A 54526-nucleotide genomic window follows, 5' to 3' on the forward strand; every position below is an offset into this window, starting at 1 on the left:
ATCCGTGCTTGGATGGCACCTCAAGACCAACCCCATGAAAACTTTGTCTTCCCAGAAGAGGTACTCCCCCGTGGTAATGCGCTCTAGCGCCTAATCGTATTCTCCTCTGGGTGTCCCTCTCCGCTTGGGGAGGGATTTTTTTTAAGCAAATAGGGGAATCTCGTTAAAAGATTTGCCGTGGGCATCTTTTGCAGAAAGGAGGGGGTCGCCGTCTATCGGCCATTGAATGCCAACGGTTGGATCATTCCACAGCAGCGTATATTCATCCTGCGGATTATAGTAATCCGTTGTTTTGTACAGAACCTGTGCCGTCGGTGATTTCACCCAAAACCCGTGGGCAAAGCCAGCAGGAATCCACAGTTGCTGGAACGTGTCTGCACTGAGCCACGCCCCTACCCATTGGCCACAGGTTCGCGAGGAACGCCGCAAATCGACTGCGACATCAAAAATTTCCCCTTCAATGACGCGAATCAGCTTGCCTTGGGGCTGCCGGTGTTGGTAGTGGAGTCCCCGTAGAACGCCCTGTTGGGAAGCGGAGTGATTGTCTTGCACAAAGGTCACGTCTAAGCCGGTGGCGGCCATAAAGGCGCGTTGGTTAAAACTTTCTAAGAAAAAGCCCCGCTGATCGCGAAAGACACGCGGTTCCAAAAGGAGAACGTCAGGAATCGCTAGCGGTTGTACCTTGAGCATGAGTGCCTCCTGTGACTTCTGCCCACAGCTGCAACAGATATTGGCCGTAGCTACTTTTGCGCAGGGGTTGGGCTAGTTTATAAAGTTGCTCGGGGGTAATGTAGCCCTGATGCAGGGCAATTTCCTCTAGGCAGGCAATTTTCACCCCCTGCCGCTCCTCTAGAGTGCGAATGAAGCTACTGGCCTGTTGCAAAAGCTCGTGGGTACCCGTATCCAGCCACGCATAACCGCGTCCAAGTAATTCCACCCGCAGCTGTCCCTTTTCCAGGTAGAGACGGTTGAGATCGGTGATTTCCAGTTCCCCGCGCGCCGAGGGTTGCAGTTGCGCTGCCAAATCGCACACTTGATGGTCATAGAAATAGATCCCCGGTACGGCATAGTTCGATTTGGGGACGGCCGGCTTTTCCTCAATGCCGACAACGCGGCCGTTGGCATCCAACTCAATCACGCCGTACTGCTGGGGATTGGCCACCCGATAGCCGAAGATCATTGCCCCTTCTGTTAGTTGAGCGGCCCGCTGCAATTTTTCTGACAAATCATGGCCGTAAAGGAGATTGTCGCCAAGGGTGAGGCACACGGGTTCTCCCTGCAAAAAATCCCGCCCTAAGATAAAGGCCTCCGCTAGGCCATTGGGCTGGGGTTGCACGCAATAGCTGAGGGAAAGACCCCACTGGTGACCATCCCCCAAGAGCTTTTCAAAGAGATAGAGGTGCTCCGGTGTGGAAATAATGAGAATGTCGCGAATCCCCGCCAGCATCAGAATTGAGAGGGGATAGTAAATCATCGGCTTGTCGTAGATAGGCATCAGTTGTTTACTGACGACCTGTGTCAGGGGATAAAGGCGAGTGCCTGATCCGCCGGCTAAAATGATTCCTTTCATGGGCAAGGGGCTAGAACAGTGCCGTAGTTGGTTGCCAGCCAAGCGCTGTAGTCGGCCGTGCGCACTGCTTCCACCCACTCTTGATGAGCAAGATACCACTGCACCGTTTTTTCCAAGCCAGTGCTGAAGGTTTCTTGGGGCTGCCACCCTAGTTGCCGCCGGATTTTGGTGGCATCAATGGCGTAGCGGCGATCGTGACCGGGGCGATCGCTCACGAAGGTGATCAAGTCACGGTACTTCAAATCTGCGCGGGGCACAAGGGTTTGAAGCAGATCACAGAGGGTTTGCACCACCTCTAGGTTCGTCTTTTCGCAATTGCCGCCGATGTTGTAGGTTTCCCCCACGCGTCCTTTTTGCCAAACGGTATAAACGGCGCGGCAGTGATCTTCGACATAGAGCCAGTCTCGCACATTTTGCCCGTCGCCGTATATCGGCAGCGGCTGCCCCGCCAAGGCTTGGCAGATCATCAGGGGAATCAGTTTTTCGGGAAACTGGTAGGGGCCGTAGTTATTGGAGCAGTTGGTTGTGAGGGTGGGCAAGCCGTAGGTGTGGTGGTAGGCACGCACAAGGTGATCCGAGGCGGCCTTTGAGGCGGCATAGGGACTGTTGGGAGCATAGGGGGTGTCCTCCCGAAAGGGGGGATCCTCAGGGCCAAGGCTGCCATAAACTTCATCGGTGGAAATGTGAATAAAGCGAAACTGTTCCTGGACTCCAGAGGGTAACTGTTGCCAGTAGGTTTTGACCTCCTCTAGGAGATTGGCCGTGCCGACCACATTGGTTTGGATAAAGTCTTGGGGGCTATTGATGGAGCGATCTACATGGCTTTCAGCAGCAAAGTGAATGACAGCGTCGGGTTGAAAGGTTTGCAATAGTTCTTGAACAAGGGGGCGATCGCCCACATCTCCCCTTACAAATTGATAATTGGACAACTGCTCTAGCATGGCCAAAGTGCCGGGGTGACAAGCATAGGTCACTTTATCGAGGTTGAGTACTGCCCCCCAGCCTTCCGTAAGGGCTAAGCGCACAAAGTTGGCGCCAATAAAACCACCCCCACCCGTTACTAAAAATTTGCTCATGGATACTGGCACCACCGGATTGTGGCCTGCATCATATCAAGACTAGACACATATAAAGACATTAGCTTAAATGAGCATTAGCTTAAATAAGATTGTCCCTCTAGATTCTGGCTTGCATGATCAGGGCGATCGCCCACTAGAAGAGTAAGCTAGTCGTTTGTGGGAATGCCACCATGCCTTTGCCCATCTGACCGACCACTTCAAGACCCTAGAAGCCCCCGCGCAGAACACTTGCTAGAACATCAACTCCTTAACATCATCGATCTGACCATCGGTGCGGTTCTCTGTAGGACAGAGACTTGGGTCGAGATTGAGAAGTACGGTCAGGCCAAGCAGGAGTAGCTGCAAGGCTTTTGGCAATTGACCAACGGTATTTCCTCCCACAACGCCATTGCTCGCATCTTTGCTGTCATTGACCCCCAAGCGCTACAGCAGTGCTTCCTGAGTTGGGTGCAAGCTGCGACCCAATCTGCGATGGGTGGGCGTGGTTGAATCAGAACATCGCTGTTTCTGAATTTCCTCCGTCAGGACACCTTTGCGAAGGTCGGCTCAAGGCAAAACGTTTAAGGGCAGGATGGGACGATGACTACCCTGCTTGCCTCCTTGCTGCTACCTGAGTATGTGTCTGCCTTGGCAACTGAGCAACTAACCAAGGCTCAGGCCGCGATAAGATAGTAAGGCAGTTCATCTCGCCTCTATTGACAATTAAAATGACCCATATTGATTGGCTTGCGCAAACGGATCCGTTGGTTGCTGAAATGGTACAGCGGGAACTCCAGCGGCAGCAGCAGCACCTTGAATTAATTGCCAGCGAAAACTTTACTTCTCCTGCGGTGATGGCCGCCCAAGGGACGGTTTTAACCAATAAGTATGCCGAGGGTCTACCCGGTAAACGCTACTACGGTGGCTGTGAATTTATAGATGAAGTGGAACAACTGGCCATTGATCGCGCCAAGGAACTCTTCGGTGCCGCCCACGCCAACGTGCAGCCCCACTCCGGTGCCCAAGCCAATTTTGCGGTGTTTTTGGCCCTGCTCAATCCCGGCGACACGATCATGGGGATGGATTTGTCCCACGGCGGCCATCTGACCCACGGTTCCCCCGTCAACGTTTCCGGCAAGTGGTTTAAGGTGGTTCACTACGGTGTTCATCCCGAAACGGAACGCCTCGATATGGATCAGGTGCGGGATTTGGCGCGGCAGCACCGTCCCAAGTTGATCATCTGCGGCTACTCCGCCTATCCCCGCATCATTCCCTTTGCCGAGTTTCGCCAAATTGCCGATGAAGTGGGCGCCTACCTCATGGCCGATATTGCCCACATTGCCGGTTTGGTTGCCACCGGTCACCATCCCAATCCCGTGCCCCTTTGTGACGTGGTCACCACCACCACCCATAAAACCCTACGCGGCCCGCGGGGTGGCCTGATTCTGACCCGCGATCCAGAGTTGGGCAAAAAGCTCGATAAAGCCGTCTTTCCCGGTACCCAAGGGGGGCCGTTGGAGCACGTCATTGCTGCCAAGGCGGTGGCCTTTGGGGAAGCGCTCAAGCCAGAGTTCAAAGCCTACTCTGCTCAGGTGATTCGCAATGCTCAAACCCTTGCCGCCGGTCTGCAAGCACGGCAACTGCGTCTTGTCTCGGGGGGAACCGATAACCACCTGATGCTCATTGACCTGCGCTCGGTGAATTTGACCGGTAAAGAGGCCGATCGCCTGATGGGGGAAATCAATATCACCACCAATAAAAATACCATTCCCTTTGATCCTGCCTCTCCCTTTGTCACCAGTGGTCTGCGGTTAGGCACCCCGGCGTTGACCACCCGTGGTTTTACTGAAACTGAGTTTAGGGAAATCGCCGAAATTATTAGCGATCGCCTCCATGCGCCCACCGATGAAGCAGTCAAGAACCGCTGTCGTGAGCGTGTCGCTGCCCTTTGTGCCAAATTTCCCCTTTATCCCCACCTGCAATTGCCGCAGCCGGTGCTAGTCTGAGAGGGAATCCTGCCGATCGCCTGCGCAGATGCTGTACCACCTAATTGCCTTCCTTGCCGCCATTGCCGTGGTCCTGTTGGTCACTCCCTTGGTGAATGACCTTGGCCAGAAAGCCGGGTTTGTGGATCGCCCCAATGAACGTAAGATTCACACCCGTCCGATGGTGCGCCTTGGAGGCGTCTCCATTTTTCTGGGGAATCTGGTGGCACTGCTCATCGTCTGGAATGCGGGCGGTTTTGGTGTGTTACCCCAGCCGGCGGAGTATGAAATTTGGGGCGTTACCCTAGGAGGGGTGGCTTTTTTTCTCATTGGTCTAGCCGATGACTTGCTCACTCTACCGGCTCTTCTGCGCCTTGTTCTGCAATTTCTGGTGGCGGCTCTTGTCTGGGCGGTGGGCGTCAAAATTCGCATTATCACCGTGCCCTTTGTGGGCATTGTTGACCTCGGCTGGCTCAGTTTGCCCTTGACCACAGTGTGGCTAGTGGGGATTGCCAATGCCATTAACTTCATTGATGGTGTGGATGGACTAGCAGCGGGCGTGTCGGGGATTGCCGCCTCCGCAATGTTTTTCGTCTGTATGCTGATGGGGGAGTCAGCGGCGGGACTCTTGGCCGCTGCCTTGGCAGGAGGTGCCTTGGGGTTCCTGCGCTATAACTTTAATCCTGCCCAAATTTTTATGGGGGATGGGGGTGCCTACTTCATGGGATTTACCCTTGCAGGTTTGGCGGTGATTGGACTCGTCAAGGCCTATACAGCGGTGGCGATTCTCGTACCTCTACTGATTCTGGCCGTGCCGATTGTGGATACATCAACGGTCGTTTTTAACCGCCTCCTAAAAGGGCAGTCTCCCTTTGCGCCGGATAAGAGACACTTACACCATCGCCTTCTTAAGGCCGGTCTTTCGCAGCGGGTCACGGTGCTGTTCATCTATTGCTTGACGCTGTGGGTGGGCAGTCTTGCTTTGGCTTTGGCGGGTTTACCGGGAGGATGGGGCTATGCAGTGGCAGCGTCTCTTTTGATGGGCTTTGCCTCGTGGTATGTGTGGCAACGGGTGCGCAGCAGCGAAAATGACTGAAACAATGAGTGCAGAAATTATTTGCGTGGGCACAGAATTGCTCCTCGGGGAAATTCTCAACGGTAATGCCCAGTTTTTAGCGCAGCAACTGGCCAGCCTTGGCATCCCTCACTACTATCAAACGGTGGTGGGCGACAATCCCACGCGCATCAAAAAAGTGGTGGCTATTGCCTGCGATCGCGCCCGCCTATTGATCTTCACCGGGGGGCTTGGCCCCACTCCCGATGATCTCACCACCGAAACCCTCGCCGATTTCTTTCAAGCCCCCCTTGAGGAACGTCCAGAAATTATTGCTGACCTAGAACGCAAGTATGCCCATCGCGGCGGCTTTAGTCCCAGCAATCGCAAGCAAGCGCTGCTACCGGCGGGAGCGCAGATTCTTCCCAACCCCATTGGCAGTGCCCCCGGCATGATCTGGCAGCCACGCACGGGTCTAACCATCTTGACGTTTCCCGGGGTTCCCGCGGAAATGAAGCAGATGTGGCAGGAAACGGCGGTGCCCTTTTTGCGCTCCCAAGGCTGGGGCAAAGAGGTCATCTACAGCCGTGTGCTGCGTTTCTGGGGCATTCCGGAATCGCTGCTGGCCGAAAAAGTGGCCGCCCAAATTGCTCGGGAGCATCCCACCGTGGCTCCCTATGCCGGCAATGGCGAAACCCGCCTCCGCATTACCGTACGTGCCAAGGATGAAGCGGAAGCTCAGCAACTGATTCAGCCCGTTGAAGCTGAGATTCGGCAAATTGTCGGCCTAGACTGCTATGGTGCCGATGAGGATACCCTTGCCGGTGCGGTGGCGCGGCTTCTCCAAGGGCGACAGCAAACCGTGGCCGTGGCAGAGTCCTGTACAGGCGGTGGCCTTGGGGAAATGCTGACCCGCCTACCGGGGAGTTCCCTCTACTTCAAGGGCGGGGTAATTGCCTATGCAAACGAAGTGAAGGTGAATTTATTGGGGGTGAATCCTCAGGATCTGGAGCAGGAAGGGGCGGTGAGTGCCGTGGTAGCCGCCCAGATGGCGCTCGGGGTGAAGACTCGTTTGGCTGCTGATTGGGGCGTAAGCATTACGGGCATTGCCGGTCCGGGGGGGGCGACGCTCACTAAACCGGTGGGACTGGTCTATATTGGCGTGGCACGACCCAACGGCGAGGTCACAACCTGTGAATTTCGCCTCAGTGGTCAACGGGGACGGGATTGGGTGCGGCATCTGAGTGTGATGAATGCCCTTGATGTCCTGCGGCGGCAGTTATTGGTGAATCCATGAGTCACGGTCTGCTCTGGTTCCCCCTATTGGTCGTTTTTATCGTGCTGGCATGGTTGGGCTGGGTCGAGTACCGTAAGCTGGAACACTATCGCCAGTGGGCACAGCAGTTTGAAGCCAGTAAGTACGATATTGCCGCTGTCCTTGGTCAGCAGGGCGATCGCCTGACGTGGGGACGACCGACCCCACAGGGCATTGTCAATGGGCAAACCTGTCAATTATCCGCAATTCAGAGCATCTGGGTCGAGGGTGGGGGTCAGCGGCTGGAGACAGAGAGCGATCGTTTTAAGGGAACGGTTTATCTGGTGCTGCAAACCTCCCTAGGCGAGTGCCATCCCATTCCGTTTACCGAACTGCCCCTTGCCTTGGCGTAGCGCGATCGCCTGCAGTCAAAACTTGCGGGTAAAATTGAAAGCGAGTTTGCATAGGTTCTCAACCGCTATGAAACATATCGTGGCCTTGGTGCCCGGCGGTATCGGTGATCAAATTCTTTTTTTTCCCACCCTTGACGACCTCAAAGCCCACTTTCCAGAAGCCCGCCTAGATGTTGTCGTTGAACCCCGTGCTGTTGCCGCCTACCAACTCAGTGGCAGTGTCCACCAAGTCATCCCCTTTGACTTCAAAGACCGCAATGCCCTTGCCGACTGGGCAAACCTGATTGGCACCCTGCGGGAGGGGGAGTACGATGCCATTCTTTCCTTGGGACGAAGTAAAGCAGTACGCTTTCTGCTGTGGCTGACGGGAATTCCCAAGCGCGTGGGCTTTGCCAAACTGAATCCCTTGGGGCTGCTCACCGATGCGGTTCCCGTTAACTTGGATCAATACAGTGCCGCTACTTACCATGACCTGCTCAAAGCCTTTGGCATCACCACTCCCTGTCCCCTGCCCAAGGCGGTTATTACTGAGACAGATCAACAGTGGGCAACCGCAGAGCGGCAACGCTTAGGAATTGCCGGGGGGTATCGCCTCTTGCACGGTGGCTCCAGCCAGCTGGCCCTGAGCAAGGGCATCAACAAAATTTATCCCCCTGCCGCTTGGGTTGAGGTGATTCAGACATTGCAACAGCAAGAGCCGCCTCTGCCCGTTGTCGTAGTCTGTGGGCCGGAGGATCAAGCATGGGTAAGCGCGCTAACCCAAGCACTACCGCAGCTAAAGATCAGCCGTCCGCCGGAGTTGGGCAAGCTGGCAGCTCTGATGCAACAGGCACAACAGATTCTCTGTACCGACAGTGGCCCAATGCACGTGGGTGTGGCGGTGGGAACACCCCTTGTGGCGCTCTTTGGCCCTACGGATCCTGCCAAGCTCCTGCCGGCGGATCCCCGTTTTCGGCCTGTTAAGTCCCCCACCGGCAACATGGCCGATATTCCCGTCGCGGCGGTGATTGAGGCGGCTTGCCATGGCTAGAGCGGCCGTTTTTTTGGATCGCGACGGCGTCCTCAATCAAGAGGTGGGCTATATTCACCGCCTTGAGGATCTACAGCTTATCCCCGGTGTGGCTCAAGCGGTGCGGCGACTCAATGACGCCGGCTGGTTTTGCTGCTTAGCCTCTAATCAGTCGGGGCCGGCGCGGGGTTACTACAGCGTTGAGCATGTCCATGCCCTGCATCAAAGATTGCAAGAGTTACTCGCCGCAAGTGCAGGAGCCGTCTTGGATGCAATCTATTTTTGTCCTGATCTCAGCCGCCCTGAAGGGGGAGTGGTTGCCGACTACGCCGGTTGGACCACCTGGCGCAAACCCAATACAGGCATGCTGGTAGCAGCTGCTTGGGATCATGACTTGGATTTAAGCCGCAGTGTTATGGTGGGGGACAAGGCCACCGATATTGATCTGGCGCGCAATGCTGGCTGCTATGGCATTTTGGTACAAACGGGCTTTGGCGATCGCGTCCTTGAGGGAAGCTACCAGCACAGCAGTCAACCCGATTACATTGCGAAAGACTTGGCCGCTGCCGTAGAGTGGATTTGTACTCATCTTTGCCCCGATTCCTGATGGCTGCCTCGCCAGACCCCACCAAGTTTCCCATCTCCACGCTGTTGTTGGTGGTTTTAGGCTATGTACTGGTGGGTTGGTACTTGTCGGCCTATCCTTGGATGTGGTCGGCCTATGCCTCTCTTTTTGCTGCAATCCTCACAGTGTTTATTGTTGGCGGCACTTCTAGCCTTTTGCGATCTCGCCAGAACAACCCTAAAGGTATCTTTAGTAGTTTAATTATGCGCGTGGGCACCCCCAGTCTCTTGACAGTGCTGGTGCTGAGTACCGCTGTTACCCTTGCCATTATTGCTTTTCGGGTCTTTAGTGTAATTGCCATTCTCGTGGGCACCGAAATTCTGGTGCGCATTGAAATGAAAGCTGCGGGCTACCAGAACTGGCAAATTGTGCTAGTGCTGATTCCAATGGTCATTCTAGGGGTATTCATTGGCTGGACTATTGGTCATTATTTACCCTCCTCTCCAGAAGGGGCATCAGTGTTGTGAGTTCTAAAGGAGTAAACTCTCTAGAGCGCGTAGATTTGTGATACACAGACTCTCTTGAGTACGGCGAATAATACCCTTGCGCTCTAGTTTCCCCAGCACCCGTGTCACCGTTTCCCGCGCCATGCCACTGAGACTGCTCAGCTCTCGGTGAGGTAGATTGGGAATTTCTAAGCCATCGGCTCCTTGGCGCCCTTGACCATCCGCCAAAAACAACAAAACATCCGCCACCCGTGACGTACTATCGGATTCTCGTAGCCGCAGCCGCCGGTTCAGTTGTCGTAGCCGTCGCGCCATTAACTTGGCAAGGCGGATTCCCGCTTGGGGTTCAGTATTGACCAGATTGACAAAATCCGTCGCTGGCATATTGGCTACAACCGTCGGTGTTAGGGTAATAACATCCGTTGAGCGGGGGACTTCCTCTAGGGGCGCCATTTCCCCAAACAGTTCCCCAGGGCCAAGGATATTGAGGGTCACCTCTTTGCCGTCAATGTTGTAGGTGCGAATTTTCACCCAGCCACTGAGGATAAAGTAAACCGAGGTTCCCCAGTCATTCTCCAGCAAGATCACGCGGTTGGCGGGATGCTGACGGGTGACCACATGGGCAAGTGCCTTTTCCACCACTGCCTGCGGTAAGTCCCGAAAAAAGGGCGTATTTTGTAAAGATAGTTCAGGGTCAGGAGAACTACGCCGTTCTTGCATAAAGGTCAAGGCCGAAAGCGCAAGGGCAGAGGCTGGGCAGACAGGTCGTCAGACGTTGCAGGGAAATCAACACCTGTGATCTTACCATTGCTATCCATAATCACAATCAATGTATCTGTCACCTTAGCAAAGGCTACCTTGACACTAACAATATTGCCGTTGCTCTCGCTGCCAAGACGCTCTTTATAGGCACCTACCCACTTTAGAAACCTTGCTTTGCCCTCCTGTAATCTTTTGGGCGGAAACGCTTTTTGCAGTTGCGGGTGTAAATAGCTCCACACCAAGTCAAAGAGATTGCCAAACAGGGCATCAAGAAATTGTTCAGCAGTTTGGATTTGAGTTTGCTCACTGACCTTGATGACTGCTGGGGACTCCCCACGACGGGCGATCGCTGGCCATAGAGGCAAAGATAACCCCCATAGGAATGCCAACGCTAAAACTGCTGACGGTGAAGAAAAGTGCCCCATAAAGTTTTTTTAGAGTCTAAGGTGAAATGAGTTTCTGAATATCATACAGTCTTTTCTAGAGGGATTGAGAGTGGCAAATAGCGATCGCCCTGAGGCCACCGTTCCGGTTGAGTCAAGCAATGTACATATCTCTTATCAATTCTCGATGCAGACTTGGCTCTATAGATCACTGATCCTTCAGTTCCTCAGGCTTCTAGGGGAAAGTGCTGCGAAGTGTAAAGTTTATTAAAGACCTTGACTCGCTTGGTTAGCCTTCGTCACAATGAGTTCCATAGGTTAAGACTTGAATTTTATCCTCGTGAGCGGTTTGTAATAACTGCGAGTGAGTAGGTTGTGCCAATGCTAGAAACCCTTGAATTTGTGATTTATCCTGATGGCCGCGTCGTTGAAACGGTGACGGGAATTTCTGGGGCATCCTGTGCTGAAGTGACTGCTGCCATTGAAGCGCAACTTGGGTGTGTCATTAGCCAACAGCCCACCGCAGAATACTACGCTTCCCAAGAGGAAGAAAATCAATTGGTTGTTCAATCTGTCCCCTCCCAGTGGTAATCGTTGAGGATTGGTGATCCATGTCGCACTTCAGCCAAATCAAAACCCAAATTCGGAGTTTACCCGCCCTCCAAGCTGCCCTAACAGACTTAGGCTTACCTTGGCACTCTGGCTGCCAAGAAGTGCGCGGGTTTCGCGGTCAAACCCAAACGGCTCAAGTCGTTATTCCTCAACACAATGGCTATGATATTGGCTTTCGCTGGAATGGCACTGAGTATGAGCTAGTGGCGGATCTAGAGTTTTGGCAGCAGGCATGGTCAGTGGATCGTTTTTTGAACAAAGTCACTCAGCGCTATGCCTACCATGCAGTGCTGCAATCTGCCACGGAACAGGGCTTTCAAGTACAGACCACAGAGCAGCAGGCCGATGGTAGTGTCAAGGTTGTGCTGCAACGCTGGCGTTCCTAGCCGCCTAAGAGAATGGATAGGAACATGGGTCAGCCCCTTGGTTTAGAGCCAGAGCTTGGCGGTCAGCTGCGCCAAAGTGAGCCTCGCAGTGGCTACGAACCGGAACTAGGGGGAACCCATCGCCAACACGGTGTTTATGTAGATGAGATTACCTGTATTGGCTGCAAACACTGTGCCCATGTAGCGCGGAATACATTTTACATAGAGCCGAACTACGGGCGATCGCGCGTCATTCGCCAAGACGGCGATCCGATTGAACTCATTCAGGAGGCTATTGATACCTGTCCGGTAGATTGCATTCACTGGGTGGATTACACCGAATTAAAACGGCTTGAGAAAGAGCGCCTTGAGCAGGTAGTTCCCCTCGCCGGTTTTCCCATTGATCTAGCCACCACGCACCGTAAGAAGCGGCGATCGCTCTCTAAAACTGAATAGCATTCTCTGGCATCACAATCAGCGTGGTTCCCTGACGGCCAATCACAATGACGCGCCGATGTTCTGGAATGGTCAAGTGGGGATCGTCGCAGCGAGCTTGCCAAGAAGTCCCCTCGTAAAGTACTCGTCCAGTTTCGCCGGCGGGAATTTTCGTTAGTGTTTCTGCCTCGGCTGCTTCCTTAAGAACTGGTGGAACTCGTTTCGGCTGGTACCGTCGCAAGAGGAAGACCACCACAACCGACAGTACCATCCAAAGGGCAATTTGCACCGAAAAACTGGGAATCAGAAGCGAGAGAAAGGCGACAATGAGGGCACTGAGTCCAAGGGTGGCTTCCATAAACGCCGTCGGCAAAACAAGCTCCATCACAAAAAGAATGACGGCAACAATTAACCAAATCCAAAAGGGAGACAGGGACATTGCTCTTATCACCCAAGGTCGCCACTTCAACGATAGCTCAAACTCGCCTGCTACAGTGAGTGGGTTTAAGTTCAATTCCTGCGAAAAGCGTTGTACTGGAACTTACAAAAGTCGCCCTGCGTCAGGGGGACTAGTGCTCAAGAGAAACTTCTCCGATTCTGTACAATGACGAGTTTAATGAGGCAAACAACGATGACGGATCTATTTATCCCTCTACTGGTGGGACTCCTCACCCTTGGACTGTTGACCAGTTGGCTCTGGCGACCGCCGGCAACTACGATTTCCCGTGCCGAGCAGGTCAATCCCCCTGATTTTGTTGCCGATGCCCCACCGCCGGACGACGAAGGTACGCCACCTCGCCGTGGATAGGCTAGGATTTTCCTAGGAGCTTCTAGAACTAGCAATGAGTGATTAAGCAGCTTTGGCTAGCAGGGCAGAGGTTTCAGGCGGGTTTTTTTGCCTTTGGCCGGGGTTTTTTCTTTATTGCCCGCCATCGTCTCTGGGGCTATCTGCTACTGCCTGCTTTTTTGAGTCTGGCGCTGGGGGTTGCACTCATCATTGCTGCTTTCTGGGTGATTCAAGTCGCCGGTGATCATTGGTTTGTTGCTGGGGAATGGCAGTGGCTTTACCAAGGGTTCATTGATATTTTAGCAACCCTCATTGCTGTCTTTTTAGCCTTGATTGGCTATCAAACGCTAATTCCCCTTGTGGTAATTCCTTTCTTGGGCCCGCTGCTGAACCGTGTTGAAAAAATTATGACGGGACAAACGATTGAGGTGGGGTGGCGGCGGGATCTATTGAACGCCATTATCGGTGGTTGGTTCGCGCTGCGGGATGCGGTTTTGCAGGTGATCTTCCTGCTTCTCTCGTTTTTGACTGGTCCGCTACAACCTATCGTGATGGCGATCGCCAACAGTTACTTTCTGGGGCGAGGCAGCTTTGACTACCTCCTCGAAAAACACAGTGCCTCCTTAAAGGAGCGTCAACTCTTAACCCGTGTCTATACGCCACAAATCTACGGTCTTGGTTTGGCACAGTTCTTGGCGCTGTTGATCCCCTTAGTGGGTTTGGTACTGGTACCGCCGGTGGGGGTAGTCGCTGCTGCTTTGCTGATCCAAGATTATCCACCGATTATCCACCGCACGATCGGTTGATGGCAACGCATGCAGTTTCTCGGCGTTGATTTGGCGTGGAAGGGCGGAGCCTCAGGGTACTGCTGTTTGCAGTGGCAGGGACAGTGTCTAGAGTTGGTGAGGCTGGATCGCTCCCGTGATACGGATGAACTCTTGGCATGGATTGATCGCGATGCCCCCTCTAGCCAAGCAGCAATGGTGGCAGTAGATGCCCCCCTCATTATTCCCAATCCGAGGGGAATGCGTACCTGCGATCGCCAGTGCCATCAACTTCTAGGCCGCTATCACGCGGGCTGTTATCCGGCCAATCAGCAATCCCCCTTTGCAAGTCACACCACGGGGTTTAGTGAAGCCTTGAGTCAACGGGGGTTTCGCCATGCGCCTACCCTCACTCCCCAAGAACAAGGGCGCTTTCAAATCGAAGTCTTTCCCCATGCGACGGCGATCGCCCTCTTTCAGCTTGACCAAATCATTAAATATAAAAAAGGCCGCCTTACCGAGCGCACCAAGGGGTTAAGGCATCTTAGAGATCTAATCGCCGGCCGGCTTCCCCACTGTGAACCCCCCTTAGTCCTAGAACTGACCGCCGACATCCCTACTTCCGGGCGAGACCTCAAAGCCCTAGAAGATCAACTGGATGCGGTGCTCTGTGCCTATACGGCAGCCTATTGGTGGTACTGGGGGCGCGATCGCCACTGGGTTTTGGGCAGTGAGTCTTTTTACTTAGAGCCGGCATCAGCGGAGGCCTACTTAAAAACCGGCTATATTGTTGTCCCCCGTCCCTAGCTGTCCCGATTGCGGTAGCGTTGCAGTTCCGTACGCAGGGCGGCAATTTCAGCACGTAAATCATCAATCAATGCCTGCCAATCCACGTGCTGCCGAGGCACCACCATTTCCGCCTCTTGACGGGCGCGCGCTTGCACTTCTTCGACAAACTGATGCAGCCGCTGCTGTTGTTCGGCATCAAACCGCCCCAGTTGACTGAGGAACTCCACAAACAGATGTTGGGCCTGATCCCGCAGGAGCGTGGCGGTTGCTCGACCAAGGAAAAAGGCATCCAGCGGCGATTGACTCATAGGAGTGTCATTCCTCATAAGTTGCATCTCTCAATTCCTGAGTGTAACAAAGTTTTACAGGAAACAGGTCTAGCTCTTCCCCGATTCTCCACCTTTTTCCTATAGAACAGATAAGAAAATCTTTGACGTTTTACTAGACAGATTATCCCCTCTAAAGCATAGAATTATATCAATTAAATCTTTCCTTATCATAGCTATAAATCATGGAGGCAGCCCCTTAGGTCTGGAGGTTCCTCTAAATAACGGTTTGGCTATGAAAATCTCTCTAGATTCACCAAAAGGGGTAGGAATGCTAACAAATTTAGTTAATCGAGTTCACTTTCGCTATTGGCGTGGCGATCTCTTTGGTGGGTTGACGGCTGCCATTGTGGCCTTGCCGATGGCTCTGGCCTTTGGAGTCACCTCTGGCGCGGGTGCAACGGCGGGACTCTATTGTGTCGTCTTTCTCGGCTTTTTTGCCGCCCTCTTTGGGGGTACGCCGACGCTCATTTCCAATCCCACAGGGCCGATGACCGTCGTGATTACGGCAGTGATCACCCGTCTAACCAGCGAATATCCCGAACAGGGACTCTCCATGGCCTTTACGGTGGTGATGCTGGCAGGCTGTTTTCAAATCCTCTTTGGCCTATTGCGACTGGGCAAGTACATCACCCTCATGCCCTACACCGTGATCTCCGGCTTCATGTCGGGGATCGGCCTGATCATGATCCTGCTGCAAATTGGCCCGCTGTTGGGGCATAGCAGTCAGGGGGGGGTACTGGGGGCAGTGCAAAACTTGCCGGCGTGGATTCAAACGTTGAACCCGGCTGCCCTTGCCTTGGGGCTATTCACGTTGGGTCTAATTTACTTCACTCCCCAGAAAATTCGGCGGATTGTACCGCCACAACTCTTGGCCTTGGTTTTGGGCACGATTCTGTCAATAGTGTTTTTTGCGGATGCCGGTTTAACCCGCATTGGCACAATTCCCACGGGACTGCCGCAGTTTGTGCCCCCCACCTTTACGCTGCCGGCGCTGAAAACAATGCTGGTGGACGGCGCCATGCTGGGGATGCTCGGCTGTATTGACTCGCTCTTGACCTCGGTGATTGCCGATAGCATTACCCGCACCCAGCATGATTCTGATAAAGAACTTATTGGCCAAGGCATTGGTAACCTGCTATCCGGTCTCTTTGGTGGCCTGCCCGGTGCCGGTGCCACGATGGGCACGGTGGTAAATATCCAAGCGGGCGGCCGCACCTGTCTGTCGGGGATGATTCACGCCGTGATTCTGCTGATGGTGGTGCTGTGGGCTGCTCCTCTGACGGAACCGATCCCCACTGCCGTACTGGCGGGGATTCTGATTAAGGTGGGGATTGACATCATTGACTGGAATTTTCTCAAACGCGCCCATCTGCTTTCCCTGCGAGCCGCCTTCATTATGTACGGTGTGATGCTGCTGACGGTCTTTGTGGATTTGATCGTGGCAGTGGGGGTGGGCGTCTTTATTGCCAATATGTTGACGATCAAGCGCTTGGCAGATCTGCAATCGGAGGAGGTGCAGGCAATTACCCATGCCGATGATCAAACGCCCCTCACCCCTGAGGAAAAAGAACTCTTGCGCGAAGCCAAGGGTCAACTGTTGCTCCTCCACCTCGGCGGCCCGATGAGTTTTGGCTCCGCTTGGGCGATTTCCCAACGACAGGCCATCATGTCGGACTATAGAGTGCTGATCCTCGATGTCAGCAGTGTGCCCCTGTTGGGGGTGACGGCGACGTTGGCCATTGAGTCTCTGATCCAAGAGGCGCAAAAGCATCGTTTAGGGATTTTTTTGGTGAACGGTTCGGCGGACAAGGTGCAACGGCGGCTGCAACGCTTCCGTATTTTGGATCGATTGCCCGCTGATCATGTGGTGAGCGATCGCCGGCAGGCGCTTGAAAAAGCAATCCAGTTTCTGCATCAAACGGAAGATCAGGAAGCAATGGTGACAGGCAGCTACGAATAGCGGGAGACCGCCGGGTTTCCCTGCACATACCACCGCCAAGGAATCTCTTGTCCTTGGGAAATACCAATGCGGGTGGTTTGTACGACAGGGGCTATCAGGGGTTGGGGCGGCTTTTCTACCCAAAGGCCGCTCTCTTGCCCCAGCATTAAGCCGGAAAGCCGGCGATCGATCCCCAAGACTTGGCACAGTTTCCCAGGACCAGCGGCACTGCGGGGGGGTAATGGCGGACTGAGCATCTCAAGAGAACGAATGAGAACGGCACTGGCAAAGTTGGGGCGATCGCTGGCGATATTCAAGCAGTGGTGAATGCCGTAGATTTGATAGACATAAATTGTGCCGGGTGCTGCAAACATGGGGGCATTGCGAGCAGTTTGGCGACGGTAACCATGGCACGCCGGGTCGCCGGCCATATAGGCTTCGGTTTCGACAATACGGCCGCGGTAGAGTTGACCATTGGCCTGCTGCCGCACGAGAACACACCCTAGTAATTCTTTAGCCACTACTGGAGCGGGGCGGGCAAACCACTCAGGCGCTAAGCACCGATCTTGCTCAATGGGAACCCCGTTCAAGCAGCAACTCCTCCCTCAAGGCACGGCGCAGGGGGGCATTCAGGCCGGAGACGGTATAGAGCATGGCTTCCCGATAAAGACGCTGAACCGTGTGGCTCAACACTAAGGCACTGCCACCGATGGTCACTAGGGCGGCTTGGGCAGTTTGAACCGCAAGGTGAATCGCAGCGGCACGCAGTTGGGCATGGTAGGGGGGATTGACAGTCTCTAGCTCCCCTTGAATGCGATCGTAGAGGCGGTGCCAGCGATCGCGAAAGTGGTGATAGAGGTCTTTGGCGTCGCCATGCTCGGCTAAAATCTGCAAACTGGCTTGGGCACAGCCCATGGGGGCAGCACTCCCCCGCAGCAATTGCCGGCGATCGCGCCCAACTATCCAATCCGCCTCGCCAACCCCCACCACATCTTCGGGGGGGACAAACCAATCCACCACTTCCGCTTGTACCGTCTGGGTGGAGGGAGCAGCCGCCAAAGGCAAGGGTAGGGAGAGGTGCAAAATTCCGCCGCCAGTCTGTTGGGCATTGATAAAGGGCAGAAGGGCAAACAGAATCCGCCGATCCGGTAAAAGGGCGGCAGCCACAAACCGCGTCATGTGCTGAAAGCCACTGAGCCAAGGCAGCGTACCCCGCAGGAGATAGCCCCCACTGGTGGGTTGAGCTTGCAGATCCACGGGGTTGTGACGTAAATGGGAAAAGCTGACCCCAATCAACACTTGCCCCTTCATCAAATCCGCCAAGTGGGCTTGGGCAACCTTCCCTTCAGGATGTTCGAGAATCATCCCCAAGGCAGATTGATGTTGTGCGACTAAGAAAGCAAGGGCACCGGAGGTTTGCGCCAGTTGCACGCTCAAATGCCATAGCGTACGGCGATCGCACCCCACTCCCCCCATTGCCTTGGGTACCCCTAGGCGAAAAATGCCCAAGTTCCCTAGGGCTTGAAGACTCTCGGACAAAAGAGACTTTTGCTGATCAATGCGGTTGGCAGTTGGGGCGACAACGGTACGGAGGTAGGTCTGAATGTCCTTGAGGAGAGGCTGTGCTGCGGAATCAGCAAAGGCCAAGGCATCCATAGCTAAGAGTAGGCGAGATGAGCACGGGGGTTGTAGGACTCAATGGCCTGAAGTTGCCGATAGAGATCGCGTTCGGCATCACTCAGTTGGGGAGGCAGCGTAATCACAATTTCCACCAGCTGATCCCCGCGATCGCCATCGGGACGAGGATAACCTTTGCCCGCCAGTCTCAGGCGTTGACCCGTGCGTACCCCCGCTGGCACCATCATTTTTACCCAACCATCGAGGGTAGGGGCTTCAATTTGTCCACCGAGGGCAGCCTCACTAGGGGTAACGGGGAGTTCGCAAACAATGTCGTAGTCCTCAAGGCGAAAAAGGGGATGGGGAGTCACCTGAATTTTTAGGTAGAGATCGCCACCGCCCGTGCCTTGACCCCGCAGCCGAATCCGTTGACCGGTAACCATCCCCGGTGGCAGGGTCACTTCCAAAGAGCGGCCATCCCCAAGGCGAATCCGCTCCCGTCCCCCTTCGTAGGCTTTTTCGAGGGGAATTTCTAGGGTGGCTTCCGCATCGCGACGACTCACAGCAGTATAGGCGGTTTTGACAGTGCCGGGGCGAAAATAGTCTGTCTCTATCGTAGGCGAGCGACGGGGGGGATCCGCAGGAACCGTGGAGGTGCGGGGCGATCGCCGCCCCAACAGTTGATCCAAAAACTCTTGAAAGTTATCTTCGCTGAGATCGGGTTCTTCCCTGACACTGGTGCCATTGCGACGAGCCATAGTGGTGCGCTGTGAACTGCGACTGCGAAAACCGGGCTGTGACCAATATTCACCGTAGCGATCGTATTGCTCACGGCGAGCGGGATCACTCAAGACTTGGTAGGCTTCACTAATGTCTTTGAATTTCTCTTCCGCAGCGCGATCGCCCGGGTTCATATCGGGATGATACCGCCGTGCCAGTCGCCGATAGGCGCGTTTAATCTCCTCTGTGCTGGCATTGCGATCCACGCCCAAAAGCTGGTAGTAATCTCGAAAATTACGCATTGACCGTCCTATCTACACTCCCATTTCCAGCAAAGAAGGCAACGAAGTTCTACCAGTCGTCGTCATCCCAGTCATCCCATGCTGCCGAATCACTGCGTTGGGAATAACCACGGGAACGCCGTGAGCGGGGCGGCTGATCCCACTCATCCTCATAATCGTCCCGACGGCGCTCACGGCCTCGCACCGCATCAAGGCCTTTGTTCACTGCTTCCTTGAGATTGGGCAGCTTAAAGAGTTCCTCATCATCTTCCGCTTCTTCTTCGCTCAGGCGTAGTTGACGGACAAAGTCGTAGAGCCGCTCTTCAAGGGCAGCATAGGTGAGGTCAATCTGGCGATCGTCCTCATTGCGAATAGCTTCCTGCAATTGCCGCACCAAGGCTTCAATGGCACGGCGTTGATCAGCAGCAAACTGATAGCCAAATTCCTGAGCCGCTTCCCGTAGCTGACGTTCGGCGCGGTTAATCAAGTCTTGGGCACGGTTGCGCTTCTCAATGCGTGCCCGCCGCTGGCGATCGCCCGCCGCATTGGACTCAGCATCCAAGAGCATCTGCTGAATTTCCTCTTCACTCAGCGTTGACGCCCCCTGAATGACGACACTTTGCTCGCGGCCACTAAAGCGATCCAAAGCCACCACTTGGAGCAGGCCATTGGCATCCAAGTCAAAGGAGACTTGAATTTGGGGTACCCCTCGCGGTGCCGGCGGAATTCCTGTTAACCTAAAGCGTCCCAAGGACTTGTTGTGTTCTGCCAGTTCCCGTTCCCCTTGAACCACGTGGATTTCCACTTGGCTTTGGTTATTTTCTGAGGTTGAGAAAATATCGGAGCGACGCACCGGAATTGTGGTATTGCGGGGAATCAACACCTTCGTCACGCCGCCAATGGTTTCGACACCCAAGGAGAGGGGGGTCACATCCAGCAGCAGGATATCCTTCATATCCCCCGCGAGAATGCCGGCTTGAATGGCAGCACCGACGGCCACCACCTCATCGGGGTTGACGTTTTGGTTAGGTTCACGACCAATCATCTGCCGCACCAGATCCTGCACCATAGGCATCCGCGTCGCACCCCCCACCAGCACCACGGCATCAATTTGACTGGGGGTTAAGTGGGCATCCATCAGCGCCTGTTCGACCGGATAGCGCAGCCGTTGCAGCAGGTCTTGGCTGAGGTCTTCAAATTGGCGGCGGCTCAGGGTGGTTTCAATGTGTTTTGGCCCATCTGCCGTGGCGGTGACAAAAGGCAGATCAATGTTGGTTTCCAGTAGCCCAGACAGTTCAATTTTGGCTTTTTCGGCAGCATCGGTGAGCCGCTGAAGAGACTGGCGATCGCGCCGCAGATCAATGCCCTCTTTGGCAAGGAAGTCCTCCGCCAGCCAATCCACAATTAACTTATCAAAGTCATTGCCCCCCAATTGAGTATCACCGCTGGTGGCCTTCACCTCAAATACGCCATCGCCGACATCGAGAATCGAGACATCAAACGTGCCGCCACCAAGGTCAAAGACCAGAATCGTCTGCTCCTTCTGGCGATCGAGGCCATAGGCCAAAGCGGCCGCCGTCGGCTCATTAATAATCCGCCGCACATTTAGACCCGCAATGCGTCCGGCGTCACGGGTGGCCTGCCGCTGTGAGTCATTAAAGTAGGCGGGTACAGTAATCACCGCATCAGTGACCGGCTCCCCGAGATAGCGGCTGGCATCCTCCACCAGCTTGCGCAACACCATGGCGGAAATTTCCTCAGGGGCAAATTCCCGTTGCAGCCGTGGGCACTTAATGCGCACCTTGCCCGATTCGTCGCGGCGGATCGTATAGGGAACCCGTTTGGACTCTGGGGTCAGCTCACCGTATTCGCGGCCGATAAAGCGCTTCACGGCATAGAAGGTGTTTTGGGGATTGAGCACCGCCTGCCGCCGCGCCAACTGACCCACCAATCGCTCACCATCTTTGCCAAAGGCCACCACAGAAGGGGTGGTGCGGGAGCCTTCTGCATTGGCAATTACAACGGGTTTTCCCCCTTCCAACACCGCAATGACGGAATTGGTGGTTCCCAGATCAATGCCAACAATTTTGCCCATGCCGTTTGAACGACTCCGCACTGGTTAAAATAAATGAATAGCGTTATAGTAACGGATTATTTACCCTTTGTTACGCTTATTCGATTGTACGAGATCTGCCCTAGAGCGTCAGAATTGCTTTTTCCTCTGTGCTGCGCGATCGCTACAACGATATGGACAACCTCAGTTTTCACACCTCACATTCACCGCTGCTCATGGGTGAATTCTAGCGGTAAGATGACAGGCAAGAGGTTGCAGCACAGCTTATCAACTGTTGCTACACCCAATTCCGAGAAGGAGACCGTTCTATGCTACACCGCAAGCTTTATCAACTCTATACCGACGGCCAAGAAGTCTGGATTTACTTGCGGGATCAACAACGCCTAATTGACCGGGCACGCATTGTGGATATCGAAGGGAATGTTGTAACCATTCGCTATGAAACGGAGGAAGACGACGAAGTGTGTGCTTGGGAAGAGATCGTCAACATCGAAAGCATTGGCTCGATTTCACGACGGCTGGCAGCCGTTCCCCGAGGCTATGCGGAGTTACCGATTGCGGATGAGTGTCCAGAGGCGGAGCAATTGCCCAAGCATTCCTCGGAAACCGAACACGAGCGTTAGTTGTTATCCATGCGCTCAGCCCCCGTTGTGGAGGAGATAGCCACGATTGATGCCCAGTATATGGGGCGTTGCCTTGAGTTAGCGACTCGTGCCAAAGGCTGTACGGCTCCAAATCCCCTCGTGGGCTGTGTGATTGTAGCGGAGGGACGGGTCATTGGGGAGGGGTTTCATCCCAAGGCGGGGGAACCCCATGCCGAGGTTTTTGCATTGCGCAGTGTTGCTGAGGGCGATCGCCCCCTCCTCAGCAAGGCCACCCTCTACGTCAATCTTGAACCCTGCAACCACTATGGCCGTACGCCCCCCTGTACCGAAGCAATTATTGCGGCGGGCATTCCTAGGGTAGTGGTGGGCATGATTGATCCCAATCCCCAAGTGGCGGGGGCGGGTGTGGAACGCTTGCGCTCAGCGGGCATAGAAGTCAGGGTGGGGGTGCGGGAAGCCGAGTGCCAACGTCTCAATGAAGCTTTTGTCCATCGGGTGCGCTACCGGCGTCCCTTTGGCATTCTCAAATACGCCATGACCTTGGATGGCAAAATTGCCTCTAGTGCGGGTCACAGTCTCTGGGTGAGTGGCGAAGCCGCACGGGCGATGGTGCATCAACTGCGCTCTGAATGTGATGCCATAATTGTGGGGGGTAACACCGTGCGCCTCGATAATCCCCTGTTGACCTCGCGCCATGAGCGCAATCCCCTACGGGTAGTAATGAGTCGTGCCCTTGATTTGCCCCCCAATGCCTTGTTATGGGAAACGAGTACTGCTCCGACCTTGGTGGTGACTTCTGCTTCGCCCCAGCATCCCCTCATTCCCCACTTGCAGGCACGGGGTGTGGAGGTTGTACACCTAGAGCCACTAACACCGACAACCGTTATGGCACAGCTCTATCAACGGGAGATCATGACCGTGCTGTGGGAATGCGGCGGTTCCTTGGCCGCAGCGGCGATCGCCGAAGGGATGGTACAAAAAATCTGGGCGTTTATTGCGCCAAAAATCATTGGTGGCTCTACTGCCCCCGCCCCAGTCGCTGATCTAGGCTTAACCAAGATGAATGAGGCTTTATGCCTAGAGAATGTGAGTTGGCAAACCGTGGGCGAGGACATTCTCGTAGTGGGCTACCTACCCTCTAGGCCTCCGGTTCCGTGACCTCAATAATAGTGCAGCCCGTTTCTGTGGGGGGCGTATCCGCCTGCTCATAGAGCAAATCAATCCACAGCGACTCCGGGTAGGGCTTGCGACTAGAGACATAAAAGAGCCAATGCTGACTAACATTGAGGGACTCTCGCCGCAACTTGGCCATTGCAGGGGTTGTAATCAGGCGTAGGGCAGCGTTGGCATTGCGCCACTGCTCAATAATTCCAGCCGCAACCCGCAGGGTTGCCCCCTCGCTATTTTCTAATTCTAAAATGCCGTCAATATGGATACTCTCCCACCAGTGCTGTGGATCCCGGAGATCCAATCCTTGGCCATCCATATAGTCAATGAGGTTGGGGAGATATTCGCGAATAAAGTTTTGGACAACACTAAAGGGAGGAAAAGGACGCAAGACCTTGAGGTGGCTTGCTGTTTGTTGAAACCACAGCTTGTGGTAAGTCATGGGGACAAAGCTCCGTCAGAAAGGCGATCGCCACAAATCGTTACAAACTCGTTTATTCTACCAAGCAAGCTTGCCTTGATCGTCCCTGAGACTGAAGATTAGTATGTGCCACTTTTAGCTTAATCTGGCACAAGTGTTATAGGACAATTTTGGCTTAACGAGCAATGATGAGAAGGATGTAAACTGACTTACATTATTAAAAAAAACTATACACACTGGTTAGCTAACTTTACTTTACTTATTCATTTATTGGAAATAATGATTTTTATTTTTTGGCGCAAAATTAAGCCCAAGTCATGATAAACTCAGGCTTTTTGATTATTAACCAGTAGGTAGAAAATTCATATTTTTATTTTGCAGCAGATAATTAATTCCCCAGAGATGGCATGGCGAGACCGAAGGGAGGCTTGTCATTTGGTTGTGGATTGGGTAAAGTCACCTAGAAGTTTCGTCGTGGTGCCAAAACACCCTTTGCATAAACAATAGATTGGGACAGTTTTAGGCATAGATGCGGCGAGTGGCCTTTGGCTACCTTGGACGATTGCTCATGATGTGTGTTCTCAGTTCACTGCTTTGTCGAATCACTGTCAATTTCGTGTGCGAGGAGGATTACCTTGAGCAACGATAGTCGTATCCCTACTGCCTCTCAGAATGCACCCCTTGCATCTGCCTCTCTGCTTGGTCGTTCGCTGCGCTCCCTTTGTTCCTGTCTGCCTTTACTGGGCACTTTTGCCCTAGTTCAGCCTACGCAAGCCCTTGATTTGATAACTCTTGCGGGCGATCGCGATCTACGTCCAAAGGATGTTCGCGCCGAATCTCTCAACCTCCCCTCCCTCTTCAACACTGAAACCCAAGACCCCCTAGTTGAATTGGAAAACCCTTTATCCGCCGACAAAACTGAATTACTCCAAGGCGTGACTCAGGTGGCATGGCAGCGCACCGTTGAACCTGAGCTGCGTTTTGACCCACTCATCCCCACAAGAGCACCTGCGCCAACCCTATCAGCCTTTGCCTCCTTTGAGCGTCTCAGCCGCCCTTCTGAACCCACCTTCAAAGTGGTAGATCGTCGCGTTCGCACCGATAGCTTGGCAGATCTCGTGACACAAGCGACTACCTCGGTCGTTGCCTCCTTGATTACCGATGCCCCCTTAGCGATGGGCGGATCTTTAGAACAAACTACGACGGAAATTGAACCGGAAGCAGCAGCGGCAGAAACCACTCAACCTTCCCAACCATCAGCACCTACTAGCTATTGGCCAGTGTCCACCTCTGCACCAAGGCCCATCCTAGCACCTGTCCCTCTGGGTCGTGCCTCTAAGTGGCAACGTCGCACGATGCCTGTACCTGTTTCAGTTCAAAGACCCCTCACCTCACCTAGTTTCGCCCAGCCCACAATTAACCATCGCCCGCAAACAACAACAGTAACGGCAGTGACACCTGCCGCTGTGCAGCCCATTGTGCCCCCTGTGCCCGTCAAGGTAGCACGCGCAATTGTGACTCCACCCTTACCCAGTAATCTCGATCTACCCCCTCTACCCAACTCCGATCGCTTCCTACCTAGGCTGACGACGAACTTTATCTGGCCGGCGCGTGGCGTGCTGACCTCTGGTTTTGGCCCGCGTTGGGGACGGATGCACCGAGGAATTGATATTGCCGCTCCCGTGGGCACACCTATCTATGCTGCTGCTGCCGGTGTAGTGACCTACTCCCAGTGGAACTCCGGCGGATATGGCAATCTGGTGGAAATTCGCCATGCCGATGGGACGCTGACGCTCTATGCCCACAACCAACGCAACTTGGTGCGCGTTGGTCAATACGTTGAGCAGGGTCAGCAGATTGCCGAAATGGGGAGTACTGGCCGCAGCACAGGACCCCACGTTCACTTTGAAGTGCATCCCCAAGGGCGGGGTGCGGTGAACCCGATGATCTTTTTGCAACGCAGCCAAGGCTAGTCGTTGACGGTCTATTTTGTGGGGGCGGGGCTGGGAACCCCTGTTTCTCTCACGATTCAAGCATGGACTTGCCTTCAACAGGCACAAGTGGTTCTCTACGATGCCCTGCTCTGCCCTAGCCTCCTAGAACTCACACCCGATGATTGCTTGCGGGTGGCAGTGGGCAAACGGGCGGGAGGTGAGGTATTTCCCCAATCAGAAATCAACCGCCTTTTGGTGGACTATGGCCAGCAGTATGAACGGGTGGTTCGGCTCAAAAGTGGCGATCCGGGACTGTTTGGCCGTCTCCATCAGGAACTGGAGGCTGTGCTGGGGGCAGGGCTTGAGGCAGTGGTGATTCCGGGGGTTTCGTCCGCGCTGGCGGCACCCCTATTGGCAGGGCTGTGTGTTACAGCGAAAGATGTAAGTCAGTCAGTGGCCATTTTGTCGGGGCATGCCCCGGAGACCCTTCCTTGGTCAGCGATCGCCCAAATGGAGACGCTGATATTTTTGATGGCCACCCGTTCCCTGCGGCAAATTGTCGAGGAATTGCTGAGGCAGGGGCGATCGCCCACAGAGGGATTGGCCATTCTGCAATGGGCCGGGCAACCCCAGCAACAGGTTTGGTTTGGCACCCTCGAGGGCTATCTAAAGACACCCCACTTTCCAGACATGGCACCTGCGGTCGTGGTGATTGGCGCGATCGCCCAAAAACGCTACCCTGTGGCTAGTCTAGATCTGGCATTCCCTGACTGTTTGAGGACTTCCCCAGCACCCATGTCTCGACTCCACGGCAAAACCATTCTCGTCACGCGGGCAGCAACCCAAGCAAGTGAGTTTACTCAGCAACTCACAGCAGCAGGTGCCACCGTTTTAGAAATGCCGACACTGGAAATCGTACCCCCCAGTTCTTGGCAGCCACTGGATCAGGCCTTGGCGCAACTCGATACCTTTGACTGGCTGATTCTCACGTCCCACAATGCCGTTACCTTTCTAATGGAGCGGCTACAGGGTCATGGCAGAGATAGCCGTGCTCTTGCCGGTCTCAAGATTGCTGTTGTCGGTCACAAAACCGCCCAAACCCTCAGCAGTTACGGCTTAGTGGCTGACTTTACCCCCACTGAATTTGTTGCCGATGCCCTAGTGGCCGAATTCCCAGAACCGGTTGTGGGCTTGCGTTTTCTTTTTCCACGGGTTGAAAAAGGGGGGCGACCCATCTTGGTGGAGGCCTTTACGGCTGCCGGAGCCGAGGTTGTTGAGGTACCCGCTTATGATTCCCGCTGTCCCCAAGCAGCTGATGCCCAAGTCTTAGCGGCGTTGCAAGCGGGTCAGGTGGATATCGTCACCTTCACCAGTTCTAAGACAGTGAAACATTTTTGCCAATTGGTGGGTGCTCAGGCGGCAGAGCTACTTCAGAATGTACAGATTGCCAGTATTGGCCCGCAAACCTCGCAAACTTGTCGCAAACTCTTGGGACGAGTGGACGCTGAAGCCACAGAACATACCCTTGAGGGACTCCTTCAGGCCTTATTACAGATAACTTAGTGTTTTGGGTACACCAATCCGCTAGTGTGAAAATAAGGACTGTTTTAAGGCAATTGTGGAGCATGACACACGCAACCGATGTGTTGACCCTTGGCCGTTGGATGGCGGCGGATTTTAGTAACCAAGCCCAAGCCTTTGAGAATCCGCCCTTCTATGCCCATATTCGGGTGTGTATGCGACCCCTGCCCAATGGTTTTTTGGAGGGCATTGCCCTTTATGTGGAACAGGCCTATGACTATCTGCTGGCGGTTCCCTACCGCACGCGGGTTTTGGAACTGGTGCCCGCCAATGATCACATTGTGATTAAAAATTATGTGCTCAAGGATGAAAAACGCTTCTTTGGAGCAGCTCGCGATCGCCAACGGCTGTACGGGATGACCGCCGATGATCTAGAACTTCTCTGCGGCTGCAACATGCTCACCTACTGGACGGGGCACAGCTTTCGCGGCGAAGTGGAGCCGGGCAAAGCCTGCAAAGTGGTGCGCAAAGGACGGGAAACCTATTTAGACAGTACGTTTGAAATTGATGGCGATCGCTTCATTAGCCATGATCGCGGACGAGATCCCGAAACCGATGAGCACGTGTGGGGATCGGTGGCGGGGCCTTTTCACTTTGTGCGCTGGCAGAGTTTTGCCGATGAAATTGTGGCTTAGGCCGTCTGCCAGTCGGGTAGAGGCTTGCCTTGGTAATAGAGGCGAAAGAGACCCCAAGCGCCTAGGGCGATCGCCACCAAGCTAACCACTTGGGCAATCCGCAACGACCCCACCATTAGGCTATCCAGGCGCAGCCCCTCAATCCAAAAGCGACCCATGCTGTAGGCAATGGCATAGACCATCAGGAGCGTCCCCGGCTTTTGATAGCGAGGTTGAGGAAAGAGCCACAGGAGGAGAAGAAAAACTCCCAGATTCCAGAGAGACTCGTAGAGAAATGTGGGGTGGTAGTAGGCTTCGTGCAGAAATTGGGGCGGGCGCTGCGGCGGAGGGATATAGAGTTTCCACGGCAAATCGGTAGGCGCACCAAACGCCTCGGAGTTAAAAAAATTCCCCCAGCGGCCAATGGCCTGACCCAAAATCAAGGAAGGGGCAATTACGTCGGCCACCTGCCAAAAGGAAAGCCGTTGCACATAGGTAAAGATAGCCATCGCTAGCATACCGCCAAGGATGGCACCGTGAATGGCAATGCCGCCTTTCCAAATTTGCGCCACTTGATCCAAGTGCTTTTGGTAAAAGCCCCAGTTAAAGGCGACGTAATAGAGCCGTGCCGCAGGAATAGCCGCCACAACTAACCAAATTGCCAGATCCGCAATCAGATCAGGATTAATCTGCCGCTGGCGTGCCAAGCGTTGACTCAGCCAAATGCCAATAAAGACGGCAAGGGCAATGAGGATCCCATACCAGCGGAGGGTGATAAACCCCAGCTCAAGGGTAGCACCGGGGGACTGGAAGGTGGCAATCATGCCTAGAGCAGGTTCTAAACGGCACGGGCAGTCTGAATGACAGTGGCAAAGGCGTCAGCATCCAGCACGGCCAATTGCGCCAGCATCTTGCGATTCAGTTGAATCTCGGCTTTTTTCAGGGCGCCCATCAGTTGACTGTAGCTCATGCCGTGTTGACGGGCAGCCGCGTTAATCCGGGCAATCCAGAGCCGCCGAAAATCTCGTTTGCGCCGCCGCCGATCGCGATAGGCATTACACAGTGCCTTCATGACCACCTGATTGGCGGTGCGGAAGAGCTTGGAGTGCCCCGCACGATAGCCTTTGGCCAGCTTGAGAATTTTTTTACGCCGTTTGCGGGCAACGTTACCCCGTTTGACCCTTGCCATAGTTCAACTTCACCTTGATGAAAACTGAGAATTTATCAATTAAACATAGGGCAGCATCAATGATACCCGCTCAAAATCCCGTGGATCGACGAGAGCTTTGTGAGAAAGACGATTCTTGCGATCGCTGGACTTGTGCTCTAGCAGATGGTTCTTGTTGGCCTTGCGGCGGACAAACTTACCACTGCCCGTCGTCCGAAATCGTTTGGCAGCAGCACGACGTGTTTTTAGCTTTGGCATAGCCTTGCCCTGTTTTAGACACAGCTTACTAGTGTACTATTTTGAAGGGAATCTTGGCAAGATACATGGAACTGGAGTTCATTCCTGTCGAAGAGTTTTATTTTGCCCTGACATTGGCCATGCGCACCCTAGAAGACTTGGGCGATGCGGCATTTGTGGAGCGAGTGCGATCGCGCTTGAAGGAGCGGTTCGGTCAAGCCTCAACGGTTGCTGCCGCCAAGCAAAACACCTTTAACTATGTCTTTCGCGTCAAGGGGGTGGACAATAGCCCCGCGCCGCAGCTGATGCTTTCGATTGCCGATTGGCAGGGGAAAATCCGCCTCAGCAGTGACTACGGCTGGACATTGGATGCGCAGCGCAAAACAGTCCGCACCGAGAAATTTGGCGATCGCCCCCAATTTTGCCAGCAGGTGAAAGTCCACCTTGCCCGGTGGCTGGATCTGCCTGAATTTCTTGAGGTTTAGATGTTTGATCTAGAGACAGCCATTGATACAGCAATTAAAACATGGTCGGTGATCCATACCCCCTTTTTAGCTCCAGATGGAGTGATGCAGGCTCTAGGTACCTTGGAGCAGCGGGCGGATGTCCATGGTCTGGCTTGGGGGGGCTACCCTCAGGCGGAACGCTGTCGGCTGGCGATCGCCCCTGCTGCACTCAATCTTGAGGAGCACCGACCTCCCTTGGCCTTAGTGCGGCTAACGGGCAACTTTCTCTTTGACCCGGCCACCTACGGTGATTTTGAGCGAGCGATCGCCACTGCCGGCCTCGATGCGGGGGACTATGGCGACGTAATTCTTCTCGGAGAACGGGGGGCACAGATCATTCTCATTCCTGAGCAAGTGTCACTCCTTCAAGAACACTTAAAACAGGTGCGCACCGTAGCGGTGACCGTTGATCTGTGTGATTGGTCAGAACTGGCCGTAGCGCCTCCGCAACGGAAATCCCTCAGTACCGTCGAGGCCTCTTTGCGCTTGGATGCCGTGGCCTCAGCCGGGTTTGGTGTCTCCCGCAGTAAAATGAGCGAGTGGATTAGCCAAGGGCTGGTGCGGGTCAATTGGCAAATCGTGCAGCAACCGCGGCATCTTCTCAAAGTCAATGACCTCATTGCCATTCGCGGCAAGGGGCAATTGCAGATTCAAGACATTCAAGTCACCAAGAAAGAACGCTACCGCATTCAGATGGAGCGCATTCGCTAAAGCCATGGACCTGCTGCTGTCGAAATTGCTGCCGCCACTGCTGTATCCATTACCCTTGGCCTGTTGGGCATTGATCTTTGCTATTGTCCGCTTCTGGCGTGCCCCCAAACAGGCAGCGATCGCCCTTGTGATTGCCCTCAGCATTTTACTCCTGAGCGGTAATGACTATGTGGCAACGGCTCTCATTGCTTCCCTAGAGCGGCAGTATTTACCTCCTGATCCCATGCCCAAAGCCGCCGCCATTGTTGTTCTGGGTGGTGCTGTTGTCCCCCAGACTGCGCCAAGACCTTGGGTAGAAGTCACTGAAGGGGGCGATCGCATTCTCTACGGTGCCCATCTGTTTCGCCAAGGGTATGCCCCCTATCTCATCCTCAGTGGTGGTCGCATTGAGTGGCTCGGCGAAACCTTTCAGCGGGGAGAAGCAGCGGATATGGCCGAAATTGCCACCACCTGCGGCGTGCCGACGGACAAAATACTGCTGGACACCACCTCACTGAATACCTACGAAAACGCCGTCAATGTCAAAGCCCTCTTGGAGAAACATCAAATCGAAGGCGACCTGCTGCTGGTTACATCGGCTTACCACATGCCGCGATCTGTCGCCATTTTTCGCCGCTTGGAGATGAACGTCATTCCAGCGCCCACCGACTATCGGTATCTCTCGATCGCGCGATCGCCCACGTGGCAAAACCTCCTGCTCAGTCTGATTCCCAATCCCTACAACGTGTACATCACCACCATTGCCCTGCGGGAATACCAAGGCCTGCTCGTCTATAAACTGCGGGGTTGGCTTTAGAGGTCTTGAGCTCGCAGAAACGCTTGACACGCCTCCACAAAGGCAGTAGTTGACTCATAGGGCAGAACATTGCGCCCCGGAATGACCACCCCTTGGGCATTGGGAAACATCTCTGTGTAGAACCGTAACCGTTCCTCAGCTCCCTCAGCCCCGCCGTTACGACTAATACTGGAGGCCTGATCTCCCATCACCACCAGAACAGGCTGCCGAGTCTCCTGCATTTTCTGACGGTAATCCCGCCGCCAAAAGCCCGACAGAAATGAATACACCGCATGGCGAGTCTCAAGATCAGCACACCCCACCACCAGCATTTTTAACCACTCATCATCCACATTCTCAGGCTTGGCAAAAAGCTGATTGATCGAAAACTGTCGCAGGAAACTTTCTTGGCGGGCATAGAGATAAAAGCCCCAACCCAAGGGAGAATCAAAAAGATTCCAGCGCACCCTTTGCCAAGCGGGATCCGTATTTTCGGAAACTAAGGGTGCTACCGGGGGTCCACTGAGAATCATTACTTGTACTACTTGGGGATCAAGGTGGACTAGCTCCATCGCCACAGGAAACAATGCCCCTTGGACAACAAGAATCACCGCTTGGCGAATCTCAGATGTGATCAAGAAATGTAACTGAGCCGCCCAATCTTCGGGAAAGTAGGCGCAATGGGGCAAGGCACTCCGGCCACAGCCCAGCAAGTCAGGGACGTAGAATGAGTAACCTTCCCCTTGAGATTGCCAGTAGTTGACACAGCGATCCCAGAAGTGCCCAGAGAGGCCAACCCCCACTGGATGGATAAAAAGAATGGGGCTTTGCCCTTCTTCCGAACTCAAGCGATAAGCGCAGGAAAGACCCTGCCACTGATAAGTTTTAGAGGCCAACGACAGCATTCCTGACACTCCTGCAAATTTCTTGAAAGAACTCTTGTAACGCAATCAACAGTAAACTTGTTACTCCCCTCAACAATATGACTGATCCCTAACATTCGGTAGCAATTTTAACCAAATTTTTCCCTTGTCTTAACCTAATCCCTTGAATCTGTTGCTTATCCTGACGAAAGGGTGGTTCTATCGGTTTGCCTCTTTGAAATGTGTGGGCAACCGTCACCCCGAATCTAAATTACTTGCAAAACGTTGTTTACTCCGCTAGGAAACATCGCCATGTTTACATCTGCAAAAAGCTATGCTCGGCTAGGAGTAGTCGCAGCCATCGCAGCTCTGTCGGGTAGCCTGATTCCTGCTGCTTTGTCTCAGCAAAGTGCACCTGTGGTTCGCATTGATGGCTCCAGCACTGTTTACCCCGTAACTGAAGCTGCTGCCGAACAATTTCAAAAAGCGCAGGGGGGTAAAATCCGCGTCACTGTCGGGATTTCAGGGACAGGCGGTGGTTTTAAGAAATTCTGCCGCGGTGAAACAGATATTTCCAATGCCTCGCGGCCAATCTTGGCCAAAGAAATGGAGGCTTGTAAGGAAAACAAGGTTCAGTACATCGAGCTTCCCGTTGCTTATGACGCTCTGACCGTGGTAGTCAACCCCCAAAATAACTGGGCTAGCTCCTTGACGGTGGCAGAGCTGAAAAAAATATGGGAGCCGGATTCTAAGATCAACAACTGGAACCAGATTCGCTCTAACTTTCCCAACCTTCCCTTGAAACTGTTTGGTGCCGGTGCCGACTCCGGAACCTTTGACTACTTCACCGAAGCAATTGTCGGCAAGGCTAAATCCAGCCGCAAGGACTATACTGCCAGTGAGGACGATAACGTGCTGGTACAGGGGGTGAGCCGTGAACGGGCAGCCCTTGGTTACTTTGGCTATGCCTACTACATGGAAAACAAAAACAAACTCAAGGCGGTGGCCATTGATAACGGCAAAGGCCCCGTTATGCCCTCGGAGAAAACCGTTCTCGACGGTACTTACCAGCCCCTATCGCGCCCCATCTTTATCTATGTCAATGCCAACTCTGCCAAACGGCCAGAAGTACGCCAGTTTGTCAGCTATTACCTGAGCAACGGTCCGGCAATTGTTCGGAAGTCGAAGTATGTGCCGCTGCCCAGCAGTGCCTACAAGAGAATTCTGGCAAGGTTCAACAAAAACCAAGTGGGTACTGCCTTTGGGGGTAAAGAGCCGGTTGGCCTGAAGATCGATGATCTTCTGAAACGAGGTCTGCAATAAGAGAGCAGAACTTAACCATACCGAACAGGGTGTTCGGTTTAGTCGAGGCCAGCACCCTGTTTTATAGTTTTCATAAAAAAGTTAAGTTTAGAGTTGCTCCTATGGCACAGGATTCTTTCTCACTCAGGACCAACCTTCCTGTTTCTTTGCCCTCGCGGGCAGTGCGCGTTTGGCGCGAGCGAATCATTGCCTCTATTTTATTCTTTGCGGCCATCTCCTCGGTTTTTACAACCCTGACGATCACCTACATTCTATTTTCAGAAACGGTGATCTTCTTTGAGAAGGCTATGGAGATGCAGAAAATATCGCTCGGTCAGGCGCTGCTGGAGTTCTTCACAAGTACTGATTGGTCTCCCTTGATTGAGCCGGTGGGCATCGGTATCTTACCATTGCTGTCGGGAACGCTGACAACCTGTTTCATTGCTAGCTGTGTGGCCGTTCCGCTGGGCACGATTTCTGCTATCTATCTCAGTGAATTTGCGCCTGCCAAGGTGCGAGAGATTCTCAAACCAATTTTAGAAATTTTGGCCGGTATCCCCACTGTGGTCTACGGTTACTTTGCGCTGTTATTCATTACGCCCTTGCTCCAAAAAATTATCCTAGGCGTGCAGAAGTTCTTCATACCAGGTAAAGAGGAATGGGAGTATTTTCAGTTGCCTGGCTTTAACATGTTGGGAGCCGGCATTGCCGTAGGTCTTATGGTGCTTCCTTACATTTGTAGTCTTGTTGAGGACTCTCTCCAAGCAGTCCCTTTAGGATTAAGAGAAGGCTCCTATGCGATGGGGGCAACGCGCATCCAAACAGCGTTTAAGGTACTCTTGCCGGCTGCGACTTCGGGAATCGTTGCTGCCTACATTCTTGGCTTTTCGCGAGCGGTTGGTGAGACGATGATTGTGGCGGTGGCGGCCGGTTTGCAACCCCGCTTTACCTTCAACCCCCTTGAAGCAGCCGCAACAACGACCGCATTTATTGTCTCTGTTAGCTTGGGTGATTTGCCCCACGGTTCCTTGGAATATCAGTCTATTTTTGCTGCGGGGATCATGCTCTTTTTTGCTACCTTGTTAATGAACGTCATTGGATACTTCCTCAGTCGGCGTTATCGAGAGGTTTACTGATGATTCGCAACCCAAAACTCATCGCCGTCCTCCACGACCCGATTGCCATTGCTGAATCTATCCGCCGGCGTAAGCTCTGGGAACAGGTCTTTATTGTCTTTGGTTGGTTTTCCCTTTTAGTTGCCCTTCTAACATTGGTGTTCCTAGTTGCCGATCTGTTCATTCGCGGCTGGCCTTTACTTAACCTGAGATTCTTTTTATCGCCCCCCAGTAGTGATCCAGAGGAAGCGGGGATTCTCACCGCATGGGTGGGGAGCTTGTTGGTTATCTTGGTAACAATTGTAGTGGCGGTGCCCCTTGGAATTGCTGCGGGTGTTTACTTAGAAGAATATGCCCCCAAAAACTGGCTGTTGGACTTTATTGAAATCAACATCACGAACCTAGCAGGTGTTCCTTCGATTATTTATGGGCTTTTGGCTCTTGGTTTCTTTGTCTATATTCTCAAGTGGGGGGAGAGTATTCTTACGGCCGGCTCAACACTGGCTTTGCTCATTTTACCGGTGGTGATTGTAACTACTCGTGAGGCTCTACGGGCGATTCCAGTAGGAATACGAGAGGCCGCTTATTCTGTAGGGGCTAGCCGTTGGCAAATGATTTTTGACCATGTATTGCCCTATGCGATGGGGGGGATTTTGACGGGGATTATCGTTGGTATCTCCCGTGCAATTGGCGAAACCGCACCCTTGATTACGATTGGTGCGCTGACTTTTATTACCTTTTTGCCAGACGCACCGATTAAAGGGGAGTTTCCCTATATTTCCTTCAACTGGATATGGTCACCTTTTACCGTTCTGCCAATCCAAATGTTTAACTGGGTTTCCCGCCCCCAAGAAGCCTTTCAGGTCAATTCGGCGGCAGCAGGTATCGTCCTGTTGGTGTTAACCTTGGTGGTGAATGCGACGGCGATTTATTTGCGCTATCGCTTCAGGAAAAGTATCAAGTTCTAGTCTTAGGGATCGTTACAATGGTTCAGTTGACCGAGGGAAGTGCAATGACTCAGGAAGGTCCTCTGCGAAAGCTGGCAGAAGTGCGAGATCTTAACTTTTACTACGGCCGCAATCATGCCCTCAAGAACATTAACTTACCTATCTATGAGAAAAAAGTAACTGCTTTGATTGGTCCTTCAGGCTGCGGTAAGACAACATTGCTGCGCTGTTTTAACCGTATGCATGACCTCTATCCGGGCAACCGCTATGAGGGGGAAATCTGGCTAGGCAATGACAATCCACGGAACCTGTTGCAGATGGATCCCATTGAGGTGCGGATGCGGATCGGCATGGTGTTCCAGAAGCCGAACCCTTTTCCTAAATCAATTTATGAGAACATTGCTTATGGGCTTCGAGTACGGGGCATTAACAATAAGTCAATTCTCGATGAGGTGGTGGAGCGATCGCTACGCAATGCTGCCCTCTGGGATGAAGTGAAAGATCGCTTAAAGGAGCCGGCCACTTCCCTGTCTGGCGGTCAGCAGCAACGGTTGTGCATTGCCCGCGCCTTGGCCACGGATCCCGAAATTATCCTTTTTGACGAGCCGACCTCCGCCCTAGACCCCATTGCCACGATCAGCATTGAAAACTTGATCGTTGAACTCAAGGATCGGGTGACGATTTTGATCGTTACCCACAACATGCACCAGGCCAGTCGGGTGTCGCAATTTACTGCCTTTATGTATCTTGGGGAGTTGGTAGAGTACAACGAGACGATGTCTATTTTCACCAAGCCAGTAGAGCAGAAAACAGCGGATTACGTTAGTGGCCGTTTTAGTTGATTGCCTAGTGCTTCAAGTCCGCTTGAAAATGTGGTCTAAGGGGCGACTCGTGATTGTGGATGGATTCCTACCCTAGGGTTAACAGTTATTTGTTCTAGCTCTAGGAGCACAGTTATGGTGGCATCGCTGGGGATAACGGTAAAGAGAGGTTTCACTCCAAGCGATCGCCCGTGAATTAGCCATCCGTCTTGCTGACCACCTACGTGCGGGTTCCTCACTCTGCCGTAGGCTGGAAAATTCTCTTAGAGACAGAACAAATTCCCGATCAACGCACCTGCCTTGATGTCTTGGTTGCTTTCTTAACCCTCCTACTTCCCGAATCCATTGATGTCTATGGGCGGCAGTTGGGAGAGCAGCGTCCTGCTTGAGGAGTACGGCTGCGACCTCGGCCAGTGGCTGCACCAACCTCGGCAGCGGCTCTCGATCGCCAAAGTGAACCCTTAGCCCTAGCGGCCAGCGTCTTCGCAGTCTTTGGTTTAGGAGCCGTAGGCCAATGGCAGTCTCCTAGTGTTTGGTTGGCAGGAGTGTACCAGAACCCCCTTCTTGGCTGACGATTCAAGAAACGGAGCAACTTCAGCAGTTGATGCTCCAACTAGAGACCCACATTCAAACCTTGGAGACAGAATTCAAGACCACCCCTCCATGGGCAATTTCCGAACGGGAATACCTAGCGGTCACCCTACGGGAACAGCGGGCAGCACTGTCTTGGGTGCAACAACGACTGGCCTTTGAACAGCATGCTGAACGTCAATATCAAGCGGCGCTCAAACTGGCGGAGCAGGCGACCCTTACTATCAAGGCCCAGCAATCATCAGCGGCCAAGACCTTGTGGGAGCAGGCGATCGCTACCTTAGACGTATTCCCAATACAACGTTTGTTGCCTCCCTTGCCCAAATCAAGCAGTGGCAATATAGCCGCAGAATGCACCAACTACAATAAAGGCAGCACGCGAATCCCCAACAGCCTGCCATGACCCTGAAGCATTCCCTGAACCTGCCCCCTCTGGAGAGTGGCGATCGCCTGAGTCGAGCGGAATTCGAGCGGCGCTATGCCGCCATGCCCCACCTGAAAAAAGCAGAACTAATTGAGGGAATAGTTTACGTGGCTTCACCGGTTCGTGTCAGTCACAGTCAACCCCATGCCGCAATGATAGGTTGGCTGTTTTTTTACACCGTGATGACGCCGGGGCTAGGCTGCTACGACAATCCGACGGTTCGCTTGGATGGGGATAACGAGCCGCAGCCCGATGCCGTTTTGCGCCTTGAAAAGGGGGGCAACTCTCACATAAGTGAGGATGGCTATATCGAGGGGGCACCGGAACTGGTGGTTGAAATTGCCGCCAGCAGTGCTGCCTACGATCTCCACGACAAGCTGAGGGTGTACCGCCGCAACGGTGTTCAGGAATACCTCGTCTGGTGTACCTATGATCGCCAGATTCACTGGTTCTATCTGGAGGCAGGGGAATATGAGTCCCTAACCCCCGATGGCGAGGGGGTTCTTCGCAGTCGCCGGTTTCCCGGCCTCTGGCTAGCCACCCAAGCCTTACTGGAGCATGATCTGGGGACGGTCTTGCAAGTCCTCCAACGGGGAATTGCTACTCCAGAACATCAGGCGTTTGTGCAAATCTTGAGCAATACATGATCATCTCGGCACCTCTTTAGGCAGTTGTTCTCCCCCTCAATGAGTAGTGGCCTTGAAGAGAAATGGCTATTTTGGATTGATCATGGCGGCCCATTTACAGAGATCGTTGCCCGTCGTCCCGCGGGTCAAATGGTGGCACCCAAGCTGCTTTTCAAAAATCCAGAACAGTCTCGTGATGCGGCGATCGCAGCTCTGCGGGTGCAAAACTACGAGACCATCTGGGGCAGCACCCCGGCGGAGATGGGACAATTCGTGTCCTTGAGTTTCGGGAACCCATGACCGTCAGCCTCCTCAGCCGGTCGCGGAGAATTATCCCTTTTGGCCTTGCGGGTGGTGACTGCGGTGCCGTGGCTGAAAATCAATGACTACAGTCGGGACACTTGCCCCATCCCTTAGCAGGAACTGCCATCATCAATGTCCAAGCAGGCGATCGCCTGCGCATTTGTACCCTCGGTGGTGGTGGCTTTGGGGCACCCAATATATCAGAGAATATATCAGATTAGATATATCACATTAATCTTCATCGTCGGTGGGTTGACCGTTGCTGCTCACTTGTTTGAGGTGAATGTGCTTACGACCAAGGGTAATTTCAAATTCATCCCCCGGCTTGAGATTCATTTGCTTGGTATAGGCTGAACCAATGAGCAAATTGCCATTGGCTTGTACTGTAATTCGATAACTGGCACTGCGACCACCTCGGCTGCTACCGCGTCCTGACTTACTGTCAAGACTAAGACCCAAGGCTTCAAGAAGTGCCTTATTAAACTTCAGTTTGCTGATGCGCTCCTTGCCACTTTGGGTAACTGTGTAGTAGCCACAGGCTTTTGCTTTTTCCTCGTGGCTGAGATGTTCCAGTTGTCTGTACTTCTCTAGTAAAGCAGCACCTGTCAAGGGTTCTACTTGTTTGCGTTCCATTTCAACCTACCTTTTCAACAATTCAAATACTGCCTCTCCATTGGCGATTCGATTAAAGATTGCCAAAGTTTGACAGTAAATGGGGAATGAATGAGTCTCTATCTTTAGCAAACCATAATTTTTTTCAGAATTCAAGTTGCGATCGCCTTTGGGTCAGGGTTTTACATTTCCTTTAGACGAGTTACATTTACACTCCTTTTCACAGAGACGGAAGAGGGTCAAAAAATGCGAAGGCTAGTATAGGAAAGCCCTCCACCTCTCTTACAGCCCTTTTCACAGGGGTAGCACAGGCTGAAAACTCCAAAAGCCACAATGGAAGAGGTTTCCATTCCCTTTATATCTCCCATATTTAAGAAAAGAGCTGTATATACTCCATGCTTCAGAAAATGACTCTAATAAAACTTACAGCGCTTTTTGCAAGAGTTGAATATGCTTACAACAGTCCCTTCAGCGTGAGGTAGAAAAGCCCGAAGGTGACTTTAGTTCACACATCACCAAAATTACACATCGCCAAAATTAGAGAGCAATGCGGTGAAAAAACCGAACGGCAAGAAAGTCAGTGGAACCCTGAGGTTCAACCTTGAGAAACTAAATAGAGCTGGTTTAACAACGCTGTTATAGGTCTAGCTATGAGCTGGGTAACAATCCTATGACTTTAGTAAGAGGGTCAAACCCTAGTGAGCCTGCTGATCATTGTCAACTATTTGGAAAAATAGAAGCAAGCTCAAGCACTTGTTCAGGAAACTGCGGCAGTTGGACAACGCTATTGGTTGGAATAATTCTTTTGCTGAGATAGCCAAATTGCCCCAGTGTAACTTCAGCAGGTTCGCTATAGACTTCCAGCGTGCGATCGCTGAGGTTCAACAGCCAGTAATGGGGAATCTTGGCTTCAGCATAAAGAGATAGTTTCACTGTGCGATCGTACTCTAGGGATGAATCCGCCACTTCTATCACAAGGAGCGTGTCCGCAGGCGTGGGATGGGCTGAGGCATAATCATCTTCGCGATTCAAGACAATCGCTATATCGGGTTCTGGCTCACCGTCAAAGGCAATCGTAATAGGCGACTGGCACTGAAGCGTGGCACGATCGCCCACAATCTTCGGTAAAACTCGCAACAATCGCCGCAGACAGCTTTCGTGCGCTGTTCCCTTAGCAGCCATTCGCACCAGTTCCCCCCGAATTAGCTCAATGTGGTCATCTTCATTCAGAAAGCCAAGTTCCACTAAACGGTGATAGTCCTGCACCGTAAATCGTACTGGTTGGGGGGATGAAGCAGGGTGGCCAGTAGTAGTGATCATGATCTTAATTGTAGGAAAAGCCTGATTCGGTTGAGGATTAGTGGGTTTAGCTTTTTAGGACGTAGAATGCCCTAAACTGTGCCAACATGAGGGGTATGGTGCCCTATGATTCCACGTCAACTGGTATTGCGCAATTTCCTCAGTTATCGCCAAGCCACTCTTCCCTTTGCCGGGTTACATCTAGCCTGTATTTGTGGTGCTAATGGGGCAGGCAAGTCCTCACTCCTTGAGGCGATTGCTTGGGCACTCTGGGGGCAAAGCCGCGCCAGCCGCGAGGATGATGTGATCTACTACGGTGAAATGGAAGCCCAAGTGACGTTTGAGTTTAGCGTCCAAGGGCAGACCTATCGGGTGGTGCGGTTGCGGCGACGGGAGCAACATACGGTTTTGGAGCTACAAATTCAGACGGCAGCAGGCTATACCTCGCTAACGGGGCGATCGCTACGGGCCACCCAAGAAAAAATCATTCAAATTCTTCGCCTTGACTACAACACCTTTGTCAACAGTGCCTATTTGCGCCAAGGCCGGGCCGATGAATTTATGGCCAAACGCCCCAGTGAGCGCAAGCAGCTCTTGGCAAGCCTTTTAGGCCTAGATCAATACGAGACCCTCGCAGAAGCCGCTCGCGATCGCGCCCGTGACTACAAAGCCCAGATCAGTGTTCTCGAACAACACCTCCAGACCCTAGAGAATCAACTATCTCAAGAACCTACCTTGCGTGCCCAGCAGGCAGCACTGAATCAGCAGATCCAACAACAACGGCAGCAGCTCGAGCAGTCTCAACAACGACTCCAGGAGCAACGAGCCACCTACCATGTCCATCAACTGCAACAGCGGGACTACAAACATTTACAACAGCAGCGAGATACCCTAGGGACAACGATCGCCCATCTGGAGCAGCAGTGCGAGAAGCTCCGCCAAGAACAGGCGGCTATTACAGATTTAGAAGCCCGTGCCCCCCTGTTGGAAGCTGCCGCCAGCCAATGGCAGAGCCTGAAAACCGCTGAAGCTCAATTGCAGCAGTGTTTTAGTGACTATCAACGGCTGCGCCAAGAGCGCGATCGCCACCAGCAGAGCCTGAACCAACAGCGCCAAGACCTCCTGCGTACCCTGCATGGATTGGAGAGCCAGCAGCAATTTCTTCAGGAACAATGCCAGCAGTTGGAAAAGCTCCTCAAGCAAGAAAATCAGATTGTGGCTGCTCTTGAACAGTTACAGCGATCGCGCGCTCACCTCCAAGCCCAAGAAGAGCTTCAGCAGAAAGTCTTTCCCCTCCTGCAAGCCAAACAGCGCCTTGAACTGGAACAGCAACAGCAGGAGCAACGCCTCCGCAGCCGTCGCGAGGAATTACAGCAGTTGTGGCGGCATCTCCATCAACAGGTGGAACGGCAACCCACTCTGCAAGAGGCAGTGACACTGATTACCGCCCAGATTGAAACCCTTGAAAAACAGCGCATCTATCAAGATCATGTGCGGGAAAAGGGACTGGAGCGCCGCCGCTTCCTAGAGCAACTCCAAGCCCGCCAGCAGGAGTATGAACGGCAAATCAATCAACTGGAGCAGCGCTTAGAACTCCTCAACCAGCCGGGAGCCATTTGCCCTCTGTGTCAGCGTCCCCTCGATGCCCAGCACCATCAGGCAGTCCTACAGCGCAATGCCGCTGAAAAAGAAGAACTCCTCAATCAATTGTGGGTGATTCGTGAGCAACTAGCGGTTACGGAGCGGGAAATTCAAGTCCTGCGACGGGAATATCTAACGGTGGGCTATGAAATCTCGCAACTGACGCAACTGTTTGAGCAACGGGGACAACTTCAGCAGCAACTCCAGAGCACGCAGGACTTAGAACCGCAACTGGATCGCTTGGCCGGGGAAATTGAGCAGATTGAGCAGCAGCTTGCCAACGGCCCTCAGGAGACGCTGGGGGAATTAGAAGCGATTGAGGCAGAACTGGCACGTCTGAACTATGACGAAAAAAATCTGGCGATCGCCCGCGGACAAGTGGAAAAATGGCGCTGGGCCGAAGCCAAAGAACAGGAACTCCGCCAAGCGCAGCGGCAATACCGTCAGATTCAGCAGCAACTGCCTGCCCTCATGGCTCAACAGGAGGAACTGCAACGCCAGCTCAATGCCCTTGAAACCACCTCTCCTTTGGCTCAAAACCTTGCCACCATTGACCAGAAGTTAGCAGCCTTAGCCTACGATCCGGAGCGCCATGCCCAAATTCAGGCACAACTAGTTGCACTAGAAGCCGACTATGAGGCTTATCAGACCCTACAACGGGGGCGATCGCGCCAACCCCAACTCCGCCAAGACCTCCAGAACCTTGAGGAGACACTTCAGCAACAACGGGAACAACTGCAACGCATTACTGACAAACTCGCCCCCCTTGAGGACACTGCTCGCGCCACCACCCGCCTTGCCGCCGATCTCAACCAACGTCAACAGGAACTCCTCCAACAGCAGCAGATCCTAGAGACCTATCTTGCCCACTACGGAAAGCTCACCGCTGAATTAGAGCAACTCCATCGCCTCACTCAGGAATACGAACAGGGACAACAAACCCTTGCCCATCTCCGCCACCAATATCGCCTCTACTGTGAGCTAGCCCAAGCCTTCGGCAAAAATGGCATTCCCGCCATGCTCATTGAAACCGTCCTCCCCCATCTGGAGGCAGAAACCAACCATATCCTCGGTCGTCTCACTAACCATCAGCTCCATGTTCAGTTCATTACCCAGCGCAGCCGCCGCATTGGAGCCGACACGAAGCCCATTGAAACCCTTGATATTCTCATTGCCGATTGCCAAGGTACCCGTCCCTACGAAAGTTATTCCGGTGGTGAAGCCTTTCGCATTAATTTTGCTTTGCGTTTAGCATTGGCGCGGCTGCTAGCACAGCGTTCCGGAAGTGATGTTCAGTTTCTGATTATTGATGAGGGGTTTGGTACCCAAGACGCCCAAGGCTGTGAGCGACTCATTGCTGCCCTGAACGCGATCGCCCCAGAATTTCACTGTATTTTGGCCATTACCCACGTCCCTGCCCTTAAAGAAGCTTTTCAAACCCGCATTGAAGTCACTAAAACAGCGGGAGCTTCCCAACTCAGTATCATTACCTAGGACAGCTCTGGTAGTTTTCGGCAAAATGGTAGAGTACGGTCAGCAACAGCACACTTTACCATTATGACGGTTGAACTGATTGCCAAACTCAGCGATCCCATTGTCAGCGCCGGACAGGGGGCACAGCGGCAACTGGAACTGACATTAACAGCACAGCGGCAGCAACAGCAGCGCGCGCCCCTCAATCTCTGTCTGATTTTGGATCACAGTGGCTCCATGGCCGGTGTTCCTTTGGCAACGGTGAAGCGAGCAGCACAGTCGTTGGTGGATCGGCTGCTGCCTACCGATCGCCTGAGTGTGGTGGCCTTTGATCACAAAGCTCAAGTGTTAGTGCCCAATCAATGGGTTGAGGACAAAGCCGCCATCAAAGCCCAAATTGACGAACTGGAACCGAGTGGCGGCACTGCCATTGATTTGGGCATGAAACTGGCGCTGACGGAGTTGGCAAAAGCCAAACAAGGAACGATCTCCCAAGCCTTTTTGCTCACCGATGGTGAAAATGAGCATGGCGATAACCAACGCTGCCTTGAACTGGCCAAGTTGGCAGCAGAGTACAACATCACGTTTAATACCTTGGGGTTTGGCGTTCACTGGAATCAGGATGTGCTTGAGCAGATTGCCGATGCCGGTGGTGGGCGCCTTCTGTTCATTGAGTATGCCGAGCAGGCGATCGCCTGTTTTCAGTCGCTCTTTAGCCACATCAGCAGTGTGGACTACACCAATGCCCATGTTCTGCTGACCCTGAGTGAAGCAGCACAGCTAGGCAACTTCAAACCGGTCAACCAAGTGGCTCCCGATACCATTGAACTCACCTATGAAACTCCTCATCCCCATGAGTATGTGATTCGCGTCGGCGATGTCTCTGCTACCGTCAAACGCACCCTCCTCATTACCCTCAGTGTTCAACCCTTGCCGCCGGGGTCGCACCTGATTGGTTTTGTGCAGGTTCGCTATGACAGCCCCCTCCAGCAGTCCACAGACTTGTTTTCCGAGAGGATTCCCCTCACCCTCACCGCCGAACCCGACCATACACCGCAGGTCGATCCAGAAGTGCAGCAGAGCATTCTCACCTTGGAAAAATACCGCAAAACGAAGCTGGCGGAAACGAAACTGCAAGCGGGGGACACCGCTGGCGCTGCAACTTTTCTCCAGAGTGCTGCCAAAACCGCCCTGCAACTGGGGGATACCGAAGCGGCAAAAATCCTCGAAGCCTCCGCCCAAGAGCTACAACAACAATCCACCCTCAGTGAATCGGCTCTCAAGCGCACGCGCATTGCCTCCAAAACAGTTCTGAGCAGTCCTCCCTCAAACTAGCCAGAGGGCATCGCCGTTGTGGCAGCCTAAGACCAATTGGGCACTGCCACCATTCACCGCTAGCTCAATAAAGCCATGACTTCCCACCAAGGCCATCAATTGTTGGTGCGGGGCATCACCATAGGTGTGAAGGAGGGGAATTTGTTGTCCTTGAATCTGGATGTAGTGGTAGCCCTTGGCTAAGAGAGCGGCAGGGAACGTGGTAATCACATTGCCAAAGTGATCAATGGCCTGAATCCAGCCTTGGACGCCTTGGGGTGTCATCTCATAGGTGAGATGGGACAAGCGCACCAGACTCTGTGGGTCAATGGCAGAACCAAGGCGCCCGAAGTCCGTTCCTGCGGCTAAATGGGCAGCCACGGGGGCAAAAATGTCCCGACCGTGGAAGGTGGCACTGGGGTTGGGGGTACGCCAAAAGGCCGGCTGGGTGAGTTCAACCACTCGCTGCGGGGGATAGCGATCGCACACTTGGCTAAAGACGCCGTTATCTGGTCCGACACCATAGGCATTGCCGAAATCAAGGGCGATCGCCCGCCGCCTGGTTCCCACCCCCGGATCGACAACGACCAGATGAACGGTGCCCTTGGGAAAATAGGGAAACGCCTGTAAGAGCTGAAAACTGGCGGTGCGGCAGTCCTGCGGTGGAATTTCATGGCACAGATCAATCACCTGCGCTTGGGGATGAATACTGAAAATCACCCCCTTCATCACTCCTACATAGGCATCTTGATGACCAAAATCCGTGAGCAGTGTAATCCAGCAGGTCATAGGGACTACAGAGACAGTCGCTTAAACAGGGGTTCAGGAATGGAACGAATGACCGCCATGATCCAGCGCCAAATGGGTCGCACGTAGATCACGTCCTTCTTTTTTTTGAGGGCAGTGCAGATGGCTTGGGCGACTTCCTTGGGCTGAGCCGTAAGCAGCGGTGGCAACTTCATACCTTCGGTCATGCGGGTATTGACATAGCCCGGCAACACGGTTAGCACCCGTACCCTTGATTTGGCAAGGCGATGCCGCAATCCGGACAAAAATGCCGTCAACCCGGCTTTGGCGGAACCATAAAAGTAATTGCTGGCGCGTCCCCGTTCTCCTGCTACTGAGGAAATGCCCACCAAGGTTCCCCAGCCCCGTTTCTCAAATAGATTAGCAAATAGGTTCAGAATGAGCGCCGGGCCTTCATAGTTGGTGCGCATCACCTCAAGGGCAAGGGAGCACTCTTGTTCACAGGCTTTTTGGTCAGGCATAAAGCCAACCACACAAATCACAACGGCAGGTAGCTCGGGCAACTGCTGAACAAAGGCGGCATGGGTTTCCACCGCCAAAACATCGAATTCATGGATACTCACGGGTACACCGTAGCGGCTTTCTAAGTCGGCTTTATCCGGCTCTAGGCGGTTCACCTGCCGCGCCGCCAATTGAAGGGGATGACCCTGAGCCGCAAATTGATGGGCGATCGCCCGCCCGATATCGGAAGTTGCACCCAAAATTAAGACAGGAGCCTTCATAGATTGAGCCGCCAAGACTGTTCCGAAGCAAAATTCACCGCCCAGCGATGAGCCTGCCTAGCTTGCACAAAGGTCTCTACCCGCGCATCGGACTGCCGCAGGCGCAGCGGACTTAAATGGCTATCCTTGGCCAGATAAAAGCGCCCCCCATACTCTAGGGTGATCTCCTCCAGTTGATCCAACACCTTGAGGGTGCGCCGAGACATGGGAAAATCCAAAGCCAGGGTATAACCCGCCATCGGAAAGGAAAAATAGCCCTGCGAATGCCCCAGCTTCTTCAGCACCGCCAGAAATGACCCTGCGCCTGCCGCCGCCGTACAGTGCAGTAACGCCCCTAAGCCTTCCCGTGCCCTGGCAAGGGGAAGAACACACTGAAACTGGACAAAACCCCGTCGCCCGTAGATGCGATTCCACCCCAACAAACCATCCAAAGGATAGAAAAACGTCTCCCAATCCACCAAGGACTGGCCGGCTTTGCGTTGACTCTTGAGGAAATACAGTTGATTAAACGCCCGCACCGTCAATGCATTCAAGGCACCATTGGGAAAGTCCAGCGGAATTGAGACCTTGCGTCGTTGCGGAATTTGCAGGGGCGTTTGCCGATATTTAGGGGGCAGTTCCTCCCGGGTGGCATGTTCCCCTAGCATGACCACAGAGCGCCCTAAATGAGCGCCACCCGCCAGACAATCAATCCAAGCTACAGAGTAGGTCACTGCTTCAAAGGTCTCAAACAGATCGAGAACCTCATCCAAGTTTTGGGCAATATGGGTGGTCTGGCGAATCCAAGCCGTTTCAATGGGACGCAAGCGAAAGGCCGCTCGCAGAATCACCCCCGTCAAGCCCATTCCCCCTACCGTCCAGTAGAAGAGATCCCGATTTGCCGACGGGGAGCAGCGATAGACCCGTCCCTCCGTTGTTAAGAGATCCAACCAGTCCAGACTATTCATGAAGCTGCCGTCTTTGTGGTGGTTTTTGCCATGGACATCGGCAGCAATCATGCCCCCTACCGTGACAAACTTCGTCCCCGGTGTGATTAAAGGAAACCAACCCCTTGGCACAAAAATGTCCAGAATCTCGGCCAGCAGCACACCTGCCTCGGCAATCAACTGACCCGTTTGCGGGTTGAATCCCAAGAGGCGATTGAAGTGGTTCATCTGGAGCGTGGCTTCCCGATTGAGGGCGCTGTCTCCGTAGGCACGGCCATTGCCTCGAGCAATCAGCGGCAGACCACGCTGAAGAAGCTGGAGAATCTCCCCTTCTGAGCGTGGGGAATACACCTGGCAGGTCTGTACCGGATACCGTCCCCAGCCGCTGAGTTTTTTGAGTTTGGCCTTAGCCGTGAGGGGAGAAGACATATCGCTTATCCAAGTGATACTTGAGTACATAACCAATGGTTAAACCAATGATGGCACCGATTTCCCGCAGGAAATGGCTTTGCCAAATCAGCCAAAATACCGTCTCAAATCCCCAAAAAATTGCCGTTGTGAAAACTCCCATGACCGCGTAGAGACTAAATTGACGACTGTCGTGCCGAAGACCCTTTTTATGATCAAAGAAAATCCAGCGTTTATCCAAATAGTACTTGACGACTAACCCCCCAAGGGTTCCCACCACCACTGCGGTTACAAAATAAGGCAGGCTCTGCCCCATCAATAGGATGACTCGCTGAGAAAAGAGATTCACAAAGCTGGCAATCACAGCAAAAGCCGTATAGCGAACAATGAGGGTCTGTAACCTCATAAACTCTTACCCAAAATAAAGAGAACCAGGCAGATCAAGAAACAGATTTGGCTCTGGCGGTCTTTAATTGCATAAACAATGGGGTCATAGTGCATGACCCCTCGATGGGTGAGGAAAATGGTTCGGGTAAGCCAGTACAGAAGGATACCGCAAATCCCCCAAAGCAACTGTGGTTTGGTGTAGAGCAGTCGAACTTGGGGAGAGCTAATGTAAAGGGCCAGCACCAGAATCGAAACATAACCTGCACTGAGTGCCATCATGGTGATAATCGGCAAATCATCGGTGTGGTAGCCCCGTCCCTTCGTTTTGAGTTCCTTACGCCTTTGATGATCCACCAGTTCGGCTTGCCGCTTGACGGTCGCTAAGCAAAAGAAGAAAAACATGGAGAAGGCCAACAGCCACACACTCAAGGAAATACCGGTGGCCACCGCACCGGCAAGAATACGAATTGTGTAAAGGCCGGCCAAGGTACAAATGTCAATGACAACCCGCCGCTTTAAGAAGAAAGAATAGGCCGTTGTGAGACCGTAATAGGTCAGCAGAATGCCAAGAAAAGGCCAACCGATGGGGGTGGCGATCGCCATCCCCGCCCCAAGGAAGAGCAAAAGCATCCATATCCCATGGGCAAGGGGAATATCTCCGGCGGCCAAGGGGCGATGACGCTTACGCGGATGGGCGCGATCGGCTTGCAGATCCAAAAGATCGTTTAAGACATAGACACTGGAGGCCGTAAGACTAAAAGCAACCGCCGCCACCAGCGAACTCCCAAAGATCGGTAAGCTAAACTGATGCCCCGCCAGCATGGGCACAAACACCAAACTATTTTTCACCCACTGATGGGGGCGAATTTCCTGCAAGTAGGGTTTAATGCTTCGTTTTGCGCTCCCTAAGTGTTCCACATTGGGATTGAGGTGCTCGACTTTCTTGCGCAGCTTTGGCGGCGCATTGACCGTAATTGCCTTGGCTGCCACGGCCCACACGGGTAAGTCGGCAGCAGCATCCCCCATGTAGACAAACTGCTTTTCCCCAAATCGCTCCAGCAAAAACTGTGCTTTGTTTTTTCCCTTGAGGTTCATCCGGCCGTCGGAGCCGTAGACAGCATCGAAAAAACCCAAGTGAGCGGCAACTTTTTCGGCCAAAATTTGATCCGTAGCCGTGGCCAGAGCCGCCTTTCCCCCTTTTGCTTTCCAAGCTTGAATATATTGAATGACTTCAGGGTTGTAGGGCAAGGTGGCAACATCCAGTGGGCAGGCGGTTGCCAAGAGGCGTTTTATCGGTGCTCGCTTCCAAGAATTGATGCTGAGCCACGTTTGGGGAGCTTGGCGCCAACAGAACCAGAAACATTCAAAAAGAATGTCTGTTTTTAGCAGCGTCTGATCGAGATCAACAACAAGATACAGCCCGTTCATGGATGGCGACTTGAAGGCTCCATTAAAGAAATAGCAAGAAAACGCCTCGGAGGTGTTCACTCCCCCCAAAACTGTCACTGAACTGACAACAGTTTACCCCCTAGGACGCCGACTCTTTCTGCCCGCTGCCTCTGGAGATAGCTTCCCGTGCCAAGCAAAAGCTTAATTTTGGGGATCTTTGCTTTCTAGAAAACGGCGGAGCTGCTCTGTGTTTGCTTGCAGGCGATCGCTTCTCTGTTGCAGGCGACGAGTGCTTTCCTCAAGGCGGCGATGCTGTTCATGGCAGCGCTCAAGCGAGTTCAGTAATCCAAAGATATCTTCGATAATGTATTGGGCATCCGCATAGCCTTGAGCCTCAAGGGCTTGTAGCCGCTCTGGACGAAAATCCAACAGACTTTGGATGTTACCCACTATCACTGTATTGGATTCATTGAGGAGACGCTGGGGACGAATTTCAATAATCTGCATCTCAGGGAACTCGTACCGACTCCAGCCATGAAACCCATCCTCCAGATGAATGACGATCGCATGGGTACAGCCACGACGCGCTAACGCCCTTAGAGGCACGTTATCTGCTAGGGCACCATTCACATAGACTTGACCCTTAACCTCTCGGTGGGGAAAGAGATAGGGCACCGCTGCGCTAGCCAATAGCAGATTGGTAAAAGTTTCGGCATCGGGGCAATCCTGTGCCCGCAGCCAATCGGCTTGCGTCCCAAACCAAGCGCGGGATTGATCAATGAGAGGCTGCAACAAGGGATTCCGCAAAAAAGGCAGTTGGAAACTGGGAAACACGGTAATCCACAGCTCGCGACCATATTTAATCCGCTGGTAGTCCACTTCATGACGAATGATCTCTTCGATGGGACGAGGGTCAAAAAAGGAGCGACATTGGGGTAAAATTCCCGTCACCTCTAGCAGCCTGATGAGCCAAGGACTGACATCCCTCAAGGCCACCTGCATCCCATAGGCGGCTAACGTTGCCCACCAGTGAGGATTGGCAGCAGGAACTTCTGCTTTCCCAATGGCGCGCCAGACTTTTTGCAGATGGGCAACACCGACTTCGAGTGACTGGGGATAGGCTGCAAGGAGTGCTCCGTTTAAGGCACCGATACTCGTGCCGGCAATGACCGTTGGCTCAAATCCCTGTTCGGCCAAGTAGCGCAGTGCTCCCACTTGGTAGGCACCCTTGGCACCGCCACCGGCAAGCACTAAACCAATAGTTGGTTGAGAAGGAAGCTGTTTCATTGCGGGGAGGACAGTTGGGCAAGGGTCAGGGTGCGGGTTTCTTCAACGAGGCGTTGGATAGTTTCCTCAGCATCGAGGGTGTGAGGAGTCCCCTTGGGCAAGGGGAGGAAATTCCACTGCGGTTTGCTGTAGAGCTGGCTGATGAGGAAGGCTAGGGGTTGTTTATGGCTATAGCGGAGGCTTGACAATAAATCCTGAAGGAGGGGGAGATCATTTGAAGCAGTGGCCGCAAGGGTTGCTTGCAACAGATCGGTGGTGAGAAAAAAGTACTTGGGCAGATCATGGCGCAGGTGAGTGAGAATTTCGTTGCAGAGGCGCTCTCGGTAGGTGCTCCTATTACCTGCGCAGTCATACTCATAGTAGCCCACGGTACTGCTAAAGGTTTCCCGCGCCAGTAGCATCACCTGTACACTAAAGGGCAAATCGGCATAGGCTTTGCCACTGCGCCAACTGCTGAGAATGCGCTCGAAGTCTTCTTGGGCACTGATTCTGAGGTCGAGGCGCCGCAAGTACTCCTGCTGTTCTTGAAACCTGCGATCGCAAATTCCAATGAGTCTCACCAGCGCTTGCTTGAGAAAGTCCTGTCGCTCTGTGAGGCGCTCAAGCTGCTCCCCTTGCTGCGCGATCGCCTGCTGGTTTTCAAGGAGTACGCTTTGGGTCACTTCTAGACTCTCTTGTAGTTGCAGCAGAGAGTGTTGCGTTACCTCTAGAGCGTATTCAGTGTAGGACAACTTGTCTATGATCTCGGTGGTCAACTCCACCAATGCCTGCTGGCCTCTAACCAAGTTTTGGCCAATTTCCGTTTCATGGGCGTAGGTACGGCCGGTAATCCCATCCAGTAAACGACCAAAAAAGCCGCGACTTTTTCGATAGTTCAACAGCGATTGGCTGATGTGAATGCCATTCACCAAGTCCACCAACAGTTGATCTTTGATAATGGGAACGCGCGTTTCTAACTGTAACCATTCCATGGCGAAACCCTCAGCGTAAACAGAGAATCAAGGGCACCTGATAAACGACAGGCAAATTGGATTGCTTGCCACAGAGCCTGTTGGAATCTCTGGAGTGTCAGTGGGGGATCAGGGGAGGTTGTCCCCAGCACGGCTTGGGCAAATTGCTCTAGATAGCCGGCAATGAGTGGTTGACAAGAGACTGCCTGCCTCCCTTGAATTTTTCGAGCATAGTCCCTGGCAAAGGTTTGCAATTCAGTCGCTAAGCTAGGCGGTGTTTCTTGTGTGTCTAGAATAGCTATTAGTTGGTTCAGATTGTGAATCATCTGCTCTAGGTGATGACGCACGTCTTTAAGGGCCGCGATCGCCAGCAGACCATCAATCACTTGGGCATAAAACTGCGGAAATCCTGTGTAGTCACGCCATTGCTCTTCAACCCGTTGGCAAAAGTGCTCCTTAGAAACCTCTTCAAGCGCCTCTTCCCAAGCAAAACCAAAGAGTTCTTCTGCCATTTCTAGCGTTTCGGGTGCCGATCGCCAGCTTGCTGCCGCCAAGTGGGGGGCAACTTGCAAAAAGCGAGCCGCAAAGAACGCCTGCCGTGCCACCCCCTCAAACACGCGATCGCTCTGTACCCCAAAGGTACGCTGTGCCAGTTCCCGAACCTGATTTGGTGTCATATCCCCCCGCCGCCGCTGATCCACCTTGTTGACTAAAACATAAACGTTCTCAATTCCCTTCGTTTGAACCATATTGCGTACGGTTGTGGCAACTGCCTCTGCTGCTTCGGTTTGGAGTTGGGTAAAGTCCAAGATAACAAGCACTGCATCACTATCTTCCAGTTGCTTGGCAAAGATGTCCTTGATCTCTAGATTGTCTCCCGCCTCATTGGAACCGGGGGTGTCCACCATGACCAATTTCTTCCAGAAGGGAGATTGTTGCCGTTGATACAGGAAAAAAGGTGCGCATCGAATTTGCGGAAGCTGTGCCATCCGTTTGACCGGATTAGCTTCGGGAGCCAAAACACTAGTCAAGCGCACCATATCGTTCAAGAACTGGAGATAGTAGTACACTTGGTGCGTGCCATACATGCGATCCGTAAAGAAAACCCGCCCTTCAGCAATATCCTTAAATAGGGGCATTAAATGGGGATAGGCTTTCTGGAGTTTCTCCTGTTGATCTTTGTGCCGATACACCGCAGCAACGGCTGCTTCAAAAGCCTCTAGGAGTGACTGTGGCAAGTAGATTACCGGTTCTGAAGCCAGAGGGTCAAGAATTACTTCAGTGGCAATAGCAGTCATTGCCGTATTCCGACTGGGCAACAACGGTTGACCCAAGATGGCATTAATGACCGTGGACTTGCCGGCTTTCATCGGCGCCACAACCGCTAGACGTAGAAGGGATTCGGCATCAGGTGTATGCCGCAAAAAATCTGAAAAAGCTGGTAAAGAAATATCCTGCTGATCGAGTTGCCAGATAAGCTTAACAGAGTCCACTAGAAACGCCTTGTACTGTGCCACTAAACTAACTTCGCTTTCTTTCATAGCAGGAATAGTTGATTATTCAGAATTAATCTCATTCCTAAGCCTATTTTGCATGTTGTTCTAGACCTTTTGAACTGGTAACCTAATAAACTCTGCAAGTAGTCTAGTCAGTGTTCTGCTTCCTTCCTAGCACCTCAAACTGCAAAAAATGACAGCAGGGTAACACTCACTTAGTCATTACATAGTTCACGCGGTCTAGAAGACTCTTTCGCTTCTCGCTTAACTGACTGAGGCCATGACGGAATTCCTCACCCTTCTTTATTCGGGCAGAAATCTGTTCGCTTTTTTCATAACGTTGTTGAAGGGTTTGCTGAAGAATACCTTGGTATTGTGTAAGATACTCCTTTAACTTTTCTAGATATTCTTCAACTTGTTTACGAAACTGACCCTCCAAGTAACCATCTAAGACACATGACTGTAGCTTTTTGACTTCTTCATCAATCTGTTCTCTTATTTCCTGTTTCAAGTCTTCTAGCTTTAGATAGTAAGTTATCACAGTATAGGAGACTTCCACTTCATAAGGAATTAACCATAACCAGTACCACCAAGAGCGACGTCTCTGTGTTCTGCGTTCTTCAGTTTGTTGTTGTTGTAAAATTACTGATGAACTACCTTCATCCAATCCAAAACTTATTTTCTCAAAGGCGGTATGGGAAAGATCCAAATCAAAACTTTTCGCTAGGCGCTCTTGAGCCTTTTGCAAAATGGGTCGTGCTTTCCTATCAATTTCCTGATTGGTTTCTTTAACCATTTCCTCTAATATCTTATCTATTTGTTCCTGAGTTTTTTCAAAGTCATCTTGGAATATATTGGATGCTATTTGAAATACTGCTTGACGAAATTGCTCACCTTCCTCTTTTGTCTTAAATTCAATTTTTCCTCCTATAAGGAAATTTTTAGCTTTACGTAAAGAAGACGCAATGTTTTTTGCTGTAGATTCAATAACCCTTACCGGCAATTGCACCAAAGTAGCAACACGTTGCATAACATTTTGATCCGACTCCGAACCTTTATCGCCAGCTGAGGACTCTCTAAATCCCTTAGTTATTTGCTCCCAAAACTCTTCTTGAAATAATTTTGTTAATTTTGAATCAATCTTACTATTTAATTCCGAGACTTTATCTACAATTATCTTCCTAATTTGCTCCTTTTTCGAGTTGATTATTAAATTCAGATTGACTACTTTACCTATCTGTTCAGTATCTTTCCCAAGGTTATTAACTTCTGTTTCAATTTTTTTAATATCTCCTTGTAAAGCTTTCACATAAATGTTGACTTCTTTGCTCATCTCCTGAAGAAAGTTATCTGAAGCCTGTAAAGAACCTTGGATTAGCTTTGGAGCAGCAATTGCTACCAACTCACTAATTACTCCATCACAAAACTGCTTGAATTTAGATTTGGTTTCCCATATTTTTGTTGCTCTCTTCTTCAATTCATCTAAATCAGTGTCTTCTAGGTGTTCTTCCCAGAAATGACTTCCCCAAACTTCCCTTGCTAAGTCTTCAGTCTCTGGTTTGTGACGCCAATCCTCCCCTTGCCAACGATCCACTTGATCCAAAAACCTGACCGCACAAAAGGCAGCTTGAGCAGAGACTTCAAAGACATGACTCTCATCAATCTCAAAATTGCACTTAACAAACTGCTGTACCTCTTCGGGTGTCATGTCTCCCTTGCGACGCTGATCAATTTTGTTCACCAGAGCATAAATGGTATCTCTGCCGCCAAGGATATCTGCAATATTCTTCACAGTTTCCTCAACATTTTTTGCCGCTTCGGTATTGAGTTGC

The 54526-nt window shown here is 52.7% G+C and carries 62 protein-coding genes and 2 pseudogenes; 37 read left to right on the forward strand and 27 right to left on the reverse strand.

The features are described 5' to 3' along the window. Positions 1-87, forward strand: a pseudogene (locus ACK4IR_RS00005) (photosystem II protein D2); the annotation flags it as partial. A gap of 54 nt (positions 88-141) precedes the next feature. Here the strand turns inward: ACK4IR_RS00005 and rfbC are convergent. Genes rfbC through rfbB form a run of 3 tightly spaced genes read right to left on the reverse strand, consistent with a single transcriptional unit; the run spans position 142 to position 2646 of the window. Further along, the gene (gene rfbC, locus ACK4IR_RS00010; RefSeq protein WP_409870940.1) at positions 142-690 is read right to left on the reverse strand and encodes a dTDP-4-dehydrorhamnose 3,5-epimerase; all 549 of its coding nucleotides are present in this window, start codon (positions 688-690) and stop codon (positions 142-144) included. Continuing rightward, the gene (gene rfbA, locus ACK4IR_RS00015; protein ID WP_409870943.1) at positions 659-1570 is read right to left on the reverse strand and encodes a glucose-1-phosphate thymidylyltransferase RfbA; all 912 of its coding nucleotides are present in this window, start codon (positions 1568-1570) and stop codon (positions 659-661) included. The genes rfbC and rfbA overlap by 32 nt, the downstream gene beginning before the upstream one ends. Next, a complete protein-coding gene (gene rfbB, locus ACK4IR_RS00020) occupies positions 1567-2646 on the reverse strand; it encodes a dTDP-glucose 4,6-dehydratase (RefSeq protein ID WP_409870945.1) in 1080 nt (359 codons plus the stop codon). The genes rfbA and rfbB overlap by 4 nt, the downstream gene beginning before the upstream one ends. A gap of 342 nt (positions 2647-2988) precedes the next feature. On the opposite strand from rfbB, the gene ACK4IR_RS00025 reads away from it, so the two are divergent. From ACK4IR_RS00025 to ACK4IR_RS00060, 8 genes are all read left to right on the forward strand, one after another. Continuing rightward, positions 2989-3138, forward strand: a complete 150-nt coding sequence (locus tag ACK4IR_RS00025; protein ID WP_409871393.1) for a transposase family protein — start codon at positions 2989-2991, stop codon at positions 3136-3138. A 218-nt stretch (positions 3139-3356) separates the two neighbouring features. After that, positions 3357-4634 (forward strand): serine hydroxymethyltransferase, encoded by a 1278-nt coding sequence (gene glyA / locus ACK4IR_RS00030; protein ID WP_409870948.1) that lies wholly within the window; start codon positions 3357-3359, stop codon positions 4632-4634. A 28-nt stretch (positions 4635-4662) separates the two neighbouring features. Then, positions 4663-5709 (forward strand): glycosyltransferase family 4 protein, encoded by a 1047-nt coding sequence (locus ACK4IR_RS00035; protein ID WP_409870950.1) that lies wholly within the window; start codon positions 4663-4665, stop codon positions 5707-5709. 4 nt (positions 5710-5713) lie between these two features. Further along, entirely contained in the window at positions 5714-6964 is a 1251-nt protein-coding gene (locus ACK4IR_RS00040) for a competence/damage-inducible protein A (RefSeq protein ID WP_409871396.1), read from the forward strand. Further along, complete coding sequence (locus ACK4IR_RS00045) at positions 6961-7335, forward strand: hypothetical protein (RefSeq protein ID WP_409870952.1); 375 nt, start codon at positions 6961-6963, stop codon at positions 7333-7335. The genes ACK4IR_RS00040 and ACK4IR_RS00045 overlap by 4 nt, the downstream gene beginning before the upstream one ends. A gap of 67 nt (positions 7336-7402) precedes the next feature. Continuing rightward, positions 7403-8365, forward strand: coding sequence for a glycosyltransferase family 9 protein (locus tag ACK4IR_RS00050; RefSeq protein ID WP_409870955.1), 963 nt, complete (start codon positions 7403-7405; stop codon positions 8363-8365). After that, positions 8358-8951 (forward strand): D-glycero-alpha-D-manno-heptose-1,7-bisphosphate 7-phosphatase, encoded by a 594-nt coding sequence (locus ACK4IR_RS00055; protein ID WP_409870957.1) that lies wholly within the window; start codon positions 8358-8360, stop codon positions 8949-8951. Before ACK4IR_RS00050 ends, ACK4IR_RS00055 begins: the two co-directional genes overlap by 8 nt. Then, positions 8951-9436, forward strand: coding sequence for a hypothetical protein (locus ACK4IR_RS00060; protein WP_409870960.1), 486 nt, complete (start codon positions 8951-8953; stop codon positions 9434-9436). Before ACK4IR_RS00055 ends, ACK4IR_RS00060 begins: the two co-directional genes overlap by 1 nt. A gap of 3 nt (positions 9437-9439) precedes the next feature. On the opposite strand, the gene ACK4IR_RS00065 is transcribed toward ACK4IR_RS00060, so the two are convergent. Both ACK4IR_RS00065 and ACK4IR_RS00070 read right to left on the reverse strand, forming a co-directional pair. Further along, on the reverse strand, positions 9440-10135 hold the full coding sequence (locus tag ACK4IR_RS00065; RefSeq protein ID WP_409870962.1) for a Crp/Fnr family transcriptional regulator: 696 nt from the start codon (positions 10133-10135) through the stop codon (positions 9440-9442). A 5-nt stretch (positions 10136-10140) separates the two neighbouring features. Beyond that, the gene (locus ACK4IR_RS00070; protein ID WP_409870964.1) at positions 10141-10542 is read right to left on the reverse strand and encodes a hypothetical protein; all 402 of its coding nucleotides are present in this window, start codon (positions 10540-10542) and stop codon (positions 10141-10143) included. Positions 10543-10941: 399 nt separating this feature from the next. Between ACK4IR_RS00070 and ACK4IR_RS00075 the strand changes: the two genes are divergently transcribed. From ACK4IR_RS00075 to ACK4IR_RS00085, 3 genes are read left to right on the forward strand one after another with little or no spacing between them, the layout of a single operon-like run. After that, the gene (locus ACK4IR_RS00075; RefSeq protein WP_409871399.1) at positions 10942-11151 is read left to right on the forward strand and encodes a DUF2997 domain-containing protein; all 210 of its coding nucleotides are present in this window, start codon (positions 10942-10944) and stop codon (positions 11149-11151) included. Positions 11152-11171: 20 nt separating this feature from the next. Continuing rightward, a complete protein-coding gene (locus ACK4IR_RS00080) occupies positions 11172-11558 on the forward strand; it encodes a DUF1257 domain-containing protein (protein WP_409870966.1) in 387 nt (128 codons plus the stop codon). Between the two features lie 24 nt (positions 11559-11582). Further along, complete coding sequence (locus tag ACK4IR_RS00085) at positions 11583-11993, forward strand: ferredoxin (RefSeq protein ID WP_409870967.1); 411 nt, start codon at positions 11583-11585, stop codon at positions 11991-11993. Here ACK4IR_RS00085 and ACK4IR_RS00090 read toward each other — a convergent pair. Beyond that, positions 11980-12411 carry an NfeD family protein gene (locus tag ACK4IR_RS00090; RefSeq protein WP_409870970.1) on the reverse strand — a complete coding sequence of 144 codons (432 nt, stop codon included), beginning with the start codon at positions 12409-12411 and terminating at the stop codon, positions 11980-11982. The genes ACK4IR_RS00085 and ACK4IR_RS00090 overlap by 14 nt on opposite strands. Positions 12412-12603: 192 nt before the next feature. On the opposite strand from ACK4IR_RS00090, the gene ACK4IR_RS00095 reads away from it, so the two are divergent. From ACK4IR_RS00095 to ACK4IR_RS00105, 3 genes are read left to right on the forward strand one after another with little or no spacing between them, the layout of a single operon-like run. Continuing rightward, complete coding sequence (locus tag ACK4IR_RS00095) at positions 12604-12780, forward strand: hypothetical protein (protein ID WP_409870972.1); 177 nt, start codon at positions 12604-12606, stop codon at positions 12778-12780. A 38-nt stretch (positions 12781-12818) separates the two neighbouring features. Then, complete coding sequence (locus tag ACK4IR_RS00100) at positions 12819-13565, forward strand: EI24 domain-containing protein (RefSeq protein ID WP_409870975.1); 747 nt, start codon at positions 12819-12821, stop codon at positions 13563-13565. A gap of 9 nt (positions 13566-13574) precedes the next feature. Next, positions 13575-14330, forward strand: coding sequence for a DUF429 domain-containing protein (locus ACK4IR_RS00105; protein ID WP_409870978.1), 756 nt, complete (start codon positions 13575-13577; stop codon positions 14328-14330). Here the strand turns inward: ACK4IR_RS00105 and ACK4IR_RS00110 are convergent. Continuing rightward, positions 14327-14620: a DUF6825 family protein gene (locus ACK4IR_RS00110; RefSeq protein ID WP_409870980.1), complete on the reverse strand. Its 294-nt coding sequence runs from the start codon at positions 14618-14620 to the stop codon at positions 14327-14329. The two genes, ACK4IR_RS00105 and ACK4IR_RS00110, sit on opposite strands and share 4 nt — an antisense overlap. A 289-nt stretch (positions 14621-14909) precedes the next feature. Between ACK4IR_RS00110 and ACK4IR_RS00115 the strand changes: the two genes are divergently transcribed. Next, the gene (locus tag ACK4IR_RS00115; protein WP_409870982.1) at positions 14910-16601 is read left to right on the forward strand and encodes a SulP family inorganic anion transporter; all 1692 of its coding nucleotides are present in this window, start codon (positions 14910-14912) and stop codon (positions 16599-16601) included. Here ACK4IR_RS00115 and ACK4IR_RS00120 read toward each other — a convergent pair. The 4 genes from ACK4IR_RS00120 to dnaK are packed head-to-tail and all read right to left on the reverse strand — an operon-like array spanning position 16592 to position 21293. Continuing rightward, complete coding sequence (locus ACK4IR_RS00120; protein ID WP_409870985.1) at positions 16592-17170, reverse strand: DNA-3-methyladenine glycosylase; 579 nt, start codon at positions 17168-17170, stop codon at positions 16592-16594. The two genes, ACK4IR_RS00115 and ACK4IR_RS00120, sit on opposite strands and share 10 nt — an antisense overlap. Then, complete coding sequence (locus ACK4IR_RS00125; protein WP_409870987.1) at positions 17151-18227, reverse strand: acyl-CoA dehydrogenase family protein; 1077 nt, start codon at positions 18225-18227, stop codon at positions 17151-17153. The genes ACK4IR_RS00120 and ACK4IR_RS00125 overlap by 20 nt, the downstream gene beginning before the upstream one ends. Positions 18228-18238: 11 nt before the next feature. After that, complete coding sequence (locus ACK4IR_RS00130; RefSeq protein WP_409870990.1) at positions 18239-19219, reverse strand: DnaJ C-terminal domain-containing protein; 981 nt, start codon at positions 19217-19219, stop codon at positions 18239-18241. A 49-nt stretch (positions 19220-19268) separates the two neighbouring features. Further along, positions 19269-21293, reverse strand: coding sequence for a molecular chaperone DnaK (gene dnaK / locus ACK4IR_RS00135; RefSeq protein ID WP_409870992.1), 2025 nt, complete (start codon positions 21291-21293; stop codon positions 19269-19271). A 287-nt stretch (positions 21294-21580) separates the two neighbouring features. Between dnaK and ACK4IR_RS00140 the strand changes: the two genes are divergently transcribed. Continuing rightward, complete coding sequence (locus ACK4IR_RS00140) at positions 21581-21895, forward strand: DUF6679 family protein (RefSeq protein ID WP_024125163.1); 315 nt, start codon at positions 21581-21583, stop codon at positions 21893-21895. Between the two features lie 9 nt (positions 21896-21904). After that, positions 21905-23035: a bifunctional diaminohydroxyphosphoribosylaminopyrimidine deaminase/5-amino-6-(5-phosphoribosylamino)uracil reductase RibD gene (gene ribD, locus ACK4IR_RS00145; RefSeq protein ID WP_409870995.1), complete on the forward strand. Its 1131-nt coding sequence runs from the start codon at positions 21905-21907 to the stop codon at positions 23033-23035. Here the strand turns inward: ribD and ACK4IR_RS00150 are convergent. After that, the gene (locus ACK4IR_RS00150) at positions 23016-23486 is read right to left on the reverse strand and encodes a hypothetical protein (protein ID WP_409870998.1); all 471 of its coding nucleotides are present in this window, start codon (positions 23484-23486) and stop codon (positions 23016-23018) included. The genes ribD and ACK4IR_RS00150 overlap by 20 nt on opposite strands. Positions 23487-25060: 1574 nt before the next feature. On the opposite strand from ACK4IR_RS00150, the pseudogene ACK4IR_RS00155 reads away from it, so the two are divergent. The 3 genes and pseudogenes from ACK4IR_RS00155 to ACK4IR_RS00165 form a co-directional block, all read left to right on the forward strand. Beyond that, a pseudogene (locus tag ACK4IR_RS00155) lies at positions 25061-25438 on the forward strand (M23 family metallopeptidase); the annotation flags it as partial. A 3-nt stretch (positions 25439-25441) separates the two neighbouring features. Next, a complete protein-coding gene (gene cobA / locus ACK4IR_RS00160) occupies positions 25442-26962 on the forward strand; it encodes a uroporphyrinogen-III C-methyltransferase (protein ID WP_409871001.1) in 1521 nt (506 codons plus the stop codon). 62 nt (positions 26963-27024) lie between these two features. Next, entirely contained in the window at positions 27025-27615 is a 591-nt protein-coding gene (locus ACK4IR_RS00165) for a chromophore lyase CpcT/CpeT (RefSeq protein ID WP_409871003.1), read from the forward strand. Here the strand turns inward: ACK4IR_RS00165 and lgt are convergent. Genes lgt through rpmI form a run of 3 tightly spaced genes read right to left on the reverse strand, consistent with a single transcriptional unit; the run spans position 27612 to position 29020 of the window. Next, positions 27612-28418: a prolipoprotein diacylglyceryl transferase gene (gene lgt, locus ACK4IR_RS00170; RefSeq protein WP_409871006.1), complete on the reverse strand. Its 807-nt coding sequence runs from the start codon at positions 28416-28418 to the stop codon at positions 27612-27614. The two genes, ACK4IR_RS00165 and lgt, sit on opposite strands and share 4 nt — an antisense overlap. 14 nt (positions 28419-28432) lie before the next feature. Next, positions 28433-28783, reverse strand: a complete 351-nt coding sequence (gene rplT, locus ACK4IR_RS00175; protein WP_409871008.1) for a 50S ribosomal protein L20 — start codon at positions 28781-28783, stop codon at positions 28433-28435. A gap of 39 nt (positions 28784-28822) precedes the next feature. Then, complete coding sequence (rpmI, locus tag ACK4IR_RS00180; RefSeq protein WP_409871010.1) at positions 28823-29020, reverse strand: 50S ribosomal protein L35; 198 nt, start codon at positions 29018-29020, stop codon at positions 28823-28825. Positions 29021-29085: 65 nt separating this feature from the next. On the opposite strand from rpmI, the gene ACK4IR_RS00185 reads away from it, so the two are divergent. Genes ACK4IR_RS00185 through ACK4IR_RS00195 form a run of 3 tightly spaced genes read left to right on the forward strand, consistent with a single transcriptional unit; the run spans position 29086 to position 31012 of the window. After that, positions 29086-29484 carry a hypothetical protein gene (locus ACK4IR_RS00185; RefSeq protein ID WP_409871013.1) on the forward strand — a complete coding sequence of 133 codons (399 nt, stop codon included), beginning with the start codon at positions 29086-29088 and terminating at the stop codon, positions 29482-29484. Then, a complete protein-coding gene (locus tag ACK4IR_RS00190; protein WP_409871016.1) occupies positions 29485-30216 on the forward strand; it encodes a photosystem II S4 domain protein in 732 nt (243 codons plus the stop codon). 4 nt (positions 30217-30220) lie between these two features. Then, complete coding sequence (locus ACK4IR_RS00195) at positions 30221-31012, forward strand: YdcF family protein (protein ID WP_409871018.1); 792 nt, start codon at positions 30221-30223, stop codon at positions 31010-31012. Here ACK4IR_RS00195 and ACK4IR_RS00200 read toward each other — a convergent pair. Further along, positions 31009-31896, reverse strand: a complete 888-nt coding sequence (locus ACK4IR_RS00200; RefSeq protein WP_409871020.1) for an alpha/beta fold hydrolase — start codon at positions 31894-31896, stop codon at positions 31009-31011. The two genes, ACK4IR_RS00195 and ACK4IR_RS00200, sit on opposite strands and share 4 nt — an antisense overlap. A 270-nt stretch (positions 31897-32166) precedes the next feature. Between ACK4IR_RS00200 and ACK4IR_RS00205 the strand changes: the two genes are divergently transcribed. From ACK4IR_RS00205 to ACK4IR_RS00255, 11 genes are all read left to right on the forward strand, one after another. Continuing rightward, complete coding sequence (locus ACK4IR_RS00205; protein ID WP_409871021.1) at positions 32167-33177, forward strand: PstS family phosphate ABC transporter substrate-binding protein; 1011 nt, start codon at positions 32167-32169, stop codon at positions 33175-33177. Between the two features lie 101 nt (positions 33178-33278). Next, complete coding sequence (gene pstC / locus ACK4IR_RS00210) at positions 33279-34292, forward strand: phosphate ABC transporter permease subunit PstC (RefSeq protein ID WP_409871400.1); 1014 nt, start codon at positions 33279-33281, stop codon at positions 34290-34292. Continuing rightward, a complete protein-coding gene (gene pstA, locus ACK4IR_RS00215; RefSeq protein ID WP_409871024.1) occupies positions 34292-35239 on the forward strand; it encodes a phosphate ABC transporter permease PstA in 948 nt (315 codons plus the stop codon). The genes pstC and pstA overlap by 1 nt, the downstream gene beginning before the upstream one ends. Positions 35240-35283: 44 nt before the next feature. Continuing rightward, the gene (gene pstB, locus ACK4IR_RS00220; RefSeq protein ID WP_409871027.1) at positions 35284-36060 is read left to right on the forward strand and encodes a phosphate ABC transporter ATP-binding protein PstB; all 777 of its coding nucleotides are present in this window, start codon (positions 35284-35286) and stop codon (positions 36058-36060) included. 188 nt (positions 36061-36248) lie between these two features. After that, positions 36249-36428: a hypothetical protein gene (locus ACK4IR_RS00225; RefSeq protein WP_409871029.1), complete on the forward strand. Its 180-nt coding sequence runs from the start codon at positions 36249-36251 to the stop codon at positions 36426-36428. 24 nt (positions 36429-36452) lie between these two features. Next, on the forward strand, positions 36453-36611 hold the full coding sequence (locus tag ACK4IR_RS00230) for a hypothetical protein (protein ID WP_409871032.1): 159 nt from the start codon (positions 36453-36455) through the stop codon (positions 36609-36611). Further along, on the forward strand, positions 36572-37033 hold the full coding sequence (locus tag ACK4IR_RS00235; protein ID WP_409871034.1) for a hypothetical protein: 462 nt from the start codon (positions 36572-36574) through the stop codon (positions 37031-37033). The genes ACK4IR_RS00230 and ACK4IR_RS00235 overlap by 40 nt, the downstream gene beginning before the upstream one ends. Beyond that, positions 37030-37701: a Uma2 family endonuclease gene (locus tag ACK4IR_RS00240; protein ID WP_409871037.1), complete on the forward strand. Its 672-nt coding sequence runs from the start codon at positions 37030-37032 to the stop codon at positions 37699-37701. Before ACK4IR_RS00235 ends, ACK4IR_RS00240 begins: the two co-directional genes overlap by 4 nt. 39 nt (positions 37702-37740) lie before the next feature. After that, a complete protein-coding gene (locus ACK4IR_RS00245; protein WP_409871406.1) occupies positions 37741-37980 on the forward strand; it encodes a hypothetical protein in 240 nt (79 codons plus the stop codon). Then, complete coding sequence (locus tag ACK4IR_RS00250) at positions 37977-38066, forward strand: hypothetical protein (RefSeq protein ID WP_409871039.1); 90 nt, start codon at positions 37977-37979, stop codon at positions 38064-38066. Before ACK4IR_RS00245 ends, ACK4IR_RS00250 begins: the two co-directional genes overlap by 4 nt. A gap of 15 nt (positions 38067-38081) precedes the next feature. Further along, a complete protein-coding gene (locus tag ACK4IR_RS00255; protein ID WP_409871041.1) occupies positions 38082-38204 on the forward strand; it encodes a hypothetical protein in 123 nt (40 codons plus the stop codon). Between the two features lie 10 nt (positions 38205-38214). Here ACK4IR_RS00255 and ACK4IR_RS00260 read toward each other — a convergent pair whose 3' ends face one another. Together ACK4IR_RS00260 and ACK4IR_RS00265 are read right to left on the reverse strand one after the other, a co-directional pair. Further along, complete coding sequence (locus tag ACK4IR_RS00260; protein ID WP_409871043.1) at positions 38215-38616, reverse strand: AbrB family transcriptional regulator; 402 nt, start codon at positions 38614-38616, stop codon at positions 38215-38217. A 696-nt stretch (positions 38617-39312) separates the two neighbouring features. Then, positions 39313-39915 carry a Uma2 family endonuclease gene (locus tag ACK4IR_RS00265; RefSeq protein ID WP_409871046.1) on the reverse strand — a complete coding sequence of 201 codons (603 nt, stop codon included), beginning with the start codon at positions 39913-39915 and terminating at the stop codon, positions 39313-39315. 105 nt (positions 39916-40020) lie between these two features. On the opposite strand from ACK4IR_RS00265, the gene ACK4IR_RS00270 reads away from it, so the two are divergent. Together ACK4IR_RS00270 and ACK4IR_RS00275 are read left to right on the forward strand one after the other, a co-directional pair. After that, the gene (locus ACK4IR_RS00270; protein ID WP_409871049.1) at positions 40021-43029 is read left to right on the forward strand and encodes an AAA family ATPase; all 3009 of its coding nucleotides are present in this window, start codon (positions 40021-40023) and stop codon (positions 43027-43029) included. A gap of 63 nt (positions 43030-43092) precedes the next feature. Beyond that, entirely contained in the window at positions 43093-44343 is a 1251-nt protein-coding gene (locus tag ACK4IR_RS00275; protein ID WP_409871052.1) for a vWA domain-containing protein, read from the forward strand. Here the strand turns inward: ACK4IR_RS00275 and ACK4IR_RS00280 are convergent. The 9 genes from ACK4IR_RS00280 to ACK4IR_RS00320 all read right to left on the reverse strand — a co-directional run. After that, positions 44335-45111 (reverse strand): S-adenosyl-l-methionine hydroxide adenosyltransferase family protein, encoded by a 777-nt coding sequence (locus ACK4IR_RS00280; protein ID WP_409871054.1) that lies wholly within the window; start codon positions 45109-45111, stop codon positions 44335-44337. The genes ACK4IR_RS00275 and ACK4IR_RS00280 overlap by 9 nt on opposite strands. A gap of 5 nt (positions 45112-45116) precedes the next feature. Further along, entirely contained in the window at positions 45117-45851 is a 735-nt protein-coding gene (locus ACK4IR_RS00285) for an SDR family oxidoreductase (RefSeq protein ID WP_409871056.1), read from the reverse strand. Next, complete coding sequence (locus tag ACK4IR_RS00290) at positions 45848-47206, reverse strand: FAD-binding protein (RefSeq protein ID WP_409871059.1); 1359 nt, start codon at positions 47204-47206, stop codon at positions 45848-45850. The genes ACK4IR_RS00285 and ACK4IR_RS00290 overlap by 4 nt, the downstream gene beginning before the upstream one ends. Continuing rightward, entirely contained in the window at positions 47184-47591 is a 408-nt protein-coding gene (locus ACK4IR_RS00295) for a GtrA family protein (protein WP_409871061.1), read from the reverse strand. Before ACK4IR_RS00295 ends, ACK4IR_RS00290 begins: the two co-directional genes overlap by 23 nt. Next, positions 47588-49000, reverse strand: coding sequence for a UbiA family prenyltransferase (locus ACK4IR_RS00300; protein ID WP_409871064.1), 1413 nt, complete (start codon positions 48998-49000; stop codon positions 47588-47590). The genes ACK4IR_RS00295 and ACK4IR_RS00300 overlap by 4 nt, the downstream gene beginning before the upstream one ends. A gap of 162 nt (positions 49001-49162) precedes the next feature. Further along, the gene (locus ACK4IR_RS00305; protein WP_409871067.1) at positions 49163-50248 is read right to left on the reverse strand and encodes a patatin-like phospholipase family protein; all 1086 of its coding nucleotides are present in this window, start codon (positions 50246-50248) and stop codon (positions 49163-49165) included. Then, the gene (locus ACK4IR_RS00310) at positions 50245-51219 is read right to left on the reverse strand and encodes a hypothetical protein (protein ID WP_409871070.1); all 975 of its coding nucleotides are present in this window, start codon (positions 51217-51219) and stop codon (positions 50245-50247) included. The genes ACK4IR_RS00305 and ACK4IR_RS00310 overlap by 4 nt, the downstream gene beginning before the upstream one ends. Then, the gene (locus ACK4IR_RS00315; RefSeq protein ID WP_409871073.1) at positions 51201-52739 is read right to left on the reverse strand and encodes a dynamin family protein; all 1539 of its coding nucleotides are present in this window, start codon (positions 52737-52739) and stop codon (positions 51201-51203) included. The genes ACK4IR_RS00310 and ACK4IR_RS00315 overlap by 19 nt, the downstream gene beginning before the upstream one ends. Before the next feature lie 166 nt (positions 52740-52905). Then, on the reverse strand, positions 52906-54526 hold a 1621-nt coding region (locus ACK4IR_RS00320; RefSeq protein ID WP_409871075.1), incomplete at its 5' end, for a hypothetical protein.

Origin of the sequence: Thermosynechococcus sp., from assembly GCF_046299635.1 — a bacterium.
Lineage (GTDB): Bacteria > Cyanobacteriota > Cyanobacteriia > Thermosynechococcales > Thermosynechococcaceae > Thermosynechococcus.

Coding starts and splice junctions, on each gene's coding strand:
- rfbC (WP_409870940.1), bottom strand. CDS start 690: ATGCTCAAGGTACAACCGCTAGCGATTCCTGACGTTCTCCTTTTGGAA.
- rfbA (WP_409870943.1), bottom strand. CDS start 1,570: ATGAAAGGAATCATTTTAGCCGGCGGATCAGGCACTCGCCTTTATCCC.
- rfbB (WP_409870945.1), bottom strand. CDS start 2,646: ATGAGCAAATTTTTAGTAACGGGTGGGGGTGGTTTTATTGGCGCCAAC.
- glyA (WP_409870948.1), top strand. CDS start 3,357: ATGACCCATATTGATTGGCTTGCGCAAACGGATCCGTTGGTTGCTGAA.
- ACK4IR_RS00035 (WP_409870950.1), top strand. CDS start 4,663: ATGCTGTACCACCTAATTGCCTTCCTTGCCGCCATTGCCGTGGTCCTG.
- ACK4IR_RS00040 (WP_409871396.1), top strand. CDS start 5,714: ATGAGTGCAGAAATTATTTGCGTGGGCACAGAATTGCTCCTCGGGGAA.
- ACK4IR_RS00045 (WP_409870952.1), top strand. CDS start 6,961: ATGAGTCACGGTCTGCTCTGGTTCCCCCTATTGGTCGTTTTTATCGTG.
- ACK4IR_RS00050 (WP_409870955.1), top strand. CDS start 7,403: ATGAAACATATCGTGGCCTTGGTGCCCGGCGGTATCGGTGATCAAATT.
- ACK4IR_RS00055 (WP_409870957.1), top strand. CDS start 8,358: ATGGCTAGAGCGGCCGTTTTTTTGGATCGCGACGGCGTCCTCAATCAA.
- ACK4IR_RS00060 (WP_409870960.1), top strand. CDS start 8,951: ATGGCTGCCTCGCCAGACCCCACCAAGTTTCCCATCTCCACGCTGTTG.
- ACK4IR_RS00065 (WP_409870962.1), bottom strand. CDS start 10,135: ATGCAAGAACGGCGTAGTTCTCCTGACCCTGAACTATCTTTACAAAAT.
- ACK4IR_RS00075 (WP_409871399.1), top strand. CDS start 10,942: ATGCTAGAAACCCTTGAATTTGTGATTTATCCTGATGGCCGCGTCGTT.
- ACK4IR_RS00080 (WP_409870966.1), top strand. CDS start 11,172: ATGTCGCACTTCAGCCAAATCAAAACCCAAATTCGGAGTTTACCCGCC.
- ACK4IR_RS00085 (WP_409870967.1), top strand. CDS start 11,583: ATGGGTCAGCCCCTTGGTTTAGAGCCAGAGCTTGGCGGTCAGCTGCGC.
- ACK4IR_RS00090 (WP_409870970.1), bottom strand. CDS start 12,411: ATGTCCCTGTCTCCCTTTTGGATTTGGTTAATTGTTGCCGTCATTCTT.
- ACK4IR_RS00095 (WP_409870972.1), top strand. CDS start 12,604: ATGACGGATCTATTTATCCCTCTACTGGTGGGACTCCTCACCCTTGGA.
- ACK4IR_RS00105 (WP_409870978.1), top strand. CDS start 13,575: ATGCAGTTTCTCGGCGTTGATTTGGCGTGGAAGGGCGGAGCCTCAGGG.
- ACK4IR_RS00110 (WP_409870980.1), bottom strand. CDS start 14,620: ATGAGTCAATCGCCGCTGGATGCCTTTTTCCTTGGTCGAGCAACCGCC.
- ACK4IR_RS00115 (WP_409870982.1), top strand. CDS start 14,910: ATGCTAACAAATTTAGTTAATCGAGTTCACTTTCGCTATTGGCGTGGC.
- ACK4IR_RS00130 (WP_409870990.1), bottom strand. CDS start 19,219: ATGCGTAATTTTCGAGATTACTACCAGCTTTTGGGCGTGGATCGCAAT.
- dnaK (WP_409870992.1), bottom strand. CDS start 21,293: ATGGGCAAAATTGTTGGCATTGATCTGGGAACCACCAATTCCGTCATT.
- ACK4IR_RS00140 (WP_024125163.1), top strand. CDS start 21,581: ATGCTACACCGCAAGCTTTATCAACTCTATACCGACGGCCAAGAAGTC.
- ribD (WP_409870995.1), top strand. CDS start 21,905: ATGCGCTCAGCCCCCGTTGTGGAGGAGATAGCCACGATTGATGCCCAG.
- ACK4IR_RS00150 (WP_409870998.1), bottom strand. CDS start 23,486: ATGACTTACCACAAGCTGTGGTTTCAACAAACAGCAAGCCACCTCAAG.
- ACK4IR_RS00165 (WP_409871003.1), top strand. CDS start 27,025: ATGACACACGCAACCGATGTGTTGACCCTTGGCCGTTGGATGGCGGCG.
- lgt (WP_409871006.1), bottom strand. CDS start 28,418: ATGATTGCCACCTTCCAGTCCCCCGGTGCTACCCTTGAGCTGGGGTTT.
- rplT (WP_409871008.1), bottom strand. CDS start 28,783: ATGGCAAGGGTCAAACGGGGTAACGTTGCCCGCAAACGGCGTAAAAAA.
- rpmI (WP_409871010.1), bottom strand. CDS start 29,020: ATGCCAAAGCTAAAAACACGTCGTGCTGCTGCCAAACGATTTCGGACG.
- ACK4IR_RS00185 (WP_409871013.1), top strand. CDS start 29,086: ATGGAACTGGAGTTCATTCCTGTCGAAGAGTTTTATTTTGCCCTGACA.
- ACK4IR_RS00190 (WP_409871016.1), top strand. CDS start 29,485: ATGTTTGATCTAGAGACAGCCATTGATACAGCAATTAAAACATGGTCG.
- ACK4IR_RS00195 (WP_409871018.1), top strand. CDS start 30,221: ATGGACCTGCTGCTGTCGAAATTGCTGCCGCCACTGCTGTATCCATTA.
- ACK4IR_RS00200 (WP_409871020.1), bottom strand. CDS start 31,896: ATGCTGTCGTTGGCCTCTAAAACTTATCAGTGGCAGGGTCTTTCCTGC.
- ACK4IR_RS00205 (WP_409871021.1), top strand. CDS start 32,167: ATGTTTACATCTGCAAAAAGCTATGCTCGGCTAGGAGTAGTCGCAGCC.
- pstC (WP_409871400.1), top strand. CDS start 33,279: ATGGCACAGGATTCTTTCTCACTCAGGACCAACCTTCCTGTTTCTTTG.
- pstA (WP_409871024.1), top strand. CDS start 34,292: ATGATTCGCAACCCAAAACTCATCGCCGTCCTCCACGACCCGATTGCC.
- pstB (WP_409871027.1), top strand. CDS start 35,284: ATGACTCAGGAAGGTCCTCTGCGAAAGCTGGCAGAAGTGCGAGATCTT.
- ACK4IR_RS00240 (WP_409871037.1), top strand. CDS start 37,030: ATGACCCTGAAGCATTCCCTGAACCTGCCCCCTCTGGAGAGTGGCGAT.
- ACK4IR_RS00245 (WP_409871406.1), top strand. CDS start 37,741: ATGAGTAGTGGCCTTGAAGAGAAATGGCTATTTTGGATTGATCATGGC.
- ACK4IR_RS00250 (WP_409871039.1), top strand. CDS start 37,977: ATGACCGTCAGCCTCCTCAGCCGGTCGCGGAGAATTATCCCTTTTGGC.
- ACK4IR_RS00260 (WP_409871043.1), bottom strand. CDS start 38,616: ATGGAACGCAAACAAGTAGAACCCTTGACAGGTGCTGCTTTACTAGAG.
- ACK4IR_RS00265 (WP_409871046.1), bottom strand. CDS start 39,915: ATGATCACTACTACTGGCCACCCTGCTTCATCCCCCCAACCAGTACGA.
- ACK4IR_RS00270 (WP_409871049.1), top strand. CDS start 40,021: ATGATTCCACGTCAACTGGTATTGCGCAATTTCCTCAGTTATCGCCAA.
- ACK4IR_RS00275 (WP_409871052.1), top strand. CDS start 43,093: ATGACGGTTGAACTGATTGCCAAACTCAGCGATCCCATTGTCAGCGCC.
- ACK4IR_RS00280 (WP_409871054.1), bottom strand. CDS start 45,111: ATGACCTGCTGGATTACACTGCTCACGGATTTTGGTCATCAAGATGCC.
- ACK4IR_RS00285 (WP_409871056.1), bottom strand. CDS start 45,851: ATGAAGGCTCCTGTCTTAATTTTGGGTGCAACTTCCGATATCGGGCGG.
- ACK4IR_RS00290 (WP_409871059.1), bottom strand. CDS start 47,206: ATGTCTTCTCCCCTCACGGCTAAGGCCAAACTCAAAAAACTCAGCGGC.
- ACK4IR_RS00295 (WP_409871061.1), bottom strand. CDS start 47,591: ATGAGGTTACAGACCCTCATTGTTCGCTATACGGCTTTTGCTGTGATT.
- ACK4IR_RS00300 (WP_409871064.1), bottom strand. CDS start 49,000: ATGAACGGGCTGTATCTTGTTGTTGATCTCGATCAGACGCTGCTAAAA.
- ACK4IR_RS00305 (WP_409871067.1), bottom strand. CDS start 50,248: ATGAAACAGCTTCCTTCTCAACCAACTATTGGTTTAGTGCTTGCCGGT.
- ACK4IR_RS00310 (WP_409871070.1), bottom strand. CDS start 51,219: ATGGAATGGTTACAGTTAGAAACGCGCGTTCCCATTATCAAAGATCAA.
- ACK4IR_RS00315 (WP_409871073.1), bottom strand. CDS start 52,739: ATGAAAGAAAGCGAAGTTAGTTTAGTGGCACAGTACAAGGCGTTTCTA.